54 protein-coding genes, 1 tRNA gene and 1 riboswitch (1 of these 56 running past the window's edge) are annotated in these 57,671 nt (G+C 27.1%); of the genes, 40 read left to right on the forward strand and 15 right to left on the reverse strand.

Annotation, left to right across the window (positions count from 1 at the left end; translation table 11 throughout):
- Positions 1–270 precede the first annotated feature (270 nt).
- Both ACRCYC_RS14390 and ACRCYC_RS14395 read left to right on the forward strand, forming a co-directional pair.
- Positions 271–3,435, forward strand: a complete 3,165-nt coding sequence (locus ACRCYC_RS14390; protein ID WP_438619826.1) for an SNF2 helicase associated domain-containing protein — start codon at positions 271–273, stop codon at positions 3,433–3,435.
- A gap of 21 nt (positions 3,436–3,456) precedes the next feature.
- Positions 3,457–4,584, forward strand: coding sequence for an XRE family transcriptional regulator (locus ACRCYC_RS14395; protein ID WP_438619827.1), 1,128 nt, complete (start codon positions 3,457–3,459; stop codon positions 4,582–4,584).
- Positions 4,585–4,653: 69 nt separating this feature from the next.
- Here ACRCYC_RS14395 and ACRCYC_RS14400 read toward each other — a convergent pair whose 3' ends face one another.
- Entirely contained in the window at positions 4,654–5,703 is a 1,050-nt protein-coding gene (locus ACRCYC_RS14400; protein WP_438619828.1) for a YeiH family protein, read from the reverse strand.
- 231 nt (positions 5,704–5,934) lie between these two features.
- Positions 5,935–6,819, reverse strand: coding sequence for a LysR family transcriptional regulator (locus ACRCYC_RS14405; RefSeq protein WP_438619829.1), 885 nt, complete (start codon positions 6,817–6,819; stop codon positions 5,935–5,937).
- A 158-nt stretch (positions 6,820–6,977) separates the two neighbouring features.
- Here ACRCYC_RS14405 and ACRCYC_RS14410 point away from each other — a divergent pair, with 158 nt between their 5' ends.
- The 6 genes from ACRCYC_RS14410 (at position 6,978) to uvsE (ending at position 14,450) form a co-directional block, all read left to right on the forward strand.
- Positions 6,978–8,618, forward strand: a complete 1,641-nt coding sequence (locus tag ACRCYC_RS14410; RefSeq protein ID WP_438619830.1) for an FAD-dependent oxidoreductase — start codon at positions 6,978–6,980, stop codon at positions 8,616–8,618.
- Position 8,619: 1 nt separating this feature from the next.
- Positions 8,620–9,561, forward strand: a complete 942-nt coding sequence (locus tag ACRCYC_RS14415; protein WP_438619831.1) for a 4Fe-4S binding protein — start codon at positions 8,620–8,622, stop codon at positions 9,559–9,561.
- A 205-nt stretch (positions 9,562–9,766) separates the two neighbouring features.
- On the forward strand, positions 9,767–10,081 hold the full coding sequence (locus ACRCYC_RS14420) for a YhdT family protein (RefSeq protein ID WP_438619832.1): 315 nt from the start codon (positions 9,767–9,769) through the stop codon (positions 10,079–10,081).
- A complete protein-coding gene (gene panF, locus ACRCYC_RS14425) occupies positions 10,081–11,583 on the forward strand; it encodes a sodium/pantothenate symporter (protein ID WP_438619833.1) in 1,503 nt (500 codons plus the stop codon). Before ACRCYC_RS14420 ends, panF begins: the two co-directional genes overlap by 1 nt.
- A 197-nt stretch (positions 11,584–11,780) precedes the next feature.
- A complete protein-coding gene (locus tag ACRCYC_RS14430; protein ID WP_438619834.1) occupies positions 11,781–13,331 on the forward strand; it encodes a nitrite/sulfite reductase in 1,551 nt (516 codons plus the stop codon).
- A gap of 159 nt (positions 13,332–13,490) precedes the next feature.
- On the forward strand, positions 13,491–14,450 hold the full coding sequence (gene uvsE, locus ACRCYC_RS14435) for a UV DNA damage repair endonuclease UvsE (protein ID WP_438619835.1): 960 nt from the start codon (positions 13,491–13,493) through the stop codon (positions 14,448–14,450).
- Positions 14,451–14,603: 153 nt separating this feature from the next.
- Here uvsE and ACRCYC_RS14440 read toward each other — a convergent pair whose 3' ends face one another.
- The gene (locus tag ACRCYC_RS14440) at positions 14,604–16,268 is read right to left on the reverse strand and encodes a glutamine--tRNA ligase/YqeY domain fusion protein (RefSeq protein WP_438619836.1); all 1,665 of its coding nucleotides are present in this window, start codon (positions 16,266–16,268) and stop codon (positions 14,604–14,606) included.
- Positions 16,269–16,581: 313 nt separating this feature from the next.
- Between ACRCYC_RS14440 and ACRCYC_RS14445 the strand changes: the two genes are divergently transcribed.
- Complete coding sequence (locus ACRCYC_RS14445) at positions 16,582–18,084, forward strand: PAS domain-containing sensor histidine kinase (RefSeq protein ID WP_438619837.1); 1,503 nt, start codon at positions 16,582–16,584, stop codon at positions 18,082–18,084.
- Between the two features lie 11 nt (positions 18,085–18,095).
- Here ACRCYC_RS14445 and ACRCYC_RS14450 read toward each other — a convergent pair whose 3' ends face one another.
- Positions 18,096–18,542, reverse strand: a complete 447-nt coding sequence (locus tag ACRCYC_RS14450; protein WP_438619838.1) for a DUF3284 domain-containing protein — start codon at positions 18,540–18,542, stop codon at positions 18,096–18,098.
- A 232-nt stretch (positions 18,543–18,774) separates the two neighbouring features.
- Between ACRCYC_RS14450 and clpB the strand changes: the two genes are divergently transcribed.
- On the forward strand, positions 18,775–21,387 hold the full coding sequence (clpB, locus tag ACRCYC_RS14455; protein WP_438619839.1) for an ATP-dependent chaperone ClpB: 2,613 nt from the start codon (positions 18,775–18,777) through the stop codon (positions 21,385–21,387).
- A 22-nt stretch (positions 21,388–21,409) separates the two neighbouring features.
- Positions 21,410–21,631, forward strand: coding sequence for a hypothetical protein (locus ACRCYC_RS14460; protein WP_438619840.1), 222 nt, complete (start codon positions 21,410–21,412; stop codon positions 21,629–21,631).
- A gap of 144 nt (positions 21,632–21,775) precedes the next feature.
- On the opposite strand, the gene ACRCYC_RS14465 is transcribed toward ACRCYC_RS14460, so the two are convergent.
- Positions 21,776–22,609: a MerR family transcriptional regulator gene (locus ACRCYC_RS14465; RefSeq protein ID WP_438619841.1), complete on the reverse strand. Its 834-nt coding sequence runs from the start codon at positions 22,607–22,609 to the stop codon at positions 21,776–21,778.
- 94 nt (positions 22,610–22,703) lie between these two features.
- Here ACRCYC_RS14465 and ACRCYC_RS14470 point away from each other — a divergent pair, with 94 nt between their 5' ends.
- Positions 22,704–24,077 (forward strand): MATE family efflux transporter, encoded by a 1,374-nt coding sequence (locus ACRCYC_RS14470; protein WP_438619842.1) that lies wholly within the window; start codon positions 22,704–22,706, stop codon positions 24,075–24,077.
- A gap of 20 nt (positions 24,078–24,097) precedes the next feature.
- On the opposite strand, the gene ACRCYC_RS14475 is transcribed toward ACRCYC_RS14470, so the two are convergent.
- Entirely contained in the window at positions 24,098–24,607 is a 510-nt protein-coding gene (locus tag ACRCYC_RS14475; protein ID WP_438619843.1) for a thioredoxin family protein, read from the reverse strand.
- A 153-nt stretch (positions 24,608–24,760) separates the two neighbouring features.
- Here ACRCYC_RS14475 and ACRCYC_RS14480 point away from each other — a divergent pair, with 153 nt between their 5' ends.
- Positions 24,761–25,120 carry a DUF4870 domain-containing protein gene (locus ACRCYC_RS14480; protein ID WP_438619844.1) on the forward strand — a complete coding sequence of 120 codons (360 nt, stop codon included), beginning with the start codon at positions 24,761–24,763 and terminating at the stop codon, positions 25,118–25,120.
- Positions 25,121–25,161: 41 nt separating this feature from the next.
- Here the strand turns inward: ACRCYC_RS14480 and ACRCYC_RS14485 are convergent, their stop codons facing one another.
- On the reverse strand, positions 25,162–26,115 hold the full coding sequence (locus tag ACRCYC_RS14485) for a calcium/sodium antiporter (protein WP_438619845.1): 954 nt from the start codon (positions 26,113–26,115) through the stop codon (positions 25,162–25,164).
- A 152-nt stretch (positions 26,116–26,267) separates the two neighbouring features.
- On the opposite strand from ACRCYC_RS14485, the gene ACRCYC_RS14490 reads away from it, so the two are divergent.
- The 3 genes from ACRCYC_RS14490 to ACRCYC_RS14500 all read left to right on the forward strand — a co-directional run bounded on the left by ACRCYC_RS14490 (position 26,268) and on the right by ACRCYC_RS14500 (position 29,310).
- Positions 26,268–26,600: a hypothetical protein gene (locus tag ACRCYC_RS14490; RefSeq protein WP_438619846.1), complete on the forward strand. Its 333-nt coding sequence runs from the start codon at positions 26,268–26,270 to the stop codon at positions 26,598–26,600.
- Positions 26,601–26,759: 159 nt separating this feature from the next.
- The gene (locus ACRCYC_RS14495; protein ID WP_438619847.1) at positions 26,760–28,172 is read left to right on the forward strand and encodes an MATE family efflux transporter; all 1,413 of its coding nucleotides are present in this window, start codon (positions 26,760–26,762) and stop codon (positions 28,170–28,172) included.
- A gap of 406 nt (positions 28,173–28,578) precedes the next feature.
- A complete protein-coding gene (locus tag ACRCYC_RS14500; protein WP_438619848.1) occupies positions 28,579–29,310 on the forward strand; it encodes a CPBP family intramembrane glutamic endopeptidase in 732 nt (243 codons plus the stop codon).
- A gap of 64 nt (positions 29,311–29,374) precedes the next feature.
- On the opposite strand, the gene cysS is transcribed toward ACRCYC_RS14500, so the two are convergent.
- Positions 29,375–30,787, reverse strand: a complete 1,413-nt coding sequence (cysS, locus tag ACRCYC_RS14505) for a cysteine--tRNA ligase (protein WP_438619849.1) — start codon at positions 30,785–30,787, stop codon at positions 29,375–29,377.
- A 363-nt stretch (positions 30,788–31,150) separates the two neighbouring features.
- Between cysS and ACRCYC_RS14510 the strand changes: the two genes are divergently transcribed.
- Together ACRCYC_RS14510 and ACRCYC_RS14515 are read left to right on the forward strand one after the other, a co-directional pair.
- Positions 31,151–31,573, forward strand: a complete 423-nt coding sequence (locus tag ACRCYC_RS14510; protein ID WP_438619850.1) for a hypothetical protein — start codon at positions 31,151–31,153, stop codon at positions 31,571–31,573.
- A 23-nt stretch (positions 31,574–31,596) separates the two neighbouring features.
- Positions 31,597–32,799: a DUF819 family protein gene (locus ACRCYC_RS14515; protein ID WP_438619851.1), complete on the forward strand. Its 1,203-nt coding sequence runs from the start codon at positions 31,597–31,599 to the stop codon at positions 32,797–32,799.
- 227 nt (positions 32,800–33,026) lie between these two features.
- On the opposite strand, the gene ACRCYC_RS14520 is transcribed toward ACRCYC_RS14515, so the two are convergent.
- Both ACRCYC_RS14520 and ACRCYC_RS14525 read right to left on the reverse strand, forming a co-directional pair.
- Positions 33,027–33,500: a hypothetical protein gene (locus tag ACRCYC_RS14520; RefSeq protein WP_438619852.1), complete on the reverse strand. Its 474-nt coding sequence runs from the start codon at positions 33,498–33,500 to the stop codon at positions 33,027–33,029.
- Between the two features lie 21 nt (positions 33,501–33,521).
- Positions 33,522–34,814, reverse strand: a complete 1,293-nt coding sequence (locus ACRCYC_RS14525) for an SLC13 family permease (RefSeq protein ID WP_438619853.1) — start codon at positions 34,812–34,814, stop codon at positions 33,522–33,524.
- A 422-nt stretch (positions 34,815–35,236) separates the two neighbouring features.
- On the opposite strand from ACRCYC_RS14525, the gene ACRCYC_RS14530 reads away from it, so the two are divergent.
- Both ACRCYC_RS14530 and ACRCYC_RS14535 read left to right on the forward strand, forming a co-directional pair.
- Positions 35,237–35,320, forward strand: a tRNA-Leu gene (locus ACRCYC_RS14530).
- Positions 35,321–35,671: 351 nt separating this feature from the next.
- Positions 35,672–36,589, forward strand: coding sequence for a CPBP family intramembrane glutamic endopeptidase (locus ACRCYC_RS14535; protein ID WP_438619854.1), 918 nt, complete (start codon positions 35,672–35,674; stop codon positions 36,587–36,589).
- Between the two features lie 48 nt (positions 36,590–36,637).
- Here ACRCYC_RS14535 and ACRCYC_RS14540 read toward each other — a convergent pair whose 3' ends face one another.
- The gene (locus tag ACRCYC_RS14540; RefSeq protein ID WP_438619855.1) at positions 36,638–37,462 is read right to left on the reverse strand and encodes a phosphatase PAP2 family protein; all 825 of its coding nucleotides are present in this window, start codon (positions 37,460–37,462) and stop codon (positions 36,638–36,640) included.
- Positions 37,463–37,720: 258 nt separating this feature from the next.
- On the reverse strand, positions 37,721–38,833 hold the full coding sequence (locus ACRCYC_RS14545; protein ID WP_438619856.1) for an alanine racemase: 1,113 nt from the start codon (positions 38,831–38,833) through the stop codon (positions 37,721–37,723).
- Positions 38,834–39,043: 210 nt separating this feature from the next.
- Here ACRCYC_RS14545 and ACRCYC_RS14550 point away from each other — a divergent pair, with 210 nt between their 5' ends.
- The 13 genes from ACRCYC_RS14550 to ACRCYC_RS14610 all read left to right on the forward strand — a co-directional run bounded on the left by ACRCYC_RS14550 (position 39,044) and on the right by ACRCYC_RS14610 (position 49,399).
- Positions 39,044–39,598 (forward strand): helix-turn-helix domain-containing protein, encoded by a 555-nt coding sequence (locus tag ACRCYC_RS14550; protein WP_438619857.1) that lies wholly within the window; start codon positions 39,044–39,046, stop codon positions 39,596–39,598.
- A 294-nt stretch (positions 39,599–39,892) separates the two neighbouring features.
- The gene (locus ACRCYC_RS14555; RefSeq protein WP_438619858.1) at positions 39,893–40,606 is read left to right on the forward strand and encodes a DUF5714 domain-containing protein; all 714 of its coding nucleotides are present in this window, start codon (positions 39,893–39,895) and stop codon (positions 40,604–40,606) included.
- 100 nt (positions 40,607–40,706) lie between these two features.
- Positions 40,707–41,090: a DUF134 domain-containing protein gene (locus tag ACRCYC_RS14560; protein WP_438619859.1), complete on the forward strand. Its 384-nt coding sequence runs from the start codon at positions 40,707–40,709 to the stop codon at positions 41,088–41,090.
- Positions 41,091–41,247: 157 nt separating this feature from the next.
- A complete protein-coding gene (locus tag ACRCYC_RS14565; protein WP_438619860.1) occupies positions 41,248–42,639 on the forward strand; it encodes a TldD/PmbA family protein in 1,392 nt (463 codons plus the stop codon).
- A gap of 2 nt (positions 42,640–42,641) precedes the next feature.
- The gene (locus ACRCYC_RS14570; protein ID WP_438619861.1) at positions 42,642–43,985 is read left to right on the forward strand and encodes a TldD/PmbA family protein; all 1,344 of its coding nucleotides are present in this window, start codon (positions 42,642–42,644) and stop codon (positions 43,983–43,985) included.
- 297 nt (positions 43,986–44,282) lie between these two features.
- A complete protein-coding gene (locus ACRCYC_RS14575) occupies positions 44,283–44,663 on the forward strand; it encodes a hypothetical protein (protein WP_438619862.1) in 381 nt (126 codons plus the stop codon).
- Positions 44,664–44,800: 137 nt separating this feature from the next.
- Positions 44,801–45,007, forward strand: coding sequence for a hypothetical protein (locus tag ACRCYC_RS14580; protein ID WP_438619863.1), 207 nt, complete (start codon positions 44,801–44,803; stop codon positions 45,005–45,007).
- A 471-nt stretch (positions 45,008–45,478) separates the two neighbouring features.
- A riboswitch (PreQ1 riboswitch) is annotated at positions 45,479–45,523 on the forward strand.
- Positions 45,524–45,619: 96 nt separating this feature from the next.
- Positions 45,620–46,588 (forward strand): nucleoside hydrolase, encoded by a 969-nt coding sequence (locus ACRCYC_RS14585; protein ID WP_438619864.1) that lies wholly within the window; start codon positions 45,620–45,622, stop codon positions 46,586–46,588.
- A gap of 1 nt (position 46,589) precedes the next feature.
- Entirely contained in the window at positions 46,590–47,156 is a 567-nt protein-coding gene (locus ACRCYC_RS14590; RefSeq protein ID WP_438619865.1) for an ECF transporter S component, read from the forward strand.
- Positions 47,157–47,173: 17 nt separating this feature from the next.
- Positions 47,174–47,863 (forward strand): radical SAM protein, encoded by a 690-nt coding sequence (locus tag ACRCYC_RS14595; RefSeq protein WP_438619866.1) that lies wholly within the window; start codon positions 47,174–47,176, stop codon positions 47,861–47,863.
- A gap of 117 nt (positions 47,864–47,980) precedes the next feature.
- Positions 47,981–48,829 carry a hypothetical protein gene (locus ACRCYC_RS14600; protein WP_438619867.1) on the forward strand — a complete coding sequence of 283 codons (849 nt, stop codon included), beginning with the start codon at positions 47,981–47,983 and terminating at the stop codon, positions 48,827–48,829.
- Positions 48,830–48,983: 154 nt separating this feature from the next.
- A complete protein-coding gene (locus ACRCYC_RS14605) occupies positions 48,984–49,172 on the forward strand; it encodes a hypothetical protein (RefSeq protein WP_438619868.1) in 189 nt (62 codons plus the stop codon).
- Between the two features lie 26 nt (positions 49,173–49,198).
- Positions 49,199–49,399, forward strand: a complete 201-nt coding sequence (locus ACRCYC_RS14610) for a hypothetical protein (RefSeq protein WP_438619869.1) — start codon at positions 49,199–49,201, stop codon at positions 49,397–49,399.
- A gap of 31 nt (positions 49,400–49,430) precedes the next feature.
- On the opposite strand, the gene ACRCYC_RS14615 is transcribed toward ACRCYC_RS14610, so the two are convergent.
- Positions 49,431–50,021: a hypothetical protein gene (locus tag ACRCYC_RS14615; RefSeq protein WP_438619870.1), complete on the reverse strand. Its 591-nt coding sequence runs from the start codon at positions 50,019–50,021 to the stop codon at positions 49,431–49,433.
- Positions 50,022–50,190: 169 nt separating this feature from the next.
- Here ACRCYC_RS14615 and ACRCYC_RS14620 point away from each other — a divergent pair, with 169 nt between their 5' ends.
- Complete coding sequence (locus ACRCYC_RS14620; RefSeq protein WP_438619871.1) at positions 50,191–50,583, forward strand: hypothetical protein; 393 nt, start codon at positions 50,191–50,193, stop codon at positions 50,581–50,583.
- Positions 50,584–50,615: 32 nt separating this feature from the next.
- Here ACRCYC_RS14620 and ACRCYC_RS14625 read toward each other — a convergent pair whose 3' ends face one another.
- Together ACRCYC_RS14625 and ACRCYC_RS14630 are read right to left on the reverse strand one after the other, a co-directional pair.
- Complete coding sequence (locus ACRCYC_RS14625) at positions 50,616–50,861, reverse strand: hypothetical protein (RefSeq protein WP_438619872.1); 246 nt, start codon at positions 50,859–50,861, stop codon at positions 50,616–50,618.
- A gap of 88 nt (positions 50,862–50,949) precedes the next feature.
- The gene (locus ACRCYC_RS14630) at positions 50,950–52,176 is read right to left on the reverse strand and encodes a sodium/glutamate symporter (protein WP_438619873.1); all 1,227 of its coding nucleotides are present in this window, start codon (positions 52,174–52,176) and stop codon (positions 50,950–50,952) included.
- 138 nt (positions 52,177–52,314) lie between these two features.
- On the opposite strand from ACRCYC_RS14630, the gene ACRCYC_RS14635 reads away from it, so the two are divergent.
- From ACRCYC_RS14635 to ACRCYC_RS14660, 6 genes are all read left to right on the forward strand, one after another.
- The gene (locus ACRCYC_RS14635) at positions 52,315–52,764 is read left to right on the forward strand and encodes a hypothetical protein (protein WP_438619874.1); all 450 of its coding nucleotides are present in this window, start codon (positions 52,315–52,317) and stop codon (positions 52,762–52,764) included.
- Positions 52,765–52,867: 103 nt separating this feature from the next.
- Entirely contained in the window at positions 52,868–53,506 is a 639-nt protein-coding gene (locus tag ACRCYC_RS14640; RefSeq protein ID WP_438619875.1) for a hypothetical protein, read from the forward strand.
- Between the two features lie 232 nt (positions 53,507–53,738).
- Complete coding sequence (locus tag ACRCYC_RS14645; protein WP_438619876.1) at positions 53,739–54,863, forward strand: putative manganese transporter; 1,125 nt, start codon at positions 53,739–53,741, stop codon at positions 54,861–54,863.
- Positions 54,864–54,936: 73 nt separating this feature from the next.
- Complete coding sequence (locus ACRCYC_RS14650; protein WP_438619877.1) at positions 54,937–55,077, forward strand: hypothetical protein; 141 nt, start codon at positions 54,937–54,939, stop codon at positions 55,075–55,077.
- A gap of 114 nt (positions 55,078–55,191) precedes the next feature.
- Positions 55,192–56,895 carry an ABC transporter ATP-binding protein gene (locus ACRCYC_RS14655; protein WP_438619878.1) on the forward strand — a complete coding sequence of 568 codons (1,704 nt, stop codon included), beginning with the start codon at positions 55,192–55,194 and terminating at the stop codon, positions 56,893–56,895.
- A gap of 25 nt (positions 56,896–56,920) precedes the next feature.
- Positions 56,921–57,671, forward strand: partial view of an ABC transporter ATP-binding protein gene (locus tag ACRCYC_RS14660; RefSeq protein WP_438619879.1) — the 5' portion only. 1,037 nt of this gene lie beyond the right edge of the window; the window shows 751 of its 1,788 coding nt (coding positions 1–751); it begins with the start codon at positions 56,921–56,923; its stop codon lies off the right edge, out of view.

The following is a 57,671-nucleotide window of genomic DNA, read 5'->3' on the forward strand; positions in this document are numbered from 1 at the left end:
AAGAAGAGTACAATCAATAGTAAATTCATTAGTCTTAGTAATTTATTTTATAGTAAGTTTTACTTATAACAATTGGGAGATATCATGGGTTATATTTATTATAGGTGGTATAGTTAAAAATATTATAAGTTGGGGATTAGAATATAAAAATAAATAAATTAAAATCACAAGTCAAAGACTATAGTTTATTATTTTAAACTATAGTCTTTATTATTTTTCTTAAAAATTATATAATAGAGATTACGACTTAAAAAGAAATTAGGTGAGTAGATGGATTTTAAAATAGTAAATGAAGTATTATCGCAAAATACTGACAAATATAGACTAGATCGAGGAAGAAATTATTATAAAGAAGGATACATTGAGGAAAGTAATTATTCTAAAGAAGATGACAAAATAAGTTTTTATGGAAGTGTAGTATCTAAAAATCAAAGAGAAATATATGATTGTTTTTTAATATTAGATTTAGATAATAAATATATAATTAGTAGTGGTTGTACTTGTGAAGACTTTAATCAAAACACAACATTAGATAATAATTTTGTTTGTAAACATATAGCATCTATTGCTTTAAAAGAAATAAATGGTTTAAAGTTAAGTGCAATAGACAACTTAAAATTAAAAACACTGGGTATAAAAGAAAAAACTAAACCTAAGGTAAATACAAGATTTATAAATAAGGATTTACTTAATTACTTTAAAGTTATTCCAAAAGAAAAAGTTAATTTAGAAGTTGAAATAACAAGTTATTTAAATGATACTTTAGAAGTAGAATTTAAAATAGGTAATGATAAAATGTATGCACTAAAGGATTTTAAACAATTTGCAACTGCTAGAGTAGAAGGAAGTAGCATAGTCTATGGCAGAAACTTTATGTATGATCCTAAAAGTAGTTGTTTTGAAGATGATGAAAATTTAGCTCAGTTTATAGAAGATTATGGGCTAAGTTTATTTGATAATATAAATGCAAGAAAAAATAGATATATGATATTAAATTCTAGCTTACTTAAGCGATTAATTAAGACTTTAAAATATAAAGAATTTACTTTTAATTATGAAAGAAAAAGCTATAAACCACAAATAATAGAAGGCAATATTCCCATAAATGTAGATATTAAAAAAGTAAATGAAAAAATAGTAATTTCAAATAATAAAAATTTGCCAATACCTTTATCAACTAAAGGTGATGTAGTTTTTTATGAAGGTAATGTATATTTACTTTCAGATATAGATGGAATTTACTATAAAAAGCTATATGAAGTATTAAAAGAGTATGAATCTATAGAATTTGAAAGTGAAGAAATAAGTGAGTGTTTAACAAATTTAATTCCAAAGCTTAAAGAAATATCTAGTAGTGTTAATATAGACGATAGTATAACTAATAATATAACTAAAGACTTAATTATTAAGTATTATTTTGATTTAGAAGATTCAAAAATAATTTGTGACGTTAAAATGCAATATGATGGACAAGAAGATGGCAAGTTTGTTATTAGAGATGTTGAAAAAGAAGAAGAATCTATATATAGGTTATACACATATTATTTTGAAAAAGATAAAGGAAAGTATGTATTTAAAGGTGATGATTCTCAGTTATATGATTTTTTAACTAAAGAAATTAATCGACTTAAAAATATAGGAGAAGTTTATTATTCAGATAAATTCAAAGAAAGAAAAGTATATAATTCAACTAATATAAAAGTTGGACTAGGAGAAGAAATTAATCACTATTTAGAATTTAAGTTTAATATAGATGAAGTAGATAATAAGGAATATAAAGAAATACTAAAATCTTTTAAAGCTAATAAAAGATTTTATAAATTGAAAAATGGAAACTTTATAAATCTAGAAGAAGATGAAACTAAAGAAATTTTTAAACTTATGGAAAGTTTAGGATTTACTAGTAGTGTAAAAGAAATGAATATACATGAAAGTAAAGCAATGTATATAAATGATATAATTACAGAAAAGAAACTTCCATACATTGAAGGTATAGAAAATACTAAGCGTATTGTAGATAAGTTTGAAAATATTAATAATATAGATTTTGAAATACCAAATGGCTTAAATGCAAATCTTAGAGATTACCAATTAGAAGGTTTTAAGTGGTTTAAAACACTTGATTATTATGGATTTGGAGGAATATTAGCCGATGAGATGGGGCTAGGTAAAACACTTCAAACTATAACTTTCCTATTGTCTAAAAAAGGAAATAAGAGTATAGTTATAACTCCTACATCTCTTATACATAACTGGAAAAGTGAGTTTGAAAACTTTGCACCAAGTTTAAAAATAGGAATAGTACACGGTACTAAAAAAGAAAGAGAAAATGTGATAAATAACCTTGATGATATAGATGTTTTACTAACTACATACGGATCTTTAAGAAATGATTGTGATAAGTATGAAGAAATAAATTTTGATTATTGTATTATAGATGAAGCTCAAAATATTAAAAATCCAACATCTATGGCTACAGATGCAGTTAAGGGAATAAAAGCTAAAAGCAAATTTGCACTTACGGGTACTCCTATAGAAAATAATTTATTGGAGCTTTGGTCAATTTTTGATTTTATAATGCCTGGATATTTATATAATGTAAGTAAGTTTAATGCTATATTTATTCGAGATGAAAGCAATATGATAAGACTAAAAAAACTTATAAAACCATTTTTATTAAGACGAACTAAAAAACAGGTTATAAAAGAATTGCCTGATAAAATAGAGAAGAAGTTTTTAGTAGAATTGAGTAAAGAACAACGAAAAATATATAAAACTTATGTAGATGAAATACAAAGAAAATTACAAGATAAATATGAAAGCAATGATAAAATAACAGTACTTTCATATCTAACAAAGCTTAGACAATTGTGTCTAGATCCAAGCTTAATAGTAACTGACTACAAAGGAAAAAGTTCAAAGATAAATGCTTGTGTAGAAATATTAAAAGATTCAATAGAAAATAATAATAAAATATTAGTATTTTCACAATTTACAAGTGTACTACAGAATATAGGTGCTATACTTGATAAAGAAAAAATAGATTATAATTATTTAGATGGACAAACTAAAGCTATAGATAGAATTAAATTAGTTGATGAATTTAATGGAAATCCTAATAAAAAAGTATTTTTAATATCTTTAAAAGCAGGAGGTACTGGACTTAATCTAACCTCTGCAAACACAGTGATTCACTTTGATCCATGGTGGAATATATCTGTTGAAAATCAAGCAAGTGATAGAGCTCATAGACTAGGACAACAAGAAGTTGTAGAAGTTATAAAACTTATAGCTAAAGGTACTATAGAAGAAAAAATTGTAAAGCTTCAAGAAAATAAAAGTAAATTGATTGATGATATAATAAGTAATGAATTATCAGATTCAAGTGTATTAAAAAATCTATCTAATGATGAAATATTAGATTTATTGACATAAATAATGAAAGGTAGAAAACATATGAGTAAAAATATATTTAGTGGAAAAAAATTAAGAAATGCGAGAGTATATAGAGGTAAAACTGTAGATGTTTTAGCTAACGAAACTAAAATAAATAAAAAGGATATATTAGCTTTTGAAGGTGATAAATATAAGCCAACATTAGAAAATGAAATGAAAATGGCTAATGCACTAAACTTCCCAAAAGATTATTTCAGTGAAAAAGATGCTGTAAATGTAGTAGTTGAAAATGCACATATAAGAACGGAATCTACATTACCTAGAGTTGATGATATAGCATTTAAAGAAAAATTAGTTATGACTCATAGATTATTAGCATTTGTACAAGGATATATAAAATTCCCAGAAATGAATTTACCAGAAGGGTTAAATAGAAATGACGATATAGAAATATTAGCAGAGCAAGTAAGAAATCATTTTGAATTAGGTGATGGACCAATAGGAAACATGGTTAGTCTTCTTGAAGTAAATGGTATATTTATATCAGCTACAAATATAGATAAAAAAGGAGCTTTAGCATTTACTCAAAAACAAAGTATAGATAAAATTCCAAGATACTTTGTATCTTTAGGAAATGACAGAAAATCAGCTCCTATAAGAAATTATGATTTAGCTTATGAATTAGCTTATATAATATCAATTGAAGCAAATATACAATCTAAAAAGTTTTCAAAAGATGAATTTGCATGTGCATTCTTAATGCCAAAGGAAAGCTTTATAGCTGATTTAGATGGTGTATATGAACTAGAAGATTATATAGAACTAAAGAAAAAATGGATAGTACCTATATGGGCCATGATACTTAGAGGATACCAGTTAGGTAAAGTAAGTTATAAAAAATATATGTACTTAATGAATGAATTAGATAAAAATGGATGGGGTAAAAAAGAACCATTAGATGACAATATAAAATCTACTCAGCCTATATTACTTAAAAAAGGTTATGATATGATAATAGAAAATAAAATGATGAATGAAGGTTTATTTATGAATAATTTATCAAATTATGGACTAAGTATATATGCAAATGATGTAGAAGAGTTACTAGGCTTAAAAGAAGGAACAATATCTAAAAATATAAATAAATCTAGTAAAGATAATGTAAGAAAAGTTAACTTTAAAAAATAAATTCTAATATTATTTAATAAACAAAAAGGGATGACTAAGTCATCCCTTTTAATATATGTTTTAAATTATTTACATAAATATAAGTACATAACTCATTGCAACTATTGCAACAACAGCCCAAGTTATACCTCCTAAAATCATAGGTTTTACACCTTTTGTAAATAAGTCTTTTATATTTATCTTATAACCAACACCAACTAAAGCTGTAGTTACTAAGAACTTATAACCTTTTTTGAAAAATGGAGACATAGATTCTGGAAAAACTCCAAATGTATTTAAGATTGCCATACCTAAAAATCCTAATATAAACCAAGGGAAAACATCCATAACTATTTTACCGAAAGACTTTTCAGGTTCACTACTTGAACCACTTCCTCCATTTACATTTGCAAGTTGAGCTTCTTTTCTTTTTTCATTAACCATAACGAAAGTGAATACAACAGCTACAACAACTAAGAATGTTGTACGAGTAAGCTTAACTATAACTGGAAGTTCAGCTGCTGAAGCGATTCCCGTAATCTTAGCAAAAGTATCTCCTGCTGCAACAACACTAGAAGTATCACTTATTGCAGTTCCTGCAAGTAAACCAAATTGATCTGGTGATAAATTTAAACCTTGAGCTATAAATGGAAATGCAAGTGCTGCAAATACATCAAATAAGAATATCGCAGTTAAAGCATAAGCCATTTCATCATCATTTGCATTTATTATTGGACTAACCGTAGCTATAGCAGTACCACCACATATAGCAGTACCAGAACCAACTAATCTTCTTGTATTTATTGAAACTCCAAGCATTTTACCAACAAGTAATGCAGTTGCAAAAGACATACATATATTTGTAATGATAAGTGGAAGAGCATTCCCACCTGTTTGAATTATCGCGTTAAAGTTAAGTGTAGCGCCTGCTAAAATAATACCAAATTTTAAAAGTTTTTTTGCTGCATATGTAGTTCCCTTTTTATAATCACCTTTAGCTGGTTTTATATTTCCAAATAAAGCACCAAGAAATAAACCTATCATAGGAGCTCCAACTATATGCTGAAGATCACCGAAAAATGTAGAAATACCAGCTAAAATTACACAAACTCCTAAACCTATTAACATACCTGCCGACATAAAAATTTCCCCCTTTGAAAGATAAATATAAGTTAAATATTGTTAGTTAAATATTTATCTAGTTCTTGATTTGAATTATAGCACTGAGGAAAAAGTTTTCACAACAACTTTTTTAATTTTTAAAAAATTTAATTTTTGAAATTTAAAAAAGTAAAATACTAAAAGTTTAGTAAAGAAGCCATTTTAAAAGTATTTTGATATTAAAATTCATAATGTAAATAAAACTTAATTTTAGAAGCTATTTATTTTATTATAAAAATCTATGTAATCCGAAGCGAATATTGAATCTTTTAAAAATATAAAGTTAAATTCATGGGATAGGTTTAGAGATTTAACATCTAAAACTGATAATTCATTTTTATTTAATTCATCAATCACAGCAACTTTATAAATTATTGAAATACCAAAGTTATTTTTAACTAAATCCTTTATTAAATTAATATTTCCAACTTGAAGAAGAGTAGAAAAATTCTTTGCTGAATAATTTCTTTCATAAAGCCACATCTCAAATATATCTCTGCTTCCAGAGCCCTTTTCGCGAAGAATTAAATTTTGGCTAAATAAGTCTTCCACAGACAAATTAGATTTACTAGAAAGTGGATTGTCGGGTGAAGCAATAAAAACAAAATCTTCATAACTAAGTAAATTTGTTTCATAATCAGCTTTATTAAAATGGCCCTCTATAAAACAAAACTCTAGAGCGCCTTTTTTTAACAGATCTAGAAGAACTGTTGTATTATCGATTATCATAGATAAATTTGAGTTTGGGCATTCCCTTAGATAAGTTTTAATTATATCAGGCATTACAAACTCACCTATACTACGAGTAGCTCCAAAGGAAAGAGATCTTGTAGTACAAGTTGAATTTTTTATATTATTTTCGATAGATAGTGACATAGTTTTTAACTTTAAAACATTATTTAAAAAGTCCTGTCCAGTTCGAGTTAGTGATAATGTTTTCCCTGTGTAGTTAAATAGTTTAATGTCATATTGAGCTTCAATGTATTTGATATGCTGACTAACTGCGGGTTGAGTAACGCACAATCTTTTTGCAGTTTTTGTATAACTTTTAGTTTCACATAAGTCTATAAATGTTTTTAATCTGAAATCTATCATAGTATCCCCCAATACGCTTTTGATAAGTAAAGTGTACTATAAGTTTAAATTATAAATCAATAAATTTTTATAATTTTACATTATAGTACTCAGTTGTTACACTTTACTTAAAGAAGAATTTGTTAAAAATATAATTAATATAAATTTGGAGGGGTACTATGGATGTATTAGTAATTGGGGGAGTTGCTGCTGGTACTAAGACAGCTGCAAAGTTAAAGCGTGAAAATAGAAATTTTAATGTAACACTAATAACTAAGGGAGAAAATATATCATATGCAGGATGTGGACTTCCATACTATATCGGTGGTGTTATAGAAAATAAAGCAGATTTAATAGTAAATACGCCTAAAAGCTTTTCTGATTTAACACAAGTTGAAGTTAAAACTAACATAGAAGCTCTAGAAATAGATAGAGAGGCCAAGATTGTAAAAGCTATAGACTTACAAAAAAATGAAAATGTAAGTTTTAATTATGATAAATTAGTTATAGCAACAGGAGCAGATCCAGTAAAACCACCTATTGAAGGAATAGATTTAGAAGGTGTTTATTATATGAGAACACCAGGTGATGCTATAGCTGTTCGTGAAGTTGTAGAAAGTAAAAATGTAAAAAGAGCAGTAGTAGTTGGTGGAGGATTTATAGGACTTGAAGTTGCTGAAAATCTTCATGAAATGGGAGTTAAAACCACTTTAGTAGAAGCGATGGACCATATAATGCCAGGATTTGATGATGAAGTATGTTCATATGTTGAAGATGAGCTTATGGAAAATGGAATAATGGTTTTAACTAAAGAGCGATTAAACTCTATTGAAGGTGATGGCAAGGTAACTAAAATAAGAACAGATAAAAGAGCTATGAAAGCAGATATGATAGTAATGGCTGTGGGGATAAGAGCTAATACTAAAATAGCAAGTGACTGTGGTTTAGACCTTGAACCAAATAAAACTATAAAAGTTAATGAATATATGCAAACAAATGATGAAGATATATTTGCAGTTGGAGACTGTATAACAGTTAAAAATATATTAAGCAAAAAATCTGCATGGTCTCCAATGGGATCTTCTGCAAATAAAGAAGGTAGATGTTTAGCTAAAACTCTGGGAGGAGAAAAAACACCATTTGAAGGAGTTTTAGGAACTGGAATAGTTAAATTATTGAATTTAAATGCAGCAAGAACTGGTTTAACAGAAAAGGATGCTATAAATGCTGGATATGAAGTTGAAAGTGTAATAGTTCCAGTAGATGATAAAGCACATTATTATCCTGATTCTAAGATGATAATTATAAAACTTATAGCAGATAAAAATACTAAAAAGGTACTAGGAGCTCAAGTATTTGGAGAAGGGAATGTAGACAAGCAAATAGATATAGTTGCAACGGCTTTAACGTTTAATGCAACAATAGCTGATTTACAAAATCTAGACTTAGCTTATGCTCCACCATTTTCAACAGCTATACATCCATTAGGGCATGCTGCAAATGTACTTTTAAACAAGATAGATGGAGATGTAAATGTAATTGGATTTAAGGAGTTTATGGAAAATCAAGAAAGTTATAAATTAGCAGATGTAAACAAAAAACCTCAATTAGAGGGTATACCGTATATAGATTTAGCAACACTTAATGGCAAAATAGAAGGGTTTGAAATAGAAGATAAGATATTATTAGTATGTGCTAGAGGGAAGAGAGCATATTTGGCATACAATAGAATGAAACACTTTGGATATAAAGATGTACAAATATTAGAAGGTGGATTAGCTTTAAATAAAGAAATAAATATTGAGATGGGGGTAAATTAATATGAAATTAACAGAAGAAATGAGAAAAGCAGTTAAGGGGCAAGGGTTTTTATCAAATAATGATGGGAAACATTTTTCTTGCAGAGTTATAACTGAAAATGGAGCTATAACTGCGGATCAGTTAATAAATGTAGCTGGAATAGCAAAAAAATATGGTAATGGGGATATATCATTAACATCAAGATTAACTTTAGAAATACCTGGTATAAAGTATGAAGATATAGAAAACACAAAAGAATATTTAAAGAAAGATAACTTAGTATCTGGAGGAACTGGTTCTAGGGTTAGACCTATAGTTCCATGCAAAGGAACTGTATGTACATTTGGTTTGTGTGATACACAAGCTATAGGAACTACATTACACAAAGAATTCTATGAAAAGTGGTATGATGTAAAATTACCACATAAGTTTAAAATAGGTATAGGTGGATGTCCAAATAACTGTATAAAACCTAGTTTAAATGATTTTGGAGTAATAGGGCAATTTGTTCCAGATTTTGATGAAGACATGTGTTCAGGATGTAAAAAATGCGGGCCTAAAGATACTTGCAAGATAGGTGCAATATCAATGGTTGATGGAAAAGCTAAAATAGATAGAGAAAAATGTAATAACTGTGGATTATGTATAGGTAAGTGTCACTTTGATGCTATAGAAGAAGGTAAAAAAGGACTTAAAATATACTTAGGTGGTAAGTGGGGGAAAACATCAAGACCGGGTACTCCAATAACTGGAATATACAGTGAAGAAGAAATGATGAGTATATTAGAAAAATCTATACTTGTATATAGAGAACAAGGTAAAACTGGGGAGCGTTTTGGAAATATGATAGATAGAATTGGTATTGAAAATATGGAAACTCAAGTTTTAGAAAATGAAATATTAGATAGAAAAGATGAGATATTAGAAGCAGATCTTCATGGTGTAGGTGGGGCTACTTGCTAATTATTTGTTAATAAAAAACTTGCAAAGTAAATTCTTTGCAAGTTTTTTTAGTGAGAAAAGAAAAATTTCTATTATTTATGGACATATTTGCTAGGATAATGTATATTTTTAATGTATATTGTATACTTAAATTATTTTCTAAAATAGGAAAAGTTTATTTTGGATATATTATATTAAGGAAATATTAGCGAAGGAGATGCTTTTCATGAAAGAAAATGAGAAGGAATTTGAAGAAGATCCTAGATATAAACAATGTAATAAAGAAGCAAAAATGGGTCTAATATTAGGTATAGTGAACTTAATATGGTGGTTTGGATTTGGTTATGGACTGGGATCAAAACCAGTTGAAGAATATTCTTATATGTTTGGATTTCCATCATGGTTTTTTATGAGCTGTATAGTTGGAGGCGTGTTGTTTTCAATCTTAACTGTTATTATGATAAATAAATTTTTTAAGAATATGTCTCTAGATGCTCTAGATGAAGACGAAGTAAAAGCATATAGAAAGGAATATAAGTAATGAAATCCATAAATTATCAAGTTTTATTACCTATTTTAATATACTTTATAATAGTATTTATCGTAGGTTTTTATTCAATGAAGTTTGTAAATAGAGCTAAAAACAAAGCTAATGGGGAAAAGGGGTTCATGGATGAATATATGACAGGTGGGAGAGACCTAGGAGGATTTGTACTAGCTATGACCTTAGTGACTACATATCTGAGTGCAGGAAGTTTTATAGGTGGACCTGGAACTGCATATACTCAAGGTTTAGGATGGGTATTTTTAGCTATGGCTCAAATGCCAACAGGATACTTTACGCTTGCTGTACTTGGTAAAAAGTTTGCTATAATAGCTAGAAAAATAAATGCAGTAACAATAACAGATTTTTTAAGAGCAAGATATAAATCAGATGCAGTAGTTATACTAACATCTGTATCTATAGTTATATTTTTTATAGCTGCAATGGCTGCACAGTGGGTAGGAGCAGCTAGACTTTTACAAGGAGCTGTAGGTATTGATTATAAGATAGCACTTACAGCTTTTGGATTAACAGTTATAGTTCATACTGTTATAGGAGGATTTAGAGCAGTAACACTATCAGATGCAGTGCAAGGTATTATAATGACAATAGCTACTATTGCTATATTTGTAGGAACAGTAATAGCTGGGGGTGGAGTATCAAATATTATAAGTAACATGCAAAGTATAAATGAAGGTCTTATAACTCCATTTGGGGTAACACCAGGAAATATGAGTATAGCTTGGGTAACTTCATTTTGGATTTTAGTTGGATTTGCAGTAGTCGGGATTCCATCTGTATCACAAAGGGCAATGAGCTACAAAGACACTAAAAGTTTACATAATGGGATAAAATATGGAACTATAGTATCTATGGTTTTATTACTTGGAATGCATTTAGTTGGAGCTTTTTCAAGTACATTAGTTACGGGAATAGAATCAGGAGACCTAGTTATACCAACTATAACAACACAATTATTTCCACCAATAATAGCAGGGATATTACTAGCAGGCCCATTAGCTTCTATAATGTCTACAGTGGACTCTCAGTTATTAGTTGCCTCTGGTGCTATAGTTAATGATATATATACTAATTATATAAATCCTAAGATAAAAAATGATGCGAAAAAAACAGGAACTATAAGTTTATTAGTAACTTCTACACTGGGGATAATTATATATATAGTAGCTATAAAGCCACCTGATTTAATAGTATGGTTAAATTTATATGCAAATGCAGGGATAATATCTACATTTTTATGGCCAATAGTTCTTGGGCTATATTGGAAAAAAGCAAATGCAGGTGGGGCATTAGCTTCTATAATAAGTGGTATAGGTACATATGTTTTATTTAGTTATGTATGGGTAAGACCCTTGGGAATGCATACTATTGTACTTCCGCTATTAATATCATTAGGTGCTTTTGTTTTAGTATCCAAACTTACGAAACCACCTACTAAAGAAACCATAGAAACTTTTTGGGGCATTTATAAAAAGTAAACTGAAAGCTATCCTATTATAGGGTAGCTTTTTTATTTAAAAAATGATTTTTATTTTATATATAGTGTATAAATAAATCAACCATTGAAAATATTAATGGTTATGATAGAAAGAATCAATTTTTAATTTGTAGAAAAATGGCATAAAATAAGATCATAATACAAAAGACGTTATATGTCATTGAAAGAGGAGACAATATGGAAAATTATAAACAATTATTATTAAATGAGATACCAGAATTTAGAGAAAAAGGACATAAATTCTTAGAAAAAGAAATGTCAAAGATGGATTTTAAACATGCATCTGGAGGAATGGGAGTTTATGCACAGCGTGATGGGCAAAGCTTTATGATAAGACTTAGAGTTGCGTCAGGAATTTTAAATTTTGATCAATTAAAATTAGTTCAATATTTTTCACATAAATATAATTTAGAGCAAATACATTTAACAACTCGTCAAGCAATACAGCTTCATGGATTAACTATAGATGAAGTTTGTGACATTATGGAGGAAGGTATACATAAAGATATGTACACAAGAGGTGGAGGTGGCAACTTCCCAAGAAACGTTGCAATATCACCTTTATCTGGTGTAGATCCAGAAGAAGCATTTGATGTAACACCTTATGCAACGAAAGTAAATGAACATTTTATGAGTAAAATAACTACTTATAAATTACCAAGAAAATTAAAAGTATCTTTCTCAAGTTCACCTAAAGACGCAGCTAATGCTACTATAAACGATTTAGGATTCTTAGCGGTTAAACAAGATGGTAAAGAATACTTCAAAGTATTTATAGCAGGTGGAATGGGTAAAAACCCTATAAAAGGGGCACCATTTGATGAATTAGTAGAGCCAAAGGATATATTATATCATGTAGAAGCTATGACTAATTTATTTATAGAAAAAGGTAACTACGAAAACAAAAATAAAGCTCGTACAAGATACATACTTATGGAAATGGGAGAAGAAGCACTAATACAATGTTATAAAAAACATTTAAAAGAAGTTAAAGAAAAAGGTAATTTAGATGTAGATTTAACTTCAAAAGTATACGACAAAAAAGGAATAGAAATAAACATAGAAGATAATCGTTTAGTTAAGCAAAAACAAGATGGTTTATACGCTGTTTATGTACATCCAGTAAATGGACAATTAAAGATATCTGATTTAGACAAAATTATAGATACTGTAAAAGATATAGAAGATGTAGAAATTAGACTTGCTATGAGTGAAGGTTTATATATAAGAAACTTAAATGGAGAAGAAGCTAAGAGTGTTTTAGCAGTAACTGAAGATGTAACTGGTAAATATAAAATAGAGCAAAGTACAGCTTGTATAGGTGTGCCTATTTGTCAAATGGGTATAGCTGAGAGTCAAGAAACATTAAAAGAGATAATAGCCTTTTTACAAGATAAAAACTATACAAGTGATAGTTTACCAAGAATCCATATATCAGGATGTACTAACTCTTGTTCAACTCATCAAGTTGCACCTATAGGTTTTGCAGGTAAGAAAAAAAGAGTTAATGACAAAACTGAAGATGCATTCGAACTTCACATGGGTGGATTTGTAAGTGAAGTAGAAACTAAATTAGGAAAAATATATGGTGATATATTAAGAAAAGATGCACCAAGTTTCTTATACGACATAGCTTGTGATATGGATAATAGTGACTTAGAATTTTATGAATATATAGTTCAAAAAGAAGATGAATTAAACCATATAGTAAGTAAATACTTAGTATAATACAAATAAAGAACACCTCAAAATAGCAGTTAGAATAAATGTATTCTAACTGCTATTTTGAGGTGTTTTTGTTTGAAAAGTTTTTCATAAAAACTAAAAGAATATTATAAAAGATAAAGTATAAACTAAATTTATAAATAATGCTAAAAGGAGATATATATGAAAGTTAGACTAGGATATGTAGCAATAGCTTTAAATTTACCTAAAGTAACTTCATCAAGTACACTAACTTACGCTAGATACTCTAAGATGAATACAGAATTAGAAAGAATAAATAAATTAAAAGATGTTACTAGATCTAATATAGAAGATTTAGAAAAAATACTTAATTATAATATAGAAAATAATATTCATTTTTATAGAATAACTTCTAATTTAATACCGTTAGTAACACATCCAGAAGTAGGATTTGACTATAGAAAATACTTTAAAAAAGATTTTGAGTATATAGGAAATATAATAAGAAAAAGCAATATGAGAGTAGATACCCACCCTGATCAATTTAACGTTATAAATAGTTTAAAGGAAAATGTTGTAGAAAATACTATAAAAAGCTTGAGATTTCAAAGTCAGATATTTGAAGATATAAATTATAGAAATGGAAAAATGGTAATACACATTGGTAGTTCACAAGGTGGAAAAGAAGATAGTATTAAAAGATTTATAAATAATTTGAAATACTTTCCAAAAGAAGTTGTAAGTAAATTGATTTTAGAAAATGATGATAAAGTATTTACAGCAAAAGATGTACTTAGTATATGCACACAAACTAAACTACCTATGGTTTTAGATGTACATCACCACATATGCAAAAATGACAATGAAAACTTAAAAGATATATTAAAAGAAGTATTTAAAACTTGGAATAAAGAAGAATTACCACCTAAAATACATTTTTCAAGCCCGAGAGAATTTGAAAAAGATAGAAAGCATGCAGACTTTATAAATGCAAAAGACTTCTTAGCATTTATATACTTAGCTAAAGAAGTAGCAAATAAGGACTTTGATATAATGATAGAAGCTAAGCAAAAGGATTTAGCATTAAAACAACTAGTAGAGGATATAAAAGCCTTAGACAAGGAAATAAAATTTATAGACGACACAACCATAGAAATATAAATAAAAAAGCTGTTTAATAAAACTAGGGTAAGTAGCTAGTGTTAATATATAAGTTTTAGCCACATTTAAAGAATTTTCTTAGCTTTTGGAGCAAAACTTATATATTAACACTAAGCGACCCTACTATATTAAAACAGCTTTTATTAATTTAAATTACTTTTTAGGTTTAAATGAACTCTTTAGAGGAACTACTCTATTAAATACTAATTTCTCATCAGTAGAATATTTAGAATCTACATTAAAGAATCCATGTCTTACGAATTGGAACTTATCTTGAGGCTTAGCATTTTCTATTGCCGTATTTTCAACAAGACCTTGAACTATTTCTAATGAATCCGGGTTTATTTGCTCTAAGAAGTGCTTTCCTTCATTTTCAGGAGCATCATCTAATATTAATGGTTCAAATAATCTAAATTCACAAGGTACACAAGACGTAGCGTCTACCCAGTGTATAGTAGCCTTAACTTTACGTCCAGTAAATCCTGATCCACTCTTAGTTTCAGGATCATATGTACAATGTATCTCAGTTACATTTCCATCTTCGTCAGTTATAAACTCATTACACTTAACAAAGTAAGCACCCTTTAATCTAACTTCGTTTCCAGGGAATAATCTGAAGTACTTCTTAACTGGTTCTATCATAAAGTCTTCTTGTTCTATATATATTTCTCTAGAGAATGGAACTAATCTCTTTCCTTTAGTTTCATCTTTAGCGTTGTTTTCTATTTCAAGCATTTCAACTTGATCTTCTGGATAGTTAGTTATAACTAATTTAAGAGGTTTTAAAACACCCATAGCAAGTGGAGCTTTAGGTTGTAAATCTTCTCTTACAAAGTAGTCTAACATTTGGCTATCAACAGTAGAATCAGCTTTAGCTACACCTATTTCATTACAGAAGTTTCTTATAGCTTCTGGAGTATAACCTCTTCTTCTAAGACCTGCTATAGTAGGCATACGAGGATCATCCCATCCATCAGTTACACCTTCATCAACAAGTTGTTTAAGTTTTCTCTTACTCATAACAGTATTTGTAAGGTTAAGTCTAGCAAACTCTATTTGACGAGGTACTTTTGGCATTTCACATTCAGATACAACCCAATCATAAAGTGGTCTTTGGTCTTCGAACTCTAATGAACATAGAGAGTGAGTTATTCCTTCTATAGCATCTTCTATTGGATGAGCAAAAGCATACATTGGATATATGCACCACTTATCACCTGTGTTGTGATGGTGTGAATGAGATATTCTGTATATTGCAGGGTCTCTTAAGTTTATGTTAGGAGAAGACATATCTATTTTAGCTCTTAGAACTTTTTCACCGTCTTTAAATTCTCCGTTTTTCATTTTTTCAAATAATTCAAGATTTTCCTCTACAGATCTGTTTCTATAAGGACTTTCTTTTCCAGGTTCAGTTAAAGAACCTCTGTAAGCTCTCATTTGTTCTGCATCTAAGTCGCATACGAAAGCTTTCCCTTTTTTTATAAGAAGGATCGCTCTTTCATACATTTCTTCAAAGTAGTTTGATGCAAAGTATAAGTTAGTCCAATCAAAGCCTAACCATTGAACATCTTCTTTTATAGAGTTTACGTACTCTACATCTTCCTTAACAGGATTTGTATCATCGAATCTTAAGTTTACGTTTCCGTTGAACTCCTTAGCTAATCCAAAGTTTAAGCATATAGATTTAGCGTGACCAATATGTAAATATCCATTTGGTTCAGGAGGGAAACGAGTTATGATAGTATCATGTTTTTTAGATTCTAAATCATTAACTATTATGTTTCTTATAAAGTTTGATGACTTATTTTCATTTGACATATTCGTTACCTCTTATCTATTAAATTTGTATTATTATTATATAATTACTATTATTAATAATTTTAATTCAAATTGGAAAAAAAATAAAGGACTAGGAGTTAATTTATTACATTTATAGTGAAAAATATGTAAAGAAAATGGTTTCATTACTTAAAATTAAGTGGATTTTAAATTTAAATTATACAAAATTTACTGAAAATAAATAATCCACAGACTTATTAACAAAATATAAACAATATTAACAATTTAATAATGAAATCTAAATATAACTTTGTTATAATTTAATTAGAGTATTTTTATTAGGGGTGGGGTAATGTTAGATTTTAAATTTTGTAGTGAAATATTAAAAACATGTCCTTTTCCATACATATATGGAGAGGTAGTAAAAGATGACGATAATATATTTACTGACTTTATAATAAAAGACTTAAATGATAAAACTTGCAAATTATTAAAGTTAGATTTAAATGACATAGAGGGAAGAAGTATAAAAGATATAATTCCGTGGATAGTAGATGAAAATTTTAAAAATGGAACATCAGATGAGGATAAATATATACCACAGTTAGAAGGATGGTATAAGATATCTGTATCATCCTTAGGTGAAGATAGGTATGTAGTATGGATTATAGAAAATAAAGAAATAAAACCTGTAAAAACATTAATGTCCTTAGGTGATGCTATACCGGATTACATATTTTATAAAGATAAGGATAGCAATGTTATTGAATGTAATAGAAGCTATGCAGAAGAGTTAGTAGAGTTAGAGAGAGCTGATATTATAGGTAAAACTGATAGTGAGTTACCTGTGGTTGATGAAGATTTTGAAAATTATAGAATTAGAGATTTAGAAGTAATGGAATCAAAGGTAACAAAAACATATTATGAGCAAGTCACTTTGAAAAGTGGAGAAATAATACATTTAGAAACTATAAAGACACCTCTATTGACTGAAAATGGAGAAGTTGCAGGACTTATAGGTATAGCTAGGAATATAAATGAGAGAAAAAAACACGAAGAAAATTTAGAAAAAGCTAGGTTGGAGGCTTTGGCTAATATTGCACATGAATTAAGAACACCTCTAAACCTTATATTTAGTTCTGTTCAAATGTTAAATTATAGATATGAAATTCTTAATAAGAAAACTAAAAATAAGGATGATAAGTATTTAACTATAATAAAACAAAATGGATATAGATTATTAAAATTAGTAGATAATTTAATAGATTCTACCAAATTAACGTATGAAAACATAGAGTTTACACCACAAAACTATGATGTGGTAAGTTTTGTTGAAAGTATATGTGATTCTGTTAGTGACTTTGCAAATCAAAAAAAAATGAATGTAATATTTGATACAGATGTAGAAGAGAAAATTATAGGATTTGATTTAGATAAAATGGAAAGAATTATATTAAACTTGCTATCTAATGCATTAAAGTTTAATAAGCAGGATAAGGACATACAAGTAACAATAAAAGATTTAAAAGAAAGTATACAAATAAGAGTTAAGGATGAAGGGATAGGAATACCACAGAAAGATTTGCATAAAGTGTTCGATAGATTTAAACAAGTCAAACATAGTGAAGCAGATAGCAAAGTAGGTAGCGGAATTGGACTAGCATTAGTTAAATCTTTAGTAGAACTACATGGAGGAAATATACATGTAGAAAGTATTTTGGGAAAAGGTAGCGAGTTTATATTCAATATACCTAATTCCTTATGCAATGATAAATTAGAAATATTAAATACAGAGAGTTTAAAAGAAAAATTTGTACAAAAAATAGAAGTTGAATTTTCAGATATATATGCATAAAAGTGGATGCTCTATAAAGAGACATCCACTTTTTTTACTTTTGATTCTATGTTATTTACTATGTGTTTAAACCTTTTTTTTACTTTAGACTTGTAAAAAAACTTAGTGAGAGTATCTAGTATCTTATTTGGATTATTACTATTAATAAATTTTTCAATAGAAGTTAGCTCTGTCTCATCTTTATTTATTTTGGTCAAAACATATCTAGAAACAAAAGTTTGACCTTCGGTAATAAAAGTTATCTCATATACTTTATCCCTTTTAAAGTCAGTTATTTCTAGATAAGAAGTAGAAACTTTTTTTCCTTTAGAATCTCTTTGGACATTTTTTGTTGTTTTAGAACCAATTGGATTTTTCATATTTATTTTTTTAAAAGTATCCTTAGCATTTTCCATAAATACATCAAAAATTTTATCTGGTGTTGAGTCTATAATTTTTTTGTTTTCATATTTTATCATTTAATTTCCCCCAAATACATGCGTCATAATAACGTTTTCTAGATGCATTATAACATAAATTAGAGCAAATAATAAATTTAAATTATAAAATTCAGTTTATAAAATATAATTTTCTAAAATTAAAGAAAAATAAGAAAATATTTACATTGACAAAATATGTTTAAATAGATTTGACAGTGGTATAATCATATCAAAATTAAAAAATAAACTTAAAAGTTTGGAGGAGTTTTGTATGGAAGCAGATAAAATGACACAGAGAGTCCAAAAAAGCTTAAATGATGCTTTTAGTGAAGCTGTTAAAAATCATAACCAACAAGTAGATACAATACATTTACTTTATTCATTAATAGACCAGGAAGATGGATTAATACCGAGAATAATTGAAAAAATGGGTATTTCTGTTGAAGATCTAAAAGTAAGTGTAAAAACTGAACTTTTAAAACTACCTCAAATACAAGGCGAGGCAGCTAGTTCACAGGGTGTAGTAGCTACAAGAAAATTAAATGAAATATTAATAAAGGCAGAGGAAATTTCTAAAGAATTTAATGATTTATATATAAGTGTTGAACATTTATTTTTAGCTATAATAGAATTAGAAAAACATACAAATATAGGAAAAATATTTAAAGAGTTTAATATAACTAAAACAAATTTCTTAGAAGTTTTATCAAAAGTTAGAGGAAATCAAAGAGTTGAGACTCAAGATCCAGAAGGTACTTATGATGCATTAGCTAGATATGGTACAAACTTAATAAACTTAGCTAAGAAAAACAAATTAGACCCAGTTATAGGGCGTGATGAAGAAATAAGAAGAGTTATAAGAATCCTTTCAAGAAGAACTAAAAACAACCCAGTTTTAATAGGTGAACCTGGTGTTGGTAAAACTGCTATAGTAGAAGGTTTAGCAGAAAGAATAGTAAGAGGAGATGTTCCAGAGGGACTTAAAGATAAAATTATATTTGCACTTGATATGGGTTCATTAATAGCAGGAGCTAAATATAGAGGTGAATTTGAAGAAAGATTAAAAGCGGTACTTAAAGAAGTTCAAGGTGCTGAAGGTAAAATAATATTATTTATAGATGAGATACACACAATAGTAGGTGCTGGTAAAACTGAAGGTGCTATGGATGCTGGTAACTTAATAAAACCAATGTTAGCACGTGGAGAGCTTAACTGCATAGGTGCAACTACTTTTGATGAATATAGACAATATATAGAAAAAGATAAAGCATTAGAAAGAAGATTCCAACCAGTTATAGCAGATGAGCCAAGTGTTAGTGATACTATATCTATACTTCGTGGGCTTAAAGAAAAATTTGAGATACACCATGGTATAAGAATACACGACTCAGCAATAGTTGCTGCTGCTAAATTATCTGATAGATACATACAAGATAGATATCTACCAGATAAAGCTATAGACTTAATAGATGAAGCTAGTGCTATGATACGTAGTGAAATAGATTCTCTACCAACAGAATTAGATATTGTTAGAAGAAAAATATTTACGCTAGAAACAGAGAGAGAAGCACTACTTAAAGAAGAAGATGAAGGAAGTAAAAGAAGACTTGAAAAACTTCAAGATGAATTAGCTGATTTAAAAGCTAAAAATGATGATTTAACAGCAATATATGAAAAAGAAAAATCTCATATAATGAATGTTAGAAATCTTAAAGCTCAACTAGATGAAGCTAGAGGAGATGTTGAGCGATATGAGAGAGAATATGACTTAAATAAAGCTGCTGAACTTAAATATGGAGTAATTCCAAATCTTGAAAGCGATATTAAAAAAGCAGAAGATAAGATGGAATCAGATAATGAAACATCTCTATTAAAAGAAGAAGTAACAGAAGAAGAAATAGCAGAGATAGTAGGTAAATGGACAAATATACCTGTAACTAAGTTAGTTGAAAGTGAAAAAGAAAAATTACTTAGATTAGAAGATGAGCTTAAAACTCGTGTTATAGGTCAAGATGAAGCCGTAACTGCTGTAAGTAATGCTGTTATTCGTCATAGAGCAGGACTTAAAGATGAAAATAAGCCAATAGGTTCATTTATATTCATAGGACCTACAGGAGTTGGTAAAACAGAACTTGCAAAAACTTTAGCTAGAAATTTATTCGATAGCGAAGATAATATAATAAGAATTGATATGAGTGAGTACATGGAAAAACACGCTGTATCAAGACTTATAGGACCTCCTCCAGGATATGTAGGATATGAAGAAGGTGGGCAGTTAACTGAAATGGTTAGAAGAAATCCATACTCAGTTATACTATTTGATGAAATAGAAAAAGCACATGAAGATGTATTTAATCTATTCCTTCAAATATTAGATGATGGTAGACTTACAGACAACAAAGGTAAAACTGTTGACTTTAAAAATACTATTATAATAATGACTTCAAATATAGGTAGTGCTTATCTACTAGAAGATAATGACGAGTATGATGGTACAATAAAAGAAGCTACTAAAGAACTTGTAATGAATGAAATGAAGAGCAGATTTAAACCAGAGTTCTTAAATAGAGTTGATGATATAATAATGTTTAAACCACTTGATAGAGAAGGCATAAGAAAAATAATAGATATATTCTTAGATGATTTAAGAAGAAGATTAAAAGATAGACAAATAACTTTAAGCATAACAGAAAGTGCTAAGGATATACTAATAAGAGAAGGCTATGATCCTATATATGGTGCGAGACCACTTAAGAGATATATAGGAAATATACTAGAAACTAAAATAGCTAAAATGATAATTGCAGGACAAATATACAATGGTTGCAACATAATTATAGATGGAATTGATGAAAATATAGATATAAGAGTGGGAAACATATAACCATCAAAAGGAGAATACCATAATGATTAGAATCATGATGAAAGATGGAAGTGAGTATGAAATCGACTACAAAAATACAGCAGATTTTATAGAAAACTTCTTAAAAGATAAACTAACCTCAAATGGAGAACTTCCATGTAAGTTAGTAAAAATAGATGAAGGATCATATATAAACTTAAATGCAATATCATCTATAGAAGAAGAACTTGACATAGTTGGTGGAATAGATTCTATTATTCCATAAAAATAGAAAAAAGATCTCACAGGATAGCTAGCGAGGGATGAATATGTAAGTTGCAGCGACATTTCAAAGCATTTTTTCAGCTTTGGGAGCAAAACTTACATATTCATTCTTCGCGACCTGCTATTTGAGACATCTTTTTTAATTTTAAAACTCGCATAAATCGCTTAATAATTTAACTGGAATTTGAACCTGAGTAACATACTCATCTTTTTTTGATGTTTCATAAATATCTATTTTATATATCTCTAAAGGATCACCTAGTATTGTGTAATTATTAAATTCTATGAACTTAAAAAGCATAGGTAATATTTTTGCTGTTTGTTTGTAATCACCTTTGTAAGTATATGTAACATAATAGCCTTCATCTATTAGTATATTGTAATTGGTAACGTTATCATCTAGTAGGTAAAATATTGATTTATAATTATTAAAAACACCTTTAGATACACTTTTAGTATCAAATACTGCACCAAAGTTACTGTTGCCTAATACATAAAATTTATCATCGAATTTTTCGTTTAATCTTTGAATTAAATAATCTACATTTTCATCAAAAGTAACGTTAGAATTAACAGTAAGAGCTTTTCTTTTGCCCATATATAAAAGTTCTATTCTATTGAAATTAGTATGTTCTAGGGTATTACCAATAGAACTTAATCTTTTATTTAAACTTTCCCTATGCGTTGTTAACTCGTCTAGTTTTTCATCTATTAATTTTATTTCTTCTTTTAACATTTGTTTTGTAGTATCTACATTTCTGTTTTCTAAGTATTCTTTTATTCTCTGCATAGAAAAATCAAGACTTCTAAGTTCTTTAATTAAATTTAAATTACAAATATCTTTAATAGTATACATTCTATAAGAATTTGTATCTCTTCCTGGGTTTAAGAGACCTAGCTTTTCATAATACTTAAGTGAATCTCTACCAAGATTATATATTTTTGATAATTCTCCTGTTTTATAGTATTTTTTTTTCATGAAAATCACCTCATTAAAAATAATATTTTTTTTAGTGTTGACCTGAGTATTATACCATAGTTTATATTTAATAGGTGGAAAGGAGAGGAATATTATGGAGAATATAAAAGATTTAAAAACACAATTTAAGCAATATGTAATACCATCAGTAGCATCTATGTGGGTATTTTCACTGTATTCTATGGTAGATGGAGCTTTTGTAAGTAGAGGAGTAGGAAGTGAAGCCTTAGCTGCTGTTAATATATCTACACCATATATAAATACTTTATTTGCTATATCAGTTTTATTATCAACTGGTGCATCAACTGTAGTATCTATGACACTAGGAAAAGGGGATAATAAAAAAGCCAGTGAATATTTTACTTTGAACACTGTATTATTAGCTATCATATCTATCTTTATTACTGTATTTAGTTTACTTAACCTAGAAAAAATAGCTATATTTTTAGGAGCTACAGAAACTACATTACCTCTAGTCAAGGGATACTTAGGAAATATTATATTATTTGTAGCTTTCTACTTAGTATCTTATGGATTAGAATTACTAATCAAATGTGATGGGTATCCTCATCTATCTACTATAGGAGTAATAATTTCTGCTATAACTAATATAGTTCTAGATTATATATTTGTTATAAAATGGGGATGGGGAGTAGAAGGTGCAGCTATAGCTACGGGTATAGCAAGAGTATTATCAGTAAGTTTCTTTATATGGCATTTTTTAAGAAGAAAAGGAAAATTGAGATTTTGCAAATTCAAATTTGAGTTTGACTTTATAAAACGAATAGTATTAATAGGTATACCAGATTCTATGACTGAAGCTAGCTTAGCAATTGTTATATTACTGTTTAACCAAAGCATACTAAGATTAATTGGAGAGTCTGCATTAGTTAGCTACAGTGTTATATGCTATATAACAACATTAGTTCTTACAACTATGTTGGGAATTTCTCAAGGGCTACAACCTATATGTAGTTATTACTACGGAAAAGACGACGATAAATCAGTATTGAGTCTTTTAAACATGAGTTTAAGTTATATTAAAAAATCTTCAGTAATAGCATTTTTATTAGTTGTAATATTTGCAAACCAAATAGTCGCTATGTTTATAGATAAAACAGATCTTGCTTTATTTAATTATACAGTTAAGACATTAAGAATATCTTCTATAGCTTACTTAATAATGGGATACAATGTAATAATATCTGGATTTTGTGTTTCAACAGGAAGTGCTATACATGCAACTATAATATCTCTCGGAAGGGGTTTGGTTGTAATTACATTAAGCTTAGTAGTTATGACATCTATATTTGGGGGAGCTGGTATATGGATGACAACTTTTGTATCAGAAGTTATAGTTTTAATAGCAGCAATCTATATACTTAAAAGAAATAAAGATAGAATACAAAATGATTTAGATATGAGTTTAAACATAGAAATAAATGAAAAAAGTACTAGAGTAGTCTAGTACTTTTTATTTGCATTTAATTAATTTATATTTAGTATTTTAAAAAAATCATTAACAGTATCTAATAAATATTTTCCCTTATAATATTCAATTTTAACTTCTTCAAAATTTTCAAATTTAAGTACTTTTTTAGGTCTTTCTTCAAATACACCAATTATATTAAAGTTTTCATCTAAGAAAGCTATAGTAGGACCTTTAAAGCTTTCTTTTTCTATTCCTAAAGCTTCACTCATGAACTTTTTACCTCTAGCCATAGTTATAACTGATATATCAAAATTATCGTTAATATCAACAAATTTTTTTAATACAGATATATTAAGCTGGAAATCTGGACACCAAATCTCACCAGAAATTAAACAATTTACTTTGTTTGGATAGCTAAATATTTTATTAAAAAGGTTTTCATCTAAGTTTATACGAGCTGTATTTTTAGGTATTCTAGCTCTTTCAGATTTACTTCCACTTCCTACACAACTCTCAAAGCTTTCACCTACGTTATATAAATCCCTAATACTCATTTCAATAGCCATAATCTGCCTCCCTCACCTTTTATATGCTTATAAAAAATTATATCTAAATAGTATAAATTAGTAAATGATTATATATTTAATAAAATATTGACGATTTTAAATATATGGTTCAAAATATAAAAGTAAGGATATAAAAGGAAAGGATTGATCAATATGACAGAGGAAAAGAGATGTAGCAAAAACGAAAGCACTACTATGATAGTAATGACACTTGCTATTATGTTTTTAAACATAATAGGAGTTATAATAGGACTTGTATCATGGAAGATATATGGAAAAGATTCTGAATTTATAAAGAAAAATGGATTAAGAGTTATTGATTTTTACATATCATTTGTAATATATGAGATGGTAGTTTTGCTTTTATGCATAGTAAAAATAGGAACTTACTTGTTACCAATAATGACGCTTATATATGCAGTTATACTTATTATGGCTATTATATCCTATTATAAGCATAAAGAATTTAAATTTCCTTTAAGTTTTAGATTTCTAGAAAAATTAAGTAAATAAAAAAAGAATGAGAATATCTCATTCTTTTTTTATTTACTTAATTAACGAACTATAGTATATATCATATAAGCAAAATAAATTACGATAAAAATGATACCTTGATTTTTATTAAGTGAATTATTTTTTTTCATAAATAAGTATAGTAAAATTGTTATAGCTGTCATAAATACTGTATCTATTAAAGCCATTGTACTTATAGTCATAGGATGAATTACAGCAGCTAACCCTAAAACTAATAATATATTAAATATATTAGAACCAATAACATTTCCTATAGCTATTTCTGTTTCACCTTTTCTAACAGCTATTACAGAAGTTACAAGTTCAGGGAGAGATGTTCCCATAGCCACTATTGTTAAACCTACTAAGTTAGCACTCATACCAAATGATGTTGCTATATTAGTTGCTGAATCTACAACTAAGTCTCCACCAAATACTATACCAACTATACCAACTATACAAACTACTATAGTTTTAGGTAATGAAACAGTTTTTGTATCAGAAGCTTCAATAGCTATAGCTGTTTCTGAACTAGAATCTTCATTATTTTTTGAATTTATATTAGACTTTATCATGTTCATTAAGAATAAAACAAATAAAACTAAAAATACTAAACCATCTAATCTAGTTAATTCTAAGTTAAGACTTAAAACTAAAAGTAGAGCACTTATAAATATTAAAAATGGCGTATCTTTTTTTATAGTATCTTTTTCAACTGGCAATTTAGCTATTATAGCTGATATTCCTAAAACAATAAGTATATTAAAGAAGTTAGAACCAACAACATTAGCTATACTCATATCGTTTTGGCCAGCTAATGAAGAAGATATACTAACAGCAGCTTCTGGAGCACTGGTTCCCATAGCAACTATTGTTAAACCTATAAGCATAGGTGGAACATTGAATCTTTTAGCAATTGAGGATGCCCCCTCAACAAATATATCGGCTCCTTTAATAAGCAAAGCAAAACCAATTATTAAGATTAAAAATGACATAAAAACCTCCCCTTAAATTGTTATTTTTATAATAAATAGTATAGCATACTAAATTATAATAGAAAATACTTCCACAAATATATATAAGAAAACAAACAACTTTTAAAACTTAGATACATATAATATAAAAAAGGTAAAAAGGAGAATTGAAAATGGTAGCACTTGGATGTATTCTAGTAGGTTTAGGATTGGGGTTAACTATAGGAAATATGCAAGAGACCATAGCACTTTCTTTAGTTGGAATTATAGTAGGTATTTTTTTATACACTAGGATGGGCGTATATATACAGTTGAAATTTAATAAAAAAGTAAAATCAGTAGTATATACAATAGCTGGGATCGCAATTGGTGTATTAGTTGGTGTTATTACAGGTGAAATGAAAGGTTCTATAATGATAGGTATTGGAGTTAGTTTTATTGCAATAGATATTATGAAATATACAAGAAACTTAAGAAGTGTTAAAGAAAGTGACGAGATTGATTAAATCATTAGATATACCAAAACTTTAAAAAAAGTTTTGGTATATCTAAATTTTTTTGCGTATTAACAAATTTATAAATATAAAATTAGTACTACGAGTACATAAATATTAAAGATTGATATAATATTTAGTGTAAGTAAAAATTAATATTGGGGGGATAAAATGGAAGCGAGGACTCAAATAAGCCAAAGTGAGATAAGAAAAGCCATACAAATAATGGTGCTTCCTATAGTTATAGAAAGCATACTACAAATGACGTCGGGATTTTGTTTAACAGGCATGATGGGAAGACTAGATCCTGTATCTATAAGTGCTTTTAGTTTAAGTAATAGAATAATAAATATAACCTGGGCTATTTTAAGAGGAATAACTATGGGAAGTGCGGTATTTGTAGCTCAAGCATATGGGTCTAAAAACACTAAAGAGATAAAATATATAATAAAGCAGACTATGATAGGACTTAGTGTTTTAATTTTTCTTATTCAGCAATTCATATTTTTCAACACAGAATTTGTGTTGTCTATATTTAATCCAAGCAATGACTTAATGTATATTGCATCTAAATGTTTAAAAACTTCTTCTTGGGCTTTATATTTTATGAGTGTTATGCTTATATGCACATCAAGTTTACAGTCTATGAATAAAGCAAAAATTTCTATGAAAATAGCAATGTCTATGAATATAACCAGTATAGTTGTTGGATATTTATTTATATTTGGCAATCTTAATATGCCAAAACTTGGAGTTCAAGGAGCAGCAATTGGAACTTTTAGTGGATATTTTTTAGCATGTTTTTATGGAATGTACTTAATGTTTAACACTAAAAAAGGATATGTATATTTTGGAGAAAAGATAGATGGAATGAAGTTTAATTTAAAAGAATTTATAAAAGGTTTAAAACCAGATATTAATCAAATTAAAAATGTATATAAAATAGGAATACCTATATCTCTTGAAAACTCTTTTTGGCAATTATCTACTATTATATTAACTCGTGCAATATTAAACTATGGAGAAGTAACACTTGCAGCATATCAACTAGGACTTCAAGCCGAGTCTATATCTTTTATGCCATCAAATGCTTTTGCAATAGCAGCTACAGCTTTTGTAGGTCAGTGTGTTGGAGCTAAAAATGAAGAGTTAGGAAATCGTTATATGAAAGAACTGTTTAAATCTACAATAGTAATAACTTTAATAGCTTCTATTCCTTTAATATTTTTTCCAAAACAACTTATGCTAATATTGACTAATGATAGTCAACTTATAGATATAGCAGCTAAATATTTAATAGTTATGGGAGTTATACAACTTGCAGGTAATTTAGGGGGAGTAATAAATGGAGCTCTTAGAGGGTCTGGTTTTACAAAGCTTCCGATGACTATATCTGCAATTGGTATATGGGGTATAAGAGTTCCTCTTACTATTTTTATAGTATATTTTACAAAGCTAGATATTCAGTGGGTTTGGATAGCTATGGGGTTAGATGTTTCTGTAAGATGGGTTATTGGATATTTTATATACAGGAAAAAAGACTTGTATTCCTCTAAAGGTGAGTTTATAGAAGCTTTAGAATGAAATGAATATAAAATAGATGTTTTAATAAGTTATTAAAGCATCTATTTTTTTATTAGATATATTTTATTTATTATAAAAATTAGACTGATGTAGAGCTAGTATTAATCTTAGAAAAAATTTATTTATATTCAAAAATAAGAAATAAAATATAATATAGAAAGATTTTAGAAAGGCTAATTAACTAAAATAAGAGAAGACATAAAAATTAAATTAACTATGTCGATATGATTAATTTTTATATTATACAAATTTATAGACTGTGTAGCTTTTTACTTAGTGGATATAATATAAGCACAGCTAAAAATAAATACAATTTATGACTATTGTAGTATAAAAATAATTGTAAAAATCAAATTCAGTTTATTTGATTAAAAATATTTATTTAGGTTAAAAAGGAGAATATAATATGACAAATAATAATTTTTTTAAGTTTGAAAAGAAAAATGATGATTTTCCGTTTTACAATGGAGAACCGATTAGTTTTACAGCATTACAAAGTTGGTTTCTTTTAATTATATCAGTTGGGAGTACAATTGTTTTTTCAGATTTGGGAAATTTAATACCTGATTATATTGGACCGTTTATAAATATAATCATCCCGTTAGGTGCTTTTATTCTTGTGGTTAAATCAAATTGGACTAAACTTTTTAGAAAAATTTATTTTAAAGATATTTTATTAGTATTTGGAGTATTGATAGTTAACCTAGGAGTTAGTATAATTATGGGATATTTATTGTCGAAATTTGCAGGAGCAGGTGCGAATCCTGTTACTGGCGTTATTAAAGAAAGTTCAAATTCTGATAATATAATTTTATTTGTTAAAATAATTCCCATGCTTTTTGGAGAAGAATTAATTACTATTATTCCATTTTTAGTTATCTTACAATTTGCAAACAAAAATTTAAAACTTTCTAGAAAAAAAGCGGTAACAGTAGCATGGGTTTTATCAGCTATTATTTTTGGAGCTATTCATTTAGAAACTTACAATTGGAATATTATACAAGCTATCTTGGGAATTAGTGTTGCTAGATTAGTGCTTACATACCCATATGTAAAAACAAAAAATATTTGGATTTCAACATTTGTTCACATATTAAATGATTGGTGCTTATTTTTACCAGCTTTGTTAATGAAATAAATTAAATAATTGAATTTAAAATTTAACTAATAAAAATGGCTACACATATATGTAGCCATTTTTGTTAGTTAAAGAGTCTCCATTTTGTCCCACCCTTAGTATCTAGTATTTCTATATGTTCATTTAATAAAATGGTCCTTATTTCATCTGATTTTTTCCAGTTTTTGTTTTTTCTATATTCATTTCTAATATTTAAAAGATTTTCAATCCAATTTATTTTATCTTGGTTTAAAGTCAATCGATTATTGTTTATTAACTTTAAACCAAATACTAAGTCGAAATTATCTATTAGGATTTTTTTTTCTAAGTTATTTAAATTATTAGATTTTATAACATCAAATAATACAGTGAATCCATTTGATATATTAAGATCATCATTAATTTGCTTTTTAAATTTATGAGTATAATCTTTTAGTATAAATTCATTAATTTGTGAACTTGCATCTATGTTATCAAGTATAGTTTGAATTTTGTTTTTTAAGCTAATTAAAGATTTACTAGCTTCTGATAAATTTTCATAGCTAAAGTCTAGAGGTTTTCTATACTTAGATTGAAGAACATAATATCTGTATACCAATGGGTCGAATTTATTTTCTATCAACTTATTTAAAGTTAAAAAATCTCCACTAGATTTAGACATTTTGCCGTTATCAACTACTAAAAACTCACCATGCATCCAATAGTTTACCCATTTGTGACCAAGTGCTCCTTCTGATTGTGCTATTTCGTTGGTATGATGCACTGGAACATGGTCTATTCCTCCACAATGAATATCTAAATGCTCTCCTAAATACTCAATAGCCATTGCAGAACATTCTATATGCCAACCTGGAAAGCCTACTCCCCAAGGTGAGTCCCATTTTAAAATATGATTTTCATATTTAGAGTTTCCAAACCATAGTACAAAATCTAGTGGATTTTTCTTAAATTCATCTACATCAACTCGATTACCAGCTTGAAGTTCTTGGATACTTAGGTTTGCAAGCTTAGAGTAGTTGTCAAATTTATCTATTGAAAAATATACGTTGTTATTAGCTATATAAGTGTATCCTTTTTCTTCTAAAGTTTTTATTAAATTTATAATGCTTTTTATATGTTCTGTAGCTCTTGGGATTTCGTTAGGAAGAATTATATTTAATTTTTCTAAATCCTTTATAAAAGCATCTTCATAAAATCTAGCTATTTCTAAAACACTTTTACTTTCTCTTTTTGCCCCAAGTTCCATTTTATCTTCACCATCATCAGCATCTGATTGTAAGTGACCTACATCTGTTATATTCATTACATGTTTTACTTCATAGTTATTGTACTCTAAAACTCTTTTTAAAATATCTTCAAATATATAAGTTCTTAAATTTCCTATATGAGCAAAATTATATACAGTTGGACCACAAGTATACATTTTAACTTTCATAGGTTCTATAGGTATGAATTCTTCTGCTTGCTTAGTTAGGGTATTAAAAAAATTTAATTTCATTTTGTAGCCTCCTTGTTATTTATATAAAAAAACTACAGATAAGCTATAGTTTTTCCTGTAAATAAGAAAAACTACAGTTTGCCTGTAGTTGGTTTTTAATATTATTAGATAAATATAATTAATTGATATTAAAATGGACACAGGTATGTTGTTAATTTTAAGTTTTTATTCTTTTTAAAACAACAACAGCAACAGTTCATCATATTAATATCCTCCTTTTATAAGTATTTAATTTTATAGTATGTTATTTTTATCAAAAATGCAATTACTTATTCAAATATTTTGATTATTTCTTATTTTAGATTATAAATGAACTGTAATATTGAATGTATTAATTAAGTATATTTTATAGAGGTGATGAAAATGAAAAATAATATTATGGACAAATTAATGAAAAGCTATTTTAAATATTTAGGAATAGCCAATATTCTTTTTTACTCTATTTACTTAATAAATTCTAAAAACTCAGCTTTAGGAGTAAGAGATATCGTATTTATGATAATAGCTTCAATATCTATGGTTTTAATTCCTGTATTATATTTAGTTATTATGACAAAGCAAGAAAAACTAGAAAATGTACATATGTATATGAATATTATTATAGTAACTATGTGTTTTGACATATTATTGCTAAGTATAGGAAGTGAATTTAGCTTTATATATCTAATTAAATCTATAGTAATATCATTATTTATATTTACGCCAGCAAGAATGGCTATATCAACATTAATTGGAATTATTCTGAATATACCTAAGAAATTAATGTTTAAAAATACGTCCAATTAAAATTTGTTAATGGAGGAGATTATATGAAGAGCTTTATCAGTCCAGATAACACTTGGGTATTGTGGGCTATTATAACAGGATGGGCTGCTTTTAGTATTTATTTAGAACAAAAGTATGATTGGGCATCCAAGGTATCTGGAGCAATTATAGCACTTATAGGTGCTATGGTATTATCTAATTTTAATATTATACCTGCAGAAGCGCCAGTTTATGATCAAGTTTGGGGCTATGTTGTACCACTAGCTATAACGCTTTTATTGTATCAATGTAATATAAAGAAAATAGGAAAAGAAAGTGCTAGGATTTTAACTATATTTTTAATAAGTTCTGTAGGAACTATGATAGGTGCAATAGTTGGGTACTTAGTTCTACACAAAATAATACCAGATTTAAATATGGTAGCGGCTATGATGTCAGGGTCATATATTGGAGGAAGTGTAAACTTTGCAGCGATGTCAGGGGCTTTTGATGTACAAGGGGATTTGGTATCGGCAGCAGTAGTTGCAGATAATTTATTAATGGCTTTATACTTTTTTGTATTAATGGCGATTCCATCGGTAGCATTTTTTAGAAAGAAGTTTAAGCATCCTCACATAGATGAAATGGAGAAGCTAGATTCTAAATATGGTGAAACTATAGCAGCATCTTATTGGGGAAGAAAGGAAATATCTTTAAAAGATATAGCTTATGCAGTTGCAAGTGCATTTATAATTGTAGCTATATCTACAGAATTAGCGGGATTTTTGAAAAGTGTAATACCAACTACGAATCCTATCTTAACTATGTTTAACAGTATTTTAGGTAATCAGTATTTAATAATAACCACTTTAACTATGTTGCTTGCTACCTTTGCTTCTAAGTTTTTTGGAGAGATAAAAGGAGCACAGGAGATCGGCACTTTTTTAATTTATATTTTCTTTGTGGTAATTGGAGTTCCAGCATCTATACCTTTGATTATTCAAAAGTCTCCGCTTTTACTTTTATATTGTGCAGTAATGGTTATTGTAAATATGGTTATAACATTTACGGCTGCGAAGTTACTAAAATTTGATTTGGAGGAAGCAATATTGGCTTCAAATGCAAATATTGGAGGACCAACAACGGCTGCGGCTATGGCTATTTCTAAAGGGTGGACTAAACTTGTAGGACCTATATTAATAGTAGGTACATTAGGGTATGTTATCGGGAATTACTTTGGATTGTTTATAGGTAATATTTTGATGTAGTAAGATTAAATTATATATTAAATAGGATTTAATATAGAGGTGGAAAAATAGAAAACAAGATGCATTTTAAATATAAAATATAGTACGAAAATCAAGTGTTAGATATTTAAAATATATATTGAGAACATATGAATAGTTGAAAACTTGAGAAATTATATTAAAATAAGTAGAATAAGATATTTATCTTATTCTACTTATTTTAATATATCCAATATTTTTGTATTATTTTACTCAGAATCAATATTAATTTTAGGAGATCTTTTTTTAGAATCGTTAAATAAGTTTAAAATGTCATCAAGCTCTGATTTTAATTTGTATAAATCCATTTTATCTATATTATAATTTAAAAATAAATGTTCTATATCAAAACAAATAGTATTTAGCTCACTTGTGATTTCTAGGAATAAATTAAAGTTGTTACTGTTTTTAGCATTGTTAAACTTTTTAATATCTCTTTCTATGAAAGATACAACCTCATATTCCTTTTCAAAAACTCCTTCGGGAATAGGATAGGGCTTGATTCTTTGTAAAAAATATTTATTTTTTGTATTTATATTATAAGTATATAAAACTTTTAAATTGTCAGTAATTTCGAATTCAATAAAATAAAGTAATCCATTAATTTTTCTTATATCTGTAGCTCCAATATATCTAAGTCTAGTCTCGATAGTGTCCCCATAAGCATTATTTAAAATACTCATATTAAACCTCCTAAAGTATTATTAAAAAAGAAGTAATAAATAAATTGTTGAAATTATTATAGATAAAATCATTAGAGGGAAACCTATTTTGAAATAGTTTTTAAAGGATATAGAATAACCATTTTTTTCACCTACATTAGATAAGACAATATTAGCAGAAGCTCCTATTAAAGTTCCATTTCCACCAAGACAAGCGCCTAGGGATGTAGCCCACCATATAGGAGTAACATCAACTCCTTGAACTTGCATAGTCAAGATTAGTGGAATTAATGTAGCTACGAATGGAATATTATCTAAAAATGATGATATTATAGCAGATAGCCAAAGAATCACTAGCATAGTAAGTGTTAAGTTTCCACTTGTTGCATTTATTAAATATAAGGCAACAAAGTCGATTATTCCAACTTCTACAAGACCACCAACTATAACAAATAATCCTACAAAGAAAGCAATTGTAGACCATTCTATGCTTGCAAGTATTTCATCTACATCTTGTTTTCCTATAAAAATCATTACAGTAGCACCTGTTAAAGCAATTACACTAGACTCGATATGAATTATATTATGAAAAATAAATCCAAGTAAAATAAGTATAATCATAATTATACTTTTTATAAGTAATGATTTATCTTTTATTGCTTTATTTTCATCTAGTTTTAGAATTTCATTTTTGTACTTGTCATCTACGAAAAGGTGATCTTTAAATATAAATCTAAAGCATATTATAGTGAAAAATAATATGATTATAACTACGGGACCTAGATTTATTACGAAGTCTGTAAAACTTAGGTTAGCTGCACTGCCTATCATGATATTGGGGGGATCTCCTATTAGTGTAGAAGTACCACCAATATTAGAAGCTAGAATTTGAGTTATTAAAAATGGAACAGGATTTATTTTTAATATTTGGGTTACAACTATAGTCATTGGACCTATTAGTAAAACTGTAGTTACATTGTCTAAAATAGCTGATAAAATAGCCGTTAAAATCATGAAGCATAGCATTATTTTCCAGGGATCTCCCTTAGATTTTTTTGCTGAAAAAATTGCTATATATTCAAATAAACCAGAGTTCTTAATGACGGACACGAAAAGCATCATACCTATTAAAACACCTATAGTATTAAAATCAATATGTGAAAGTCCGCTTTCAACGGATACTATGTTGAATATAACCATGATTAGAGCACCAGCCATAGCAGCAACAGCTCTGTTTACTTTTTCAGATATAATAGCAATCATGACTAATGAAAATATACAGATTGCTATTACTTGACTTATGTTCACTACAATCGCCTCCTGGTAAATTAGCATTTATTAAAAATTTAAAGTTATAATAAAGTATAGTTAAAAGTTTAAAAATGTGTTAAATAATAGCAAGATTTTATAAAAATAAAGATAATAATTGAATTTGTTAAATATAGTTGGTATTTATATAAAAAATAGCTTTAATATATTAATAAATTAAAGTTTAGTAAACTATATTTATTGGTTTAATTTAATAATTTTTAAGAATGAGTTTATAAGAATATTAGTTTTAAATACAATTAAATTAGTATTGAAAAATTTGAAAGAGTATAAGATATAACAAATATTTGACAATATGAATAGTTATATTGAAGTAAGTTGAATGGATTATGGTTATGTTTATAAAAAATTTAAAATTTTTAATAGGAAATTTACTAAAAATTGTTGCTAAGTTTACAAAATGGAGTTACAATTATTAATGTAGACAAGCGGATGTGGCGGAATTGGCAGACGCACCAGACTTAGGATCTGGCGCCATTGGCGTGGGGGTTCGACTCCCTTCATCCGCACCAATAGTTAAAAAGAGTAACGCATTTTAAAAATACTCAAAACAACCACAGTGGTTGTTTTGAGTATTTTTTATTTATAAGATTGCAATATAACATGTTATTAGAAAAGTAAGTTTAAGTAAAAGAACTAAATTTTAGATATATGTATAATATCATCAAGAGATAGATTACTTTAAAATGCAGAATATGACACATATATAATATGATTAGTAAGATTATTCACTCAAATATAATTGATTTTATTGCATATAAACTTAGACAGAGTTTATATTTTTATTTAGTGGGCACAATATATAAAGTGTATGGTAATTGTAAATTATAATATGGATACAATAAAAATAGGAGGGTATGAATTTGTCAGTATCTAAAGAAAGTTTATTTCAAAAAGCTAAAAATAGTAAATATTTACCTAATTTTATAATTGCGCCTATATTGGCATTTATGCTATTTATAGCAGGTCAATTAATTGGTCAGTTTATATCTATGATGTTATATTTACCAATGTCTAAGTTAGGTGTTTTTTTAAATTTAAGTCCAAATTTTATGGAGGTATTTTTACGATTAATATTTACAACATCGATAACAATACTACTTACATTTTTATGGATTAAATTTATTGAAAAAAGAAAAATATCTTCAATAGGTTTAGAAAGTAATAATTTAATAGTAAAATATATAACTGGGTTTGTAATTGGACTTGCAATGATGACAGCTACAGTAGTAGTACTATATTTATTTGGAGCGATAACAGTAGAGACCTCCCCAAAACAGTTAGTAGGAAGCCTAGCAATAATTAACGTAATATGTATATTACCAGCATGGATGATTCAAAGTGCTAGTGAAGAAATAGTTGCTAGAGGATGGCTAATGAATGTTTTAGGAGCTAGATATACACCAGCAATTGGATTAATAATTTCTTCAGTATTTTTTGGAGTATCGCATTTAGGTAATCCAGGTGTAAGCTTTATTGCTATACTTAATATAATATTAGTTGGATTATTCTTAGGAATGTATGTAATAAAAACTAATGATTTATGGGGTGCTTGCGGAATTCATGCAGCTTGGAACTTTTCTCAAGGAAATATATTTGGATTTGAAGTTAGCGGAGGTGACGTTTTAATAGGATCTATAGTAGACTTAAATCTAAAAGGAAATGAACTTATATCAGGGGGGATATTTGGGCCTGAAGCAGGTCTAGGAGCAACTATAATTATATCCATTTGTATAATTGTAGTTGGAATTAGCTTTAAGAATAAAAAAAATTGGTGTTAGAGAGATTGAAAAGTCGACCTAAATATAAGGTCGACTTTTATAGTTTTTTTAGCAGTACTTAGGCATTATAGGTGCATCTTTAAAAACATTAAAAGAAACATCTACTATACAAGAATCCTCATCATGCTGAGATTTTAAATAATCAACAACAATAGCTCCTATCTGTCTGCCTAAACGTAAACCTTGTGATAAGTCAGATTTAAAATGAATTCCACCATAAAGTCTAGAAATGGAAGCATCTTCAGCCAAGTTATGAATTTTAGAAGCTTCTTTAGGGAAATAGTATGATAACACAATTTCTATAGCACCGGATACCACAGAGTGGCCAGATGGATAAGTTGGAAACTTAGGAGTATTTAAAAATGTATTTAAGTTTCTATCTAACTGACAAGGTCTAGGGTAATCCCATAAATATTTTAAATTCCAAGTAATAATAAATGCATCATTTATTAAGTTTTGAAGACAAGATAATATCCTAGCAGATTTAGGAGGAGTAACAGAATACGTATTTATAAGTGTTAAAAAAATAGGAGTCCACTGCTGAATGGGAACTCCAGTGCCCCAAAATGTTGCCATATTTTTTTGACAATAAGTCAAATTTTGTTGAACTTCTTGAACCTCAATAAGCTCATCTTGATAATTTATATTACAAGGGTTAAGAATTTCAAAAGCTATAGGAGAACCATTGATTTTAGAAAATGTATTATCTGGATTTTTTTTAAAATAATAAAGTGGCCAAGAACCAGCAAGATTATCTATACCATGAAATACCTTGTCTTCATTTGGATAAGGTATTTGAGACCATTTATTAAGGTATGAAAAGTTATTTGGACTGCTTCCACATTTATTACAACAAAAATTTTTACAAGTCATTAACTGTAACCTCCATTATATATTTATTAGGTACAATATAAAATATTACTAATTAGAATGATATGTTACAAAATGTTGTAATTTTAGATATTTTGCAATGAAAAATATAGAGCTTATTAAATAAAAAAAAATTATAAGTAAATATTTTTTCAAATTAGATACTAATATATCTAGAGCTTTTAAATACTAAAGATATTAATATGGAGTATAGATGGATAATTAAAAGGGACTGAATTGGTACAGTCCCTTCGTTTGAACTTATAAAATAGGTTTTTTAGAATTTCCTCTTACATCAATGTCTATTATTTCAACTACATCATTTCCTCTATACCCAACAAGGTAACTAGTCATATTAGCACAAGAACAAGAATGATTAGGAATTATTTGGATTTTATCTCCAACTTTAAGATTAGTATCACCAACTATTTGTATTTTACCAACTTCTTCAGAAAGTCCTATAATATTTAATTCATCATGGTTTTTAACTCTACCAAATCCAGTTATTAAAGTACTACCATGAGCACCCTTATCAAGACCCAAACACTTACTTCCCACATCCACTATAAATAAATCTTTACTTGGCTTAGATATTATAGTTCCAAGAGCAGTTAAAGAACAATCTTCTTCTTTACAAATATCAAGAGATAATTGTATGTTATCATAAAATGGATAATTTCCAGGTCTTAAAACATCTAAATTTTCATTATCGACTACATCAAAGAAAGTAGGTGTACTTCCAGTAGCAACTACATCTATATTAAAACCATGCTCAACTAAAAGTTTTTTAGCTGTAGTCATACGCTCAACTTCTTGATTAGATATAGGTAAAACTTCCGCAGGAGAAGCTACAGAGTAAACATGACCAGGATGTGTACTTATACCTATTAATCTTAAATTTTCAAACTGAGATAACTCTTTAGCTAATTCAGGTGCATTCTCAGGAGTAACACCTAATCTATTAAGGCCAGAGTTTATCAATATAAAGTATTCGCCATTCATATTTTCCTTATATAATTCTTCGCTTAAAGTTTTCGCAGATTCTAAATTATCAAAACTAAATATTATTCTAGCTTTTTTAGATAAGGTTATAGCTCTTTTTATATTAGAAACATTTGCTATTGGATAAGGGAAAGTAATAGCTGTTATACCAGATTCTACAAAAGATTCAGCCTCGTCTATGGTACCTACTAATAGTCCTTTAGCACCAAACTCTATTTGCATTTTAGCTAATTTGCTAGATTTATGAGTTTTAGTCATAGGCCAAAGTTCTTTATTATTTTTATTACAAAGATCTTGAACTATCCTTAAGTTATTTTCTAAGGCATTTAAGTCTAATATAAAATTAGGTGTAGATAATTCATTTATTTTCATGCTGTAATTCTCCTTTTAGACACATAATATTTATTTTTATTAAATTATATTTAATTTATATCGACATAATTAACTTATATTTAATTTATATCAAAGGATTAATATAAAGTCAAATGAAATTTATAAAAAATAAAAAACTAATCATAGCTTGAAATTTAATGTTAATTAATATAATCTAAAATAGAATAAATAAAAGAACGGAGATTTTTTATGAGTGATGTTAATATAGGAGAAAAAATAATAGAATATAGAAATCAAAGACAAATGACAATAAAAGAAGTTGCAGAAATTACAGGAGTAACACCTTCACTTCTTAGTCAAATAGAAAGAGGTCTTTCAAATCCATCTATAAATACGCTAAAACTAATATCGAAAGCCTTAGATGTACCGTTATTTTGCTTTTTTAAAGAAAATAAAAATGGTGAAGAATTAGTAGTAAGAAAAGATAAAAGAATAAAACTTACTTTTCCAGAAAATAATAATTTAATGTATGAAATGTTATCTCCAAGTTCTAATGGAGATATACAACTTATGTCTATGGACTTAACTACAAACACAGCAACATCAGAGGAGTTAATGAATCATGTAGGTGAAGAAGTATCAATAGTTTTAGAAGGAAAAGTAGATTTAGAACTAGAAAATGAAGTAATAACATTAAAGCAAGGTGATAGTGTAAAGATACCTCCTCACATGAATCACAGATGGATAAATATTTACGAAAAAACTTCGAAAATTATATTTGCAGTAACTCCACCAAGTTTTTAAACAAAAAATGATTTAAAAAATATAACCTTGTAAATAAAATAGCCTTAATTTCTATATAGAAATTAAGGCTATTTTATAATGAAATTCGAATAAACATAAAATCTATACAGTAATTTGAAAATTTCAGATACGTACACAATGAGATTTATTGTTTATATTAGAAAAAATAAACTTTTATAACTAAAGATAGACATATATTTATAGCTTAAAATATTAACATTTTTATAAGAAATGTATATAATTAAAATTGAATATGTAGGTTGAATATATACAATTAAGGGGAGAGTTGAAAAAATGAATAAGTTTAATTGTTTAATTTGCGGCGAAGAAATAATATACCTTAAAGAGAGTGAAGAAATGGAATGTTATTTTTGTAAAACTAAACATCAATCAGGGACTATGTGTAAAAATAATCACTATGTATGTGATACTTGTCATAGTATTGATGCTTATACAATAATAACTGATTATTGTATAAAAAGTAATAGTATAAATCCATTAGAGATAGCTATGGATTTAATGAAACATCCATCTGTAAAAATGCATGGACCCGAACATCATTATTTAGTACCAGCTGTTTTAATAACAGCGTATTTAAATAAACGTGGCAATCAAGAAAATTTAAAAGGATTTTTGAAAGAAAGTCAAAAAAGAGCTGAAAATGTATTAGGTGGATTTTGCGGATTTTATGGAGCATGTGGGGCAGGTATAGGTTGTGGAATATATATAAGTATAATACAACAGGCGAGCCCGCTATCGAAAGAAAGTTGGGGATTATGTAATTTAATGACTTCTAAAGCACTAGAAAATATTAGTAGCTATGGAGGCCCTAGATGTTGTAAAAGAGATTCTTTTATAGCCATAGAAAGTGCTATAGACTTTACTAAAGAACATTTAAACATTGATCTTGATAAAATTAATAACTTAAAATGTGAATTTAATAATTTAAATGAACAATGTTTAAATAACAAATGCAAGTTTTATAAGAAACATGTATTTGTTATTTAAAAAATATAGTAAGAACTACATTATATATATATACATATTATAGTTTATAACCGCTATATACCACTAAAGCAGTTTGAATTTCAATAGAGGGGATGAAGACATGAATAAAAATAACAACTCACAACAAAATGAAATAAAACTTAGTAAAGCTGAACTAGAAGCAATAAAATTAGTGGATATAGAAAAAATAAAAATAAAAACTTGTGCTAAAAAAATGAAATTAACTTTAGCTGAATTTAATGAAACACTAGAGAGTGCAAGAACTAAAATAGCTAAAAATATAGATGATGGTAAGACTATAAAAATAATTTTAGAAGAAGTAGAAATAGATAAAACACTGTACTTTACTTTTAGATGTGCAATTTGTGGAACTATTTATAAAGTAACAGGATATGAGGAGCGAATAATTTGTCCTCTTTGTGAAAGTAACAAAGTTATGAGCTTAGAAGAATCAGGATTTGATGAAAAGAGTTACTGGTGTTAACCAGTAACTCTTTTTAAATTCTAAATACAAAAAAATAAAACATAAAGGTTCTAGAAAGGTTATACATTTAAAATAGGGTATATAGATTATAAGTAATAAAAAATGGTTTAATTTTATGCTACAATTAAATAAACAGGAAAAAGATGGGAGGAATATTATGATTTCAAGAGAAATAGCTTCACAAGTATTATCAAAATGCTTAATTACAGGTGGAGACTTTGCAGAAATATTCGAAGAAGATACGATAAGTAACTCTATAGGGTTAATAGATAGTAAAGTTGAAAATGCACTAGGTGGAAGAAGTTATGGGATAGGTATAAGAATATTTAAAGGCTTTAAAAGTATTTATGCTTATACTAATGATAACTCTTTATCATCTCTTTTAGATACAGCATATAAAGCAGCATTAGCACTAGGTCAGTTAAAAGAAGAAAAATCTATAGTTTTAAACAATACTGTTAATTATAAAAACATGCACAACATAGAACTTTATCCAAATGCTGTAGACTATGAAAAGAAAATAAAAGTAATGAAAGAAGCTTATAAAAGTGCAAAAGATTATAGTAAAGACATATCTCAAGTAAATATATCTTATGTTGATAAAACTCAAAAAATATTAGTTACTAATAGTGATGGATTATATATAGAAGATGAAAGAGTAAGAACAAGATTAGGAATAAGTGCAGTAGCTTCTAAGGGAAATGAAAATCAGACAGGATTTGAAGGACCAGGAAGAGCTAAGGGATTTGAAACTTTTGAAGAAATAGATCCAGCTTACTATGGAAAAGAAGCATCAAGAACAGCACATACAATGCTATATGCAAGAAATTGTCCAGCTGGAAAAATGACAGTTGCAATAGATAATGGATTTGGAGGAGTAATCTTCCACGAAGCGTGTGGTCACTCACTAGAAGCTACATCAGTAGCTAAAGGAAACTCAGTATTTTCTGGGAAATTAGAAGAACAAATAGCTTCAACAAAGGTTACAGCAATAGATGATGGAACCTTAGCTAATCATTGGGGATCTAGTAATATAGATGATGAAGGAAACTTTACAAAGAGAAATATTTTAATAGAAAATGGAATATTAAAATCATATATGATAGATAAGTTAAATGGTAGAAGAATGAACATGGAGCCAACGGGAAGTTCTCGTAGACAAAGTTATAAATATGCTCCAACATCAAGAATGACAAATACATACATTCAAGCAGGTGATGATAAATCAGAAGACATCATAAAGTCAATTGATAACGGTCTTTATGCTAAGAAAATGGGTGGAGGATCTGTAAATCCAGTTACAGGAGAATTTAACTTTGCAGTAGCAGAAGGTTATATTGTGAAAAATGGTGAAATACAAGAACCAGTAAGAGGAGCTAGTTTAATAGGTAAGGGAAGTGATGTACTTATGAATATAGATATGGTTGGTGACAACTTAGCTCAAGCTCAAGGTATGTGTGGATCAGCATCAGGAACTATCCCAACAAATGTAGGGCAACCTATGATAAGGGTTAAAGAAATCACTGTAGGTGGAAGATCGGAGGAATAATTATGGAGTTTAAAGAATTTAAAAATGTATTATTTGAAAAAGCTTTAAATGAAGGATTTGAAAACTGTGAGATTTATTACACAGATGGTGAAGATATAAGTATAACAGTTTATGAAGGTGAAGTTGAAAAGTACAATATAGATAAATCTTTTGGGTTATCATTTAGAGGTATGATAGATGGCAAGATGGGATATTCATTTACTGAAATTCTTGATAATGAAGCTATAGATATGCTTATAAAAAATGCAAAAGAAGGCGCTAAATGTGTAGAGAGTAATGACTTACAGTTTATATATGAAGGTGATGGAAATTATAAACAAGTAAAAACTTACTCAGAAAAATTAGAAAATATAGATGCTAAAGAACTAATAGATATAGCACTAGATTTAGAAAAACAAGCTAAAGCATATAGTGATAAAGTTGTTAATTTAAGTGGATGTAAAATATCTTATAGCTCTTCTAAAAATGGGATATACAATACTAAAGGACTAGATTTAAGCAATAAAGGAAACTTATTATTAGCTTATGTTATACCTATAGTTGAAGATAACGATGAAAAACAAGATGGAATTGGATATATGATAGCAGATTCACTAGAAGAATTAAACACTAAAGAAATAGCTGCGCAAGGTGTAGATGATGCTTTATCTAAATTAGGAGGAAGTTCGGTTTCTTCAGGAAGCTATAAAACTATAATTAATAACGAAGCTATGGCTTCATTACTTGAAACTTTTGCAGATGTATTTAGTGGAGAAGCTGCACAAAGGGGTCTATCTTTATTAAAAGGGAAAGAAGGTGAACTTATAGCTTCAGATGTAGTTTCTATAATAGATGATCCTTTATTAGATAAAGGTTTAGCATCAGCACCATTTGATGATGAAGGTGTTGCGACTTTGAAAAAAGAAATAGTTTGTAGAGGGACTTTAAATACATTACTACATAACTTAAAAACAGCTCATAAGGCTAATGTAAAAACTACAGGAAATGGATTTAAAGCTTCTTATTCTTCACCAGTAAGTGTAGAGCCTACAAACTTTTATATAGACAAAGGAGAAGCTAGATTAAAAGATCTTATGGAAGAAATAAATGAAGGTCTTATAGTAACAGATTTTGCAGGACTTCACTCTGGGGCAAACTCTATAACAGGAGATTTTTCATTAGCAGCTAAAGGATTTTATATAAAAGATGGAGAAAAAGCATACCCAGTTGAGCAAATAACTATAGCCGGTAATTTTTTTGATGTATTAAAAAATATAACTAAAATAGGAAATGATTTGAAGTTTCCAATAAGTAGCGTAGGAGCACCATCAGTTATTGTAGAAGGCTTATCAGTAGCAGGAAAATAACAAGTTTTTTCATATATCAAAAAAAATTTATATAAATGAAAAAATAGCATGATTTTAGATGAAAACTAAATTCATGCTATTTTTTATTTAACTGCTTATGAAATTTCATATTTAGATGAGAATAATAAAGCTATATGAAAGTAATAATAAATGTATATGTAAATAAAATTTAACTTAAGGAGTTAAGAATGAAAAATTAATAATATTCATGCTTATATTGAGTATTTATTTTATAGGTAGTAACGTTATTCTATTAGATGATGTATATGCACAAAAAACTTAATCCAACAAGTAAATTTGGAAGATAAGTATATAACTAAATTATCTAAAATAGGGGATCAGTTATACATATTAAGTTATAATTATTTTAAAGTTATACTTGATAAAAATGATAAAAAAAGTTTATTAAAAGATATATCATTTACAAAAAGCCAAATGAAAAGTCTTAGAATTGAATTATCAGATTATCATAAAACAGAAAGTGGAAATGTAGAAAAAAATCCTATATCTTTAGCTCTATTGAATGCATTAAATTATTATAGTATGTCTTTATCTTATTTAGAGTGTTTTTTAAATTTAGAATGTGAGTCTGATATAAATAAATGCTTAGAAAATTATTATTTTATTAAAAATTTAGGAGATCAAACATTATTATGGATCAAACCTCAAATAAAATAGCATAAGAATATAGTAAGCTCTTAATCTTACTATATTCTTATGCTATTTTATTTTGAAAAGCTTAATATTTTATTGTAAATAAATGTATTTAGGGTTTAATAGTATGAATACATTTATGATAGAAAGGAGTTGTTAATATGAAAGATTTAAAAACTATACAACACAGTTGCTATGCATGTGGATATGAACGAATAATTGTAGCGCAAGCGGAAACAGGAGGAGGAAGTCCTTATGGAATTAATATTAATGCCATAAGGGTCACATATTTAAATGAGAATATAGTAGAAGTGATTTATGATTGTAAGTACTGTAATAATAGTAATAAAGTTGAAATACATTTATAGAAATAATTACATATCAAAAATGTAATGAATGTTTAATGTTGATGTAAGGATCTTTTAATGATTTGGATATATAATAAGATTATCAAATAAAACAAATCAAGGGGGATTTATAAATGACAATAATATTAGGTAGTTTTGTGATATCACCATTTATATTAGCAGTAGCAGCTGGGCTAGTAGGTAACCAATTAGAAAGTATAAATGAATTATAGATATAAAGTACTCATTAAGGTGGGTACTTTTTTACGAGTTGTTAAGATGGATATGAATTTATTTGATTTAATATGTAAAATATAATTTAATTTATATATATAATTTATAAAAAAAGTAACATTTATTTATATTGAAGTAAATGATTATTTATTGTACAATAAAATTTATCAGCTTGATTGTGGATAAATCACAAAAATTAGGCGATATTTAAAAGCTATATTATAAAATGATTGAAAATACTAGATAGTATAAAACTATTTAGGACTTGTTCGAGAACCTCCAAGTATAAAAAACTAAGGTATTTATATAGTGGCAGTATATAAGATATACCCTTAGCTATGACTTTTATAAAAAGTTGTAAGGTTCTCCTTTTAATAACTTTTAAGGAGGAGATTTATTATGAAAAAAAGAAAAGTAATAATCGATTGTGACCCAGGAATAGACGACTCATTAGCACTATTACTAGCAATAAACTCACCAGAGCTAGAAATACTGGGCATAACAACTTGTAGTGGAAACGTACCTGCTAAACTAGGAGCTGAAAATGCTCTATATACAATTCATAGATTTTCTAAAAAACACATAGAAGTATATGTGGGAGAAGAAAATCCTCTAAAAAGAGAACTTGTAACAGCTCAAGACACTCATGGAGAAGATGGCGTAGGAGAAAACTTCTACGAAAAAGTACCAAACAAAAATATTAAATATGGTGGAGTAGACTTCATTATAGAAACTCTAAAAAACAACAAAGACGTATCTATAATAGCACTAGGACCACTAACTAATATTTCTAAAGCTCTAATGAAAGACAAAGAAGCTTTTAACAACCTAGATGAATTTATATCTATGGGTGGTGCTTTTAGAATACATGGGAACTGTTCTCCAGTTTCTGAATTTAATTATTGGGTAGACCCTCATGCAGCGGACTATGTTTACAAGAACTTACCTAAAAAAATTCATATGGTAGGCTTAGATGTAACCAGAAAAATAGTACTAACACCAAACTTAATAGAATTTATAAACAGACTAGATGAAGACTTAGCAAAATACATAACAGAAATTACTAGATTCTACATTGATTTTCACTGGAATCAAGAAGGCATTATAGGTTGTGTAATAAACGATCCACTAGCAGTGGCATACTTTATTGATAGAAGTCTATGCAGTGGCTTTGAAAGCTATGTAGAAGTAGTAGAAGATGGAGTAGCTATGGGGCAATCTATAGTAGACTCTTTTAATTTCTATAAAAATAAGCCTAATAGTATAGTATTAACAGAAACTAAAGAAAAAGAGTTTATGTATATGTTCTTAAAAAGATTATTCCACGAACATGTTGAAAAAATTAACATAACAGGAGGTATAATCTAGTATGTATAAGAAGATATCAACTAAAGAATTAACATTAATAGCCCTAGGAATAGCTCTAAATGTAGTTGGTGCATTTATAGCACTAAACTTAAGACTTCCTATATACTTAGATTCAATAGGAACTATATTTATTGCATGTATATTAGGGCCTAAGTATGCAATAATTACAGGACTTTGTGGAAGTATGGTAAGTGGAATGACCTTCGATGTATATTCATTCTTTTTTATGCCAGTTCAAATATCTACAGGATTAATAGCTGGATTAATGTATAAAAAAGGATTTTTAAATGGATCAAAAACGCCAATAGGAGTATTTGCATTTTCTATTCCAACATCTATAATAAGTGCCATAATAGCAGCTTTTGTATTTGGAGGAATAACATCATCAGGGTCTTCTTATATAGTACAAATGTTATCATCATTTGGAATTAACAAAGTAGTAAGTGTATTTTTAACTCAAGCACTAACAGATTATACAGATAAATTTATATCCGTACTTCTTGTAAACAGTGCTGTAGTAGCAATACCTTCTACTTTTATATATAAATTAAAGATGAGCAAAAATTAAAATAGATGGAGAAAATAATGGATAGATATAGTGAAGTTACAAATAAAAATCAAAGAGAAATAGTGCTATTAAAAGGCTTTTCTTGTGTATGGGGGAAATGTTCATTTTGTGATTATACCTTAGACAATGATAATAATGAAGAAGAAATGAATAAATTAAACTATAGTGTTTTAGAAAATGTAACTGGAAAATATAAAGTTTTAGAAGTTATAAATTCAGGTAGCTGTTTTGAACTTCCTAAAAAAACACTAGAAAAGATAAAAGAAACAATACAAAAAAATAATATAGAAAAACTATTTTTAGAAAGCCATTGGTGTTATAGAAATAGACTAAATGAAATGAGAGAGTTCTTTGAAATTGAAATAATTTTCAAAATAGGTGTAGAAAGTTTTGATTATGATTTTAGAAATAACTTTTTAAATAAAAATGCTAAATTTAAAACGGTTGAAGAACTTAAATGTTACTTTGATTCTCCTTGTATGATGGTAGGAATAAAAGGTCAAAGCAAAGAAATAATTGATAAAGATATACAAATAGTTTTAAATAACTTTGAACATGCAACTATAAATGTATTTATAAATAACACTTCAAACATTAAAAGAGACGAAGAACTAGTTAGTTGGTTTAAAGAAAAATATTCATTTTTAGATAGAAATAAAAAAATTGAAGTTTTATATAATAATACAGACTTTGGTGTTGGAGAGTAAATAGTGAAAAATTTGGATCAAATATTACAGAAATATGAAAAAATTAAAAAAAAACATTTAACTCAGCTCATATATAGTATAATATAATAAAAAGATATAGAACTGAGGTGCTAATATATGAACAACAGTGCGAAAAAGACATCTATAATATCTATAATGTTAATACTTACAGTCGGTATAATTTCAGGTTGTGCATCAAATGGAAATAGTAATAATGAAAAAATAGAAGAAAATACAACTGCTAATACTTTGAATGTTGATATAAATGACAAAAATGCAAAAGCTTTAGAAATCAGCAAACCAGAAGTCATAAATGAAACTAAAGATTCACATAATTTAATTGATACAAAAACAAAAGTTAAAAATATAAGCAATTTTGACATAAGAAATATACAATTAACATTCAGAGAATATGATAGAGATAATAATGCATTAGCTAAGACAGATGCTCTATCTAAGATAACGCTAAAACCTGGTGAAAGTGTATATATACAATCTGCGCACAAAAAATATGCAAAAAGTGCAGATGTAATAGCATACACATATGGCACTGGAGATAAGTGGGTTAATGTAGATACTTTAAATCATAAAGTTAATATAACAGATATTAAAGAAAAAATAGTGAAAAATAAAAAGTATGATATATTAGCAATATCAGAGCCGAAATTAGTTAATCAAGTTGATGGTGGATATAACTCTCAAATAACTATAAAAAACTTATCGGATAAGGATATAGGCAGTGTAGTTATAGAACTTGCAGAACTTAATGGAAATAATGAATATACTAATGTGTCATATGTAGATTCTTATGAAGTTATTAAAAAATATCAAGAAATAAAGTTAAACTCTGTTCACCCTAATGATGCGAAAAAACTAGAGGTAATAGGATACATTTATGATGATATAAAAGACAATACAACTGTAGAAGTAAATTTAAAATTGGATGAAGTAATTTTAATGAAGTAAATAAAGACCTAAAATCTTATTAAGATTTTAGGTCTTTATTTTTTAAAAAAGGTGAATAATTAAAAAAAAGTGAATACAATAAAGTAAAGACCCTCAAAATGAATAAGTAAAGCGTTTATCAGTAATAATAATAATGTTTAAGGAGATGATACTGATGACAGAAAAAAAGGAAGAACAAAATTTAGGTGAATTAGATTTTTTAAAGCTTAATGAAACTTTAGCAAATCCAGAATTTGCAAATTGGTATTACAATCAAATATTAAATGGAACAGATGCGGATTTGGAAATACTTGGTTTTGTAGACATTGTAAAAAATTTTTCGGAAGGAAAATATAATAATTAAAATCTTCTAAGAAGAAGGTGCTTAAAATGTTTAGAAAAAAAGAAAAAAACAATAGGATAAACTCATATAGAGAACTTATAAATGATAATTTTGAACAACAAGATATATTAAGTTCTTATATGAGTTTGATAAATCAAATGAAATCATGTTCTTATAATGGAATGTGCAATGATATTGATTTATATCATAGATATTGCGATGTCAAATTTGAAGACAAAGATGAATAATAAATAAAAACCTCACTTATAAGTGAGGTTTTTATTTATTATAATTTCTTTTTACTAATTCATAAATAGAAATTGTTAATATAGAGGCAAATAATGAATCTATCATATCTATCATAGTATCAGTAAGGCCTCCTACTTGCATATTAGTACCAAGTATACTATCTATTGAAAATTCAGCAATCTCCCATAAACCACCTATAGCCAAACTAAAGCAAAATACAAACATTAAAATTAATCTTCTATTTAACGTTATATTTGATATATTTGAATTTAAGATAATAAACAAATCATATGCAAATAATGTAGATAAAACTCCAGATAAAGAATGCATTATATCATCATAATGATTAATTAGGCCATAAAAATCAAGGCTAGAACCTAAGTAAGATGCAAATAGTGTATATATAACTACAGCAAATATTAATATAGGTGAAAATACATTTATAAGATACTTAGAAATTAATCTTATAAATAAAGTGATGAGCAAAGAACAAAAGCAAGGAGCTATTTGATAAACTTCTCCGAAAAAAATAAAATATATAAAAGATATAGAATAAAATACAATTAATAAATTCATTGCTAAGTTCAAATATTTTGGAACTTTTTTTTCACAAAATAACAATTTAAGACCTCCTTTTTATATAACAATACTATTAAATAATATACTAAACTAAAATTGAAATTATGTATAGCATAAAACTTCCTATTATAGCAATATTTGATTGTGTTTTTTTTAGAGAATATCAAATACTAATATCAATAACTAAAAATGAATGAGAGGAGTTTTAAATATGCTAGCAAAGAAAATGTATAAATCAGCAAAACATAAAAAAGATCAAATAAACAAAAGTAAAAAAAGACATAAAGCTATCAAGGTTACAACTCTTACAGCTATAGGTATAGGAGCTACAGTGGGAGCAACTATGGTATATAGAAAATCTAAAGCTAAAAAAAATGAAGAATATGATAATTATATGTACAATATGGAAAATTATAATGAAGAATATAACGATGAATATAATAATGAGTATGGGGATAACAAGACTATACAAGAGGATGATGAATTAAAAGAAAAGGTAAGTGAATTTAATAGCACTAGATTAAGCTATGATAATGAAGCACATTCATCTGTTGAGGAAATGAGTAAGTTTATGAATCAATTAGATGCAGATAATATAGATTAATACTAAAAACTCCCTATTATAAGGGAGTTTTTCTAATAATTTATTCCGGCAGCTTTTATATTTTCTTTATTCATAGAACTACAAGGAGTAACTCCATAGGTCATATTACAATGAGGGCACTTATCTACATGTGTATTCATTGTAAAAGTTTTTCCACATTCAACACAAATTATTTCATGAGGCGTTCTCAATGGGAAATTTCCTTTATCCTTACTTCTTACTAAATCAACAACTTGTCTTCCATCGTTTTTATTTGTATTTCCACATCCACAAGACATATCAAATCCTCCTAAATTTTTTAATTATGAATTTATTATATATTAAGATTTAAAATAAGTCTGTAACCTATGTTACATAATATATATTCTATTTAAACATATTTATAAAAAGTATTATTAAAGGAAGTGTAAATATATCAAGTAAAAAAGCACCTACTAAAGGAACTATTAATAAGGCTTTTTCTGAAGCACCATATTTATGAGTAATAGAATTCATATTAGCTAATGCATTTGGAGTATTTCCAAGACCATGACCTATAAGACCAGCTACCATAACTGCAGCATCGAAATTTTTACCCAAAACTTTAAAACATACAACGATAGAATAAATTAAAACAAATATAACTTGAGCCAATATTATTATAAGCATAGGACCTGCAATATGTACTAAATCTAATAAGTTAATTCCCATAAGGGCGAGCATTAAAAACATTGAAAGGGATATTTCACTTAAGAAATCAAGAAGCTTAAACTCAAATATTAAAATATTAAAATGATCATTTAAATTTCTAAATAAGCAAGCTATTAACATACAACCAACAACACTTGGAATCACTATACTAGTTTTTATATATATAATGGTTGTAATCAATTCTCCTAAATTTATACATAAAAATATCACTAATATCTGTTGTAAAAAAATTACAATATTATAATTTTGAGATTTAGAAAATCTAGTTAAGTAGGTTTTATTAATTAAATTCGATTTAAAATTAGAAGGAATAAAATTTTTGAAAGATGGTTTTAATTGATATTTTAAAATTAAATACCTAGATACCGGAGCTCCTAATATACCACCTAAAACTATACCTAAAGTAGCTGCAGATAGGCCTATTGTTATAGCATTATTTATTCCCATATTTTCAATAGTGCTTCCAAAGGCAGCAGCATTACCATGACCACCTTCCATAGATATAGTTCCACACATAAGTCCTATTAGCGGATGTACATTTGTAACTTTTGCCATTATTATAGATATTATATTTTGACAAAGAGCTAGACCACCACAAAGAATCCAATATTTAAATAGTAAAGAGCCACCTTTTTTCACAAGTTTGAAACTAGCATTAAGTCCTAAAATTGTAAAAAACATATTCATAAAAAATGGGGTAATATTGTTTAATACATTTATGCTAATAGTATTTGAGAGTCTAAAAAACAATGTTAGAAAAGTAAAAAGTAATCCACCTATTACTGGAGCGGGTATACAAAATTTATTGAAAATTTGTATTTTGATTTTTAGAAAATAACCAATAAGAAAAAATATTATACAAAGAGAAATAGTCGATAGAAAATTTAAATTTAACGTTAACAATATATCACCTCCTTGAAAATTATATGACTTTAACTTATATTTAATGAAAAACTAGCACTAAAATAGATTTGCATAAATAAAAATAAATACTTTAAGAAATACTATTTATATACTAATGTTTTGGAGGAAGTTATAAATATGAAGTATAATAATAAAAAATTTAAAGTAGATTACTTTTCAAAATATTATTTTTATGATGTAGAAGAATTTAAAAATGAAAAAGACTCAGAATACATAATAAATAAAATTAATGAATGTAATAGGCTAGATTATAAGGGATATACATACAAATACAGTAAATTTAATAATATAGTAAAAGGAGAAACCAAAAAAAATATAGATTTAGAAATTGATGAAATAAGTGATAATATTTTAATAGATGGAAAAGTAAATAGATTAGACCTGATTTATAAATATGAAAAAAGACAATTAGAAGATCATGTTAGAATTGCGACTAAGGTATCTAATAAAAATGAAGAAGTTTCTTGTTTAATATATATAAATAATGAGTATTCTAAAGAATTTTTAGAATCATTAGATAAAATCAAGAGAAATCAGGAGAAACTCACTGAAAATAGGCAACAATAATCGACAATAAATAAATATCGTAAAATTTAAAATAAAATATTGTTTTATTATGGTAAAATAGGGTAAAATATAAAATATAACAATACATTACGGGGTGATAAATATGAAAAAATTAAATGATGTTTTAAAATCATTCAAAGAAGAATTAAAAGGACTTATGGATACTATGCTAGTTAGTGAAAGAATGAACTCTCAAAGATGTTTAGCAAAAGATATAGACACTACAAAAACTATAATAGACCAAAAAGAAGATTTAAACGAAGTTAAAAAAGAGTTAAGTCAAAGTGAAATGAATAAACTACATAAAGAGTTAAGTAAATTAGTAGAAGATTTAAAAGGTATAGGCGAAGAGTTATTAATAAGTGAAAGATTAAATACACAAAGATGTATAGCTAAAGATATAGATACTACTAAAACTATAATAGATCAAAAAGAAAATGAAGATGTAGGAATTGATGAAATTGAAAAATTAGCTAATGAGGCTAAAGGACTAGTAAGTACTATGGTATCTGAAGAAAAATTAAATACAGATGTTGATTTAACTAAAGATATAGATACTACAAAGACTATATTAGATGAAGAGAAAAATTTAGAAAATACAGAAGAGTTTAATAAATTAGTAGATGAATTAAAAACTTTAATGTCTACTATGTTAGTCGGAGAAAGATTAAATACACAAAGATGTATAGCTAAAGATGTAGATACTACTAAAACTATAATAGATCAAAAAAACAAAAAATAAAATAGCCTAGCTATTTTATTTTTTTATTTTAAATACAAACAAGGAACAAAAGCATTAATTTAAACATAAAATAATCATTATGAATAAATTATAAAAAATTGATTAATATTAAAATAATCGGACAAATATTAAAGTATATGTAATAGATTGCACTAAATGAAAAAGAAAATCATTTACAAATGAAAAAGACGGTGATATAATCTAAAATGTAGATTTTAAGGGAGGAATGCTTATGAGTATATTAATAAATAGTGCTGAAGAAACATTTCTACACGTAGGTTCTTTAGTTAGTATATCAATATTATTATTTGGATACATAAACTATAAAACGAGCGGCAGTTTTGTAGAAATAATAAGTAGAAATAAAAAATTACAACCAATAGTAGGAGCTTTATTGGGTGCGCTTCCAGGATGTGGTGGAAGCATTGTATTAATGCCTTTGTTTATAAGTAATAAAGTTACATTTGGAAGTATAATAGCTAGTTTAATAGCTAGTATGGGTGATAGTGCTTTTTTAATTATGGCAAGCGACTTTAAAGCATACATAAGTGTAACAATTATAAGTTTTATAGTAGGAATTTTAACAGGATATTTAGTAGATTATTTTAAATTAGAAGAAAAACTTAATTTACATAGATGTAAAAATATTGAAAAAAATAGTAAGAAAGAGTTTGGGTTAAGATCAGAAAGTTCTGTAGCTTGTGATATAAAAAGTCATAATAAATTTTATCATATAGCTCATAATATAGTTCATGGAGTAGGGTATAAGATTTATTTATCTTTATTACTAATTGGATTTGTATTTATGATTTTAGCTCATTCAGGATTAGAGTTTGGATTTATAGAAGCTATGCACTCATTTGAAACGGCTATCGCTGTATTAGGTATAATAAGTTCATTTATTTATATGATAATGACTAAAAAAGTTATAGAGAATGAAAGTTTTGAAGAAAATGAACATAAATTAATGTCTTTAAAAGAAACTCTTATACATTCAGTAAGTGAAATATCTTTTGTAATTGTATGGATTTTTATAGCTTATTTACTTTATGATCTTGTAATATTTATTACAGGAGGAGAACAGGCTTTAGTTAACTTAATATTAGGTGCGGGACTTATTAGTGTATTTGCAGGTGCTATATTAGGAATAGTACCAGGGTGTGGTGTTCAAATTGTATTTATGTCATTTTATTTAAAAGGGAGTTTGCCATTTGCAGCTTTAGTAGCAAATAGTATATCTCAAGATGGAGATGCGTTATTTCCATTACTGGCAATGGATAAAAAGTCAGCAATGTGGGCAACTATAATAACTACTATTCCAGCTATATTAGTTGGAGTAATAATATATTTTTTATAATTTGAACATATATTGTTAATTTGTTAATACATATACATATTCTATAATATAAAATATATTAAGGGGGTTGTATATGAAAAATAATTCGCTTATTGTCGGTATGGCAATAGGATTATTAGCTGGTATATTATTTACCAAAATTAATTTTGCGACAATTGTTACATTAGGACTTGGGATATATATTGGATGTTATATATCTAATCATAGAAAATAAGGTCTGCCTCAATATTTATGAGGCAGACCTTATTTTCTATATGAAAATTTAAAAATGGATATAATAAAATATAGCACAAATACCATATAAATATAAGTAGGAGATGATATATTTATGTATTTTAAAAATTATATAGGAAAATATTTTAAATTATTTATAATAGGTGTAATCCTAGTAACTTGCGAAGCTATATGTGATTTATTACAGCCATTAATATTAGCTCAAATTATAGATGTAGGAATAAAAAATAAAGATATAAACTATTTAATACAAAAAGGGATGTTAATGATAGGCATAACTTGTATAGGAGCAATATTTGCTATATCAAGAAGTATCATATCTACTAATGTATCTCAAAGATTTGCAAGAGATTTAAGAGGTGATTTATTTAAATTTATAAATTATTATTCTATTGAAAGTATAGATAAGATAAGTAAGGCATCACTAATAACAAGAATAACAAATGATGTCAGTCAAATACAGCAATTTGTAAATGGACTTATGAGAATAATAATAAAAGCCCCCATACTTTGTATAGGTAGTTTGATATTGGCTATGAAGATGAATTTCAAGTTATCAATAGTATTATTAATAGCGATAATTATAATATTTATAGTTATATTTATAAATTTAAAAATAGGAACTCCTTTTTTCAAAAGAGTTCAGTTATCACTAGATGATTTAAACTCCAACTTAAGTCAATATATAGGTAATATAAGAATTGTTAAGTTGTTTAATCGATTTGATTATGAGGAGAATAAATTTGAAAAAGTTAATGAAGTATTAGCTACTTCAACTAATAAAGCTATGAAAGTAAGTGCTTTATTTAGACCTACAATAACTTTAATAACTAACTTAACTATAGCTATCGTAATTTATATGGGATCGATGTTGTTTTTAAAAGGTGAAATAGAAGTAGGGGTAGTAGTAGCTTATATAAACTATATTGGAAGAATACTTACATCATTACTAATGATATCTCATATTTTTAATGTTTTTATAAGAGCTAGAGCTTCTAGTGATAGAATAAAAGAAGTTTTTAAATTAAAAGATGATATAGATTCAAATTGTAGTCAAATCATAAATTTAGAAGGTAATATAGAATTTGAAGCTGTTAATTTTGCGTATAATGACAATGAATACGCATTAAAGGATATAAGTTTTAATATAAAAAAAGGTGAACATATAGGAATAATAGGCTCAACAGGAAGTGGAAAAACCACTTTAATAAATCTTATTTCTAAATTTTATAAAATCAATTGTGGAAAAATTAAAATAGACAATATAGATCTACAAAAGTTAAAAGGTGAGAACGTAAGAGCTTATATAGGATTAGTTCCTCAAAAAAGCATTTTATTTAATGAAAGTGTAGCTATGAATATAAAAGTTGGAAATAAAAATGCTACATTAGAGGAAGTTAAAAGCGTGTGTAAAATATGCGAATGTGATGAATTTATTAATACTCTTGAAAAAGGATATAATCAAGTATTAGGAGAATGTGGATCTAGTTTATCAGGAGGGCAAAAACAAAGAATATGTATAGCTAGGGCTTTAATAAAAAAGCCGAAAATTTTGATGTTAGATGATTCTTTTAGTGCAATGGATATAAATACGGAAAATAAAATTAAAATAAATATAAAAGAAAGTTTAAAAGACACTACATATATAGTTATATCTCAAAAGATAAGTTCAATTGTAGATATGGACAGAATAATGGTAATTGACAATGGAGCTATAGTAGGTTTTGATAAGCATGAAAATTTAATAAAAAACTCAGAAATATATAAAGAAATATATAAATCACAAATGTCAATTTAACTACAAAAAGAAGGTGAAATTTAAAATGAAAAATAAAATTGAAGCTAGATTTGCACCTAAGAAAAAACCTAAGAATTTGAAAAAAACTATAATTAGATTATTAAAATACTTTGAAAATGAAAAAAAGATTTTAATATTAATCCTTTTTATGGTTTTAATAGATAGTTCTATATCTATAGTAGTTCCACTTTTAATAGGTAAAGGTATAGATTTAATAGATATAAAAAAATTTGATTTTTCCTTATTTAGCATAACTATAATAGCTTTAGTAAGTCTTTATATAATAAGTTCAATTATTAGTTTATGTAAAGAATTTATAGTTATAAATATATCTCAAAGAGTTATAAAAAATATAAGGACTACTGTGTTTGAAAAGCTACAAAGTTTATCTATAACATACTTTGATACTCACTATAAAGGAGACTTGATGAGTAGAATAACTAATGATATAGACAATATAAGTAGTGGTATATCAAGTTCTATCGTGCAAATTTTAACTTCTACCATAACTATAATAGGAACTATAGTTATGATGATTATATTAAGTCCTGTACTGGCTATAATAAGTATAATGACTATGCCATTAGTAATGTTAATTAGCAAATTCATAACAAGAAAAAGTAAGTTTTACTTTAAAAATCAACAAGTAGAGTTAGGGTTACTCAATACTCACATAGAAGAAAATATAAAAAATATAAATGTAGTTAAGTCTTTTAATTATGAAAATGAATCTATATATAAATTTGATGAAATAAACAATAGATTATTAGACACAT

The sequence above is a fragment of the Paraclostridium sp. genome, assembly GCF_051657365.1.
GTDB lineage: Bacteria > Bacillota > Clostridia > Peptostreptococcales > Peptostreptococcaceae > Paraclostridium.

Excerpts from the sequence above, each read along its gene's own strand:
- ACRCYC_RS14390 (WP_438619826.1), top strand. The coding sequence starts at position 271 with ATGGATTTTAAAATAGTAAATGAAGTATTATCGCAAAATACTGACAAA.
- ACRCYC_RS14395 (WP_438619827.1), top strand. The coding sequence starts at position 3,457 with ATGAGTAAAAATATATTTAGTGGAAAAAAATTAAGAAATGCGAGAGTA.
- ACRCYC_RS14400 (WP_438619828.1), bottom strand. The coding sequence starts at position 5,703 with ATGTCGGCAGGTATGTTAATAGGTTTAGGAGTTTGTGTAATTTTAGCT.
- ACRCYC_RS14405 (WP_438619829.1), bottom strand. The coding sequence starts at position 6,819 with ATGATAGATTTCAGATTAAAAACATTTATAGACTTATGTGAAACTAAA.
- ACRCYC_RS14410 (WP_438619830.1), top strand. The coding sequence starts at position 6,978 with ATGGATGTATTAGTAATTGGGGGAGTTGCTGCTGGTACTAAGACAGCT.
- ACRCYC_RS14415 (WP_438619831.1), top strand. The coding sequence starts at position 8,620 with ATGAAATTAACAGAAGAAATGAGAAAAGCAGTTAAGGGGCAAGGGTTT.
- ACRCYC_RS14420 (WP_438619832.1), top strand. The coding sequence starts at position 9,767 with ATGAAAGAAAATGAGAAGGAATTTGAAGAAGATCCTAGATATAAACAA.
- panF (WP_438619833.1), top strand. The coding sequence starts at position 10,081 with ATGAAATCCATAAATTATCAAGTTTTATTACCTATTTTAATATACTTT.
- ACRCYC_RS14430 (WP_438619834.1), top strand. The coding sequence starts at position 11,781 with ATGGAAAATTATAAACAATTATTATTAAATGAGATACCAGAATTTAGA.
- uvsE (WP_438619835.1), top strand. The coding sequence starts at position 13,491 with ATGAAAGTTAGACTAGGATATGTAGCAATAGCTTTAAATTTACCTAAA.
- ACRCYC_RS14440 (WP_438619836.1), bottom strand. The coding sequence starts at position 16,268 with ATGTCAAATGAAAATAAGTCATCAAACTTTATAAGAAACATAATAGTT.
- ACRCYC_RS14445 (WP_438619837.1), top strand. The coding sequence starts at position 16,582 with ATGTTAGATTTTAAATTTTGTAGTGAAATATTAAAAACATGTCCTTTT.
- ACRCYC_RS14450 (WP_438619838.1), bottom strand. The coding sequence starts at position 18,542 with ATGATAAAATATGAAAACAAAAAAATTATAGACTCAACACCAGATAAA.
- clpB (WP_438619839.1), top strand. The coding sequence starts at position 18,775 with ATGGAAGCAGATAAAATGACACAGAGAGTCCAAAAAAGCTTAAATGAT.
- ACRCYC_RS14460 (WP_438619840.1), top strand. The coding sequence starts at position 21,410 with ATGATTAGAATCATGATGAAAGATGGAAGTGAGTATGAAATCGACTAC.
- ACRCYC_RS14465 (WP_438619841.1), bottom strand. The coding sequence starts at position 22,609 with ATGAAAAAAAAATACTATAAAACAGGAGAATTATCAAAAATATATAAT.
- ACRCYC_RS14470 (WP_438619842.1), top strand. The coding sequence starts at position 22,704 with ATGGAGAATATAAAAGATTTAAAAACACAATTTAAGCAATATGTAATA.
- ACRCYC_RS14475 (WP_438619843.1), bottom strand. The coding sequence starts at position 24,607 with ATGGCTATTGAAATGAGTATTAGGGATTTATATAACGTAGGTGAAAGC.
- ACRCYC_RS14480 (WP_438619844.1), top strand. The coding sequence starts at position 24,761 with ATGACAGAGGAAAAGAGATGTAGCAAAAACGAAAGCACTACTATGATA.
- ACRCYC_RS14485 (WP_438619845.1), bottom strand. The coding sequence starts at position 26,115 with ATGTCATTTTTAATCTTAATAATTGGTTTTGCTTTGCTTATTAAAGGA.
- ACRCYC_RS14490 (WP_438619846.1), top strand. The coding sequence starts at position 26,268 with ATGGTAGCACTTGGATGTATTCTAGTAGGTTTAGGATTGGGGTTAACT.
- ACRCYC_RS14495 (WP_438619847.1), top strand. The coding sequence starts at position 26,760 with ATGGAAGCGAGGACTCAAATAAGCCAAAGTGAGATAAGAAAAGCCATA.
- ACRCYC_RS14500 (WP_438619848.1), top strand. The coding sequence starts at position 28,579 with ATGACAAATAATAATTTTTTTAAGTTTGAAAAGAAAAATGATGATTTT.
- cysS (WP_438619849.1), bottom strand. The coding sequence starts at position 30,787 with ATGAAATTAAATTTTTTTAATACCCTAACTAAGCAAGCAGAAGAATTC.
- ACRCYC_RS14510 (WP_438619850.1), top strand. The coding sequence starts at position 31,151 with ATGAAAAATAATATTATGGACAAATTAATGAAAAGCTATTTTAAATAT.
- ACRCYC_RS14515 (WP_438619851.1), top strand. The coding sequence starts at position 31,597 with ATGAAGAGCTTTATCAGTCCAGATAACACTTGGGTATTGTGGGCTATT.
- ACRCYC_RS14520 (WP_438619852.1), bottom strand. The coding sequence starts at position 33,500 with ATGAGTATTTTAAATAATGCTTATGGGGACACTATCGAGACTAGACTT.
- ACRCYC_RS14525 (WP_438619853.1), bottom strand. The coding sequence starts at position 34,814 with ATGCTAATTTACCAGGAGGCGATTGTAGTGAACATAAGTCAAGTAATA.
- ACRCYC_RS14540 (WP_438619855.1), bottom strand. The coding sequence starts at position 37,462 with ATGACTTGTAAAAATTTTTGTTGTAATAAATGTGGAAGCAGTCCAAAT.
- ACRCYC_RS14545 (WP_438619856.1), bottom strand. The coding sequence starts at position 38,833 with ATGAAAATAAATGAATTATCTACACCTAATTTTATATTAGACTTAAAT.
- ACRCYC_RS14550 (WP_438619857.1), top strand. The coding sequence starts at position 39,044 with ATGAGTGATGTTAATATAGGAGAAAAAATAATAGAATATAGAAATCAA.
- ACRCYC_RS14555 (WP_438619858.1), top strand. The coding sequence starts at position 39,893 with ATGAATAAGTTTAATTGTTTAATTTGCGGCGAAGAAATAATATACCTT.
- ACRCYC_RS14560 (WP_438619859.1), top strand. The coding sequence starts at position 40,707 with ATGAATAAAAATAACAACTCACAACAAAATGAAATAAAACTTAGTAAA.
- ACRCYC_RS14565 (WP_438619860.1), top strand. The coding sequence starts at position 41,248 with ATGATTTCAAGAGAAATAGCTTCACAAGTATTATCAAAATGCTTAATT.
- ACRCYC_RS14570 (WP_438619861.1), top strand. The coding sequence starts at position 42,642 with ATGGAGTTTAAAGAATTTAAAAATGTATTATTTGAAAAAGCTTTAAAT.
- ACRCYC_RS14580 (WP_438619863.1), top strand. The coding sequence starts at position 44,801 with ATGAAAGATTTAAAAACTATACAACACAGTTGCTATGCATGTGGATAT.
- ACRCYC_RS14585 (WP_438619864.1), top strand. The coding sequence starts at position 45,620 with ATGAAAAAAAGAAAAGTAATAATCGATTGTGACCCAGGAATAGACGAC.
- ACRCYC_RS14590 (WP_438619865.1), top strand. The coding sequence starts at position 46,590 with ATGTATAAGAAGATATCAACTAAAGAATTAACATTAATAGCCCTAGGA.
- ACRCYC_RS14595 (WP_438619866.1), top strand. The coding sequence starts at position 47,174 with ATGGATAGATATAGTGAAGTTACAAATAAAAATCAAAGAGAAATAGTG.
- ACRCYC_RS14600 (WP_438619867.1), top strand. The coding sequence starts at position 47,981 with ATGAACAACAGTGCGAAAAAGACATCTATAATATCTATAATGTTAATA.
- ACRCYC_RS14605 (WP_438619868.1), top strand. The coding sequence starts at position 48,984 with ATGACAGAAAAAAAGGAAGAACAAAATTTAGGTGAATTAGATTTTTTA.
- ACRCYC_RS14610 (WP_438619869.1), top strand. The coding sequence starts at position 49,199 with ATGTTTAGAAAAAAAGAAAAAAACAATAGGATAAACTCATATAGAGAA.
- ACRCYC_RS14620 (WP_438619871.1), top strand. The coding sequence starts at position 50,191 with ATGCTAGCAAAGAAAATGTATAAATCAGCAAAACATAAAAAAGATCAA.
- ACRCYC_RS14625 (WP_438619872.1), bottom strand. The coding sequence starts at position 50,861 with ATGTCTTGTGGATGTGGAAATACAAATAAAAACGATGGAAGACAAGTT.
- ACRCYC_RS14635 (WP_438619874.1), top strand. The coding sequence starts at position 52,315 with ATGAAGTATAATAATAAAAAATTTAAAGTAGATTACTTTTCAAAATAT.
- ACRCYC_RS14640 (WP_438619875.1), top strand. The coding sequence starts at position 52,868 with ATGAAAAAATTAAATGATGTTTTAAAATCATTCAAAGAAGAATTAAAA.
- ACRCYC_RS14645 (WP_438619876.1), top strand. The coding sequence starts at position 53,739 with ATGAGTATATTAATAAATAGTGCTGAAGAAACATTTCTACACGTAGGT.
- ACRCYC_RS14650 (WP_438619877.1), top strand. The coding sequence starts at position 54,937 with ATGAAAAATAATTCGCTTATTGTCGGTATGGCAATAGGATTATTAGCT.
- ACRCYC_RS14655 (WP_438619878.1), top strand. The coding sequence starts at position 55,192 with ATGTATTTTAAAAATTATATAGGAAAATATTTTAAATTATTTATAATA.